A 55119-nucleotide genomic window follows, 5' to 3' on the forward strand; every position below is an offset into this window, starting at 1 on the left:
CGTCCGGCACCATGCGCTCCACAATCCCCACGGACACAGGCTAGCGACCCAAATGAGATGACTTCTAAAGCATGGAGGACGCGTGTCGTCAGCACGGGCGGCCTCCCGGCCGGCTGTTCGCGAGGAGTTCCGCGGTGATGGTGTAGCCGCCGTGGGTGCCGTGGACGACGACCCGGTGGGCCAGGGCGCTGACCATGCCCAGTCCGCGGCCGTGCACCGCGTCCGCGTCTGGCTGCTCGATCCTCGGGGCGGTGCCCGCTCCGCCCTCATCGGTGACCGACACGGCAACCACCCGGGGGGAGACCGCCAGGACCAGGTGGAAGCTGCCGGCCTTGTGGCCGCTGGCGGTGTGCAGGACGGCGTTCGCGCTCAGCTCGCTCACGATCAGTTCGGCGTCGTCGGCCAGGGGCGAGCCGCGCAGGATGTCTCGGGTCCAGCGGCGGGCCCTGCTGACCTCTTCCGGAAATCCTGGACAAGACAGGCCTCAGACCCGGGCCGTACTCATATACTCGTGCATACAAGTTCCTTCGTGCTGGTAGGCCGCCATGTGCAGCGGGTTCGGGCTAGACGAGTTTCACGCCGTCGTGGGCGCGGACGGCCGGCGGGGACGCCGCGTCGAGTGCGTCCAGGACGCGGATCGCGTACGCCTCGTCGGCAAGCTCGGTGACCTCTTCGCGGGTGGCCCAGCGCAGCGCGCGGGTCTCGTCACCGATGGTCGGGCTTCCGTCGGCGGCTTCACAGCGGAAGACCAGCGAGACGATCAGGCCCTTCATGTTCTTGTAGACGCCGGTCAGGGTCGCCGGAAGGGCGATCTTGATGCCGGTCTCTTCGAGGACTTCGCGCTGAAGGGCTTCCGGGATGGTCTCCTCGCGTTCGAGGACGCCGCCCGGGGGCTCCCAGTGGCCGTTGTCCCGGCGCTGGATCAGCAGGGCCCGGCCTTGGTCGTCCACGACGACCCCGGCGACGCTCACGGAATGCGGGCGATCTGTACTCACGTTCCTCGGCCCTCTCGGCTGGCTAGGCTCTCCACCGTAGCAACAACACTCGCCCACTCGTCTAGATACCTAAAGGAGTACACGTGAGTCCTCTCCCTTCGGGCCTCCTCGGCGACCTCGACCCCACGAGCGACCGCGCGGTCTTCCGGCAGATCGCCGACCAGCTGCGCGAGGCCATCGACCGCGGGCGATTCCGCGAGGGCGAGAAGCTGCCCTCCGAGGCCGAACTCGTCGACCACTTCGGGGTGTCCCGGATGACGGTCCGCAATGCCTTCTCCATCCTCCAGGGTGAGGGCCTGGTCCACGCCGAGCACGGCAAGGGCGTGTTCGTCCGGCCCCGGCCACCCGTGCGGCGCCTGGCCTCCGACCGCTTCGCCCGCCGCCACCGGGAACAGGGCAAGTCCGCGTTCATCGTCGAGGCCGACGCCGCCGGCAGTCACCCCCAGGTCGACAGCCTGGAGGTCAAGGAGGAGAAGCCGAGCCAGGACATCTCCGCCCGCCTCGGCTCGGTGCGGCGCGTGCTGGCTCGTCGGCGCCGGTATCTGCTCGACGGCCGCCCGGTCGAGTTCGCCACCTCCTACCTCCCCCTCGACATCGCCCGCGGCACCCCCATCGCCGAACCCAACCCCGGCCCCGGCGGCATCTACGCCCGCCTGGAAGAACTCGGCCACCGCCTCGACCACTTCGAAGAGGAGATCCGCGCCCGGATGCCCTCGCCCGCCGAGGTCAAGACGCTCCGGCTGGCCCCCGGCGTCCCGGTCATCCACCTCATCCGGACCGCCTACGACACCGAGGGGCGGCCCGTCGAGGTGTGCGACACCGTGATGGCCGCGGACGCCTACGTGCTGTCCTACCACCTCCCGGCGAACTGACCGTATGACCGGCAGAAGGGCAGCACTGGATACTGGGTCACCCCGTGGCATCGGCAGCGGAGACCTCGAACATGGCCCCGATGTTGTTCCACCTGAAGCTGTCACGCCAGCCCTGCCTGCCGGCCGCCCAGCCCAGGAACGCCCGGAGGACTTTCTCCTGCGAGACCGTCAGCGTCTGGTAGTGCTCCGCGGCGACGCCGTCCCGGTATTCCAACTGGTAGGTGTTGTTGTCGAGCAGCAGGACTTGGATGTCACCAGTCGCCTGCGCGAGTCTCGTCCTGCCGTTCCAGGATCATGTGCTCGTTGCCGCGTCGCAGGTTGGCGAGCATTTTGTCTATGTCCGGCTTCGAAGGACGCTCCACCACGCGGCCCCGGGCGTTTGTCGCGATCAGCATGGGCAGAGCATGCCGGACGGGTCTGACAATTGCCGGTTCCCGGCAGACGGCAGAAGGCAGAAGGACTGCGGCCATCCCCGAACACCCAAGGGTGTCCAGCGGCGGCCTTGCGACTCGGCGACTCGTACACACCGGCACACCCGCTCATAGAGCTCATGGAGACGAGCGGATGAGTTGTGCGGCAAGGAATAGGGATACAGCAACTCCGCCCAGGGACCCCCATGTCCGCCTTCAGGCAAGACCTGTCGCGTTCACGCCCACATTGCGGCGGATGCTTGAGCCGTATGAGGCCCGGAGACGGCCCCGGCCCAGTGACAAGCCCCCTCCCAGCGGGGAAACCGCAGGCAGGGGGCTTGATCAGGACCGCTTACTTCTTCTTGCCCTGGTTCTTGACCGCCTCGATGGCCGCGGCTGCCGCGTCGGGGTCGAGGTAGGTGCCGCCGGGCTTGAGCGGCTTGAAGTCGGCGTCCAGGTCGTAGGCGAGGGGGATGCCGGTGGGGATGTTGAGGCCGGCGATGTCGGTGTCGGAGATGCCGTCGAGGTGCTTGACCAGGGCGCGCAGGCTGTTGCCGTGGGCGGCGACCAGGACGGTGCGGCCGGCGAGGAGGTCGGGGACGATGGCGTCGTACCAGTACGGGAGCATGCGGTGGACGACGTCCTTGAGGCACTCGGTGCGGGGGCGCAGCTCCGGCGGGATGACGGCGTACCGGGGGTCGTCCGACTGGGAGAACTCCGCGCCGTCCTCGAGCGGGGGCGGCGGGACGTCGTAGGAGCGGCGCCACAGCATGAACTGCTCCTCGCCGAACTCGGCGAGGGTCTGCGCCTTGTCCTTGCCCTGCAGGGCGCCGTAGTGGCGCTCGTTCAGCCGCCAGCTGCGGTGGACGGGGATCCACAGGCGGTCGCACTGCTCCAGGGCGATCTGGGCGGTGCGGATGGCGCGCTTGAGGAGGGACGTGTGGACCACGTCGGGCAGCAGGCCGGCGTCCTTGAGCAGCTCACCGCCGCGGACGGCCTCCTTCTCGCCCTTGTCGTTCAGGTTGACGTCCACCCAGCCGGTGAACAGGTTCTTCGCGTTCCATTCGCTCTCGCCGTGGCGGAGGAGGATCAGCTTGTACGGTGCGTCGGCCATGGTTCCGAGCGTAATCGACGCCTCGGAGCCGTCGCGCGGGCGCCCGAAGGGCGGACGGTCGGCGGCTCGGGAGGGGCAGCCGACGGTCCCGACAGGGGCGGTCGGCGGTCCCGGTCAGTGGCGGTCCGTGGTCCCGACAGGGGCGGTCGGCGGTCCCGGTCAGTGGCGGTCCGTGGTCCCGACAGAGGCGGTCGGCGGTCCTGACAGGGACGGTCGGTGGTCCCCGTTAATTGAGTGGCGTGTGCAGAGGGCGGCTTTGTAAGGTGCGTCTGCCGGTTGAGACGATTACATGAGCCGCCTGCCGATCCGGGGGACCCGCATGCCACCAGCCGCCCTGAGCACCGTCGTACGCGCCGCACGCGAATCCGTCTCCGGACTCCCCCGCGCCTTCTGGTGGCTGTGGACGAGCACGCTGGTCAACCGGCTCGGGGCGTTCGTCGCCACGTACCTGGCGCTGTACCTGACGCTGGACCGCGGCTACTCCGCCTCCTACGCCGGCCTGGTCGCCGCGCTGCACGGGCTGGGCGGGGTCGTCTCCTCCCTCGGCGGCGGGGTGATGGCGGACCGGCTCGGGCGGCGGCCGACGCTGCTCGTCGCGCAGGTCTCGACCGCGGTGACCGTCGCGCTGCTCGGCTTCGTGCGGGACCCGGTCGCCATCGCGGCCGTCGCCTTCGCCGTCGGCATGGCGAGCAACGCCTCGCGGCCGGCGGTGCAGGCGATGATGGCGGACATCGTGCGGCCCGCGGACCGGATGCGCGCCTTCTCCCTCAACTACTGGGCGATCAACCTGGGGTTCGCCGTCTCCTCCATGGCCGCCGGTTTCATCGCCGAGGTCAGCTATCTCGCCGGCTTCCTCATCGAGGCCGGCATGACCCTGGTCTGCGCGGTCGTGGTCTTCCTCAAGCTGCCCGAGTCGCGGCCGGCACGCACGGGGAAGGACGCCGCCCGGGAGGAACCGGTCGGGCTCGGGACCGTGCTGCGCGACGGGCGGTTCATGGGTGTCGTCGGGCTGTGCTTCCTCGTCGCGCTGGTCTTCCAGCAGGCCTCGGTGGGCCTGCCGGTGGCGATGGGCCGCGACGGGTTCACGCCCGCCGACTACGGCATGGCCATCGCCGTCAACGGCGTCCTGATCGTCGCCCTGCAGATCCCGGTCACCCGGCTCATCGAGCGCCGGGACCCGCGGCGCCTGCTCGTCGTGTCCTCCCTGCTCGCCGGGTACGGCTTCGCCCTGACCGCCTTCGCCGACTCCGTCGGTCTCCTCGCCCTCACGGTGTGCGTGTGGACCCTCGGCGAGATGCTCAACGCGCCCACCCAGACCGGGCTCGTCGTCCGCCTCTCCCCCGTCCACGGACGCGGCCGCTACCAGGGCGTCTACACCCTGTCCTGGTCGGTCGCCGCCCTCGTCGCCCCGCTGCTGTCCGGCTTCGTCATCGACCGCCTCGGGGCCGCCTGGCTGTGGGGGCTGTGCGCGGCCGTCGGAACCGTGGCGGCCCTGGGATACGGCGGGCTGATGCGACGGCTGCCGGCACCGCAGCAGCCCGAGCACCCGTCCGAGCAGCCGCCGGAGCAGCCTGAGCAGAGTGAACGGCCTGAGCAGCAGGTCGAGGGGCAGACGCCGGTCACGGAGACGCCGGCCGCGCAGGCGCCCGCCGTCGAGCCGGAGGCGCAGACGCCCGCCGGTGCCGAGTCCGTTCCGCCCGCCGGTGCCGAGCCGGAGGCCCGCCCGGCCTGACCGGCCTGACCGGGCCCGCGCCCGCACGTGCCCGCACGCGCACGCTCACGCGCGCACAAGCACGTGCGTGCGTTCACGGATGCATCCGTGCCCCCTTCAGCGTCTTGTCCACCGCGTTGCGCGGCCCGTACACCGCCAGTCCCACCAGGTCCAGCTCGCGCGTCGGGACGGCGCGGACGGCGGCGCGGTTGTCGTGGTCGTTGCCGGTGGTGAAGAGGTCGGAGGTGAACACGGCGCGCGGCAGGGCGCGGGTCAGGGCGCGGGTGTGGGCCGCGGTCAGGGTCTCCTTGGTGCCCTCGAAGACGAGCACCGGCAGGTAGGGCACGCCGTCGGCGTCCTCGTACGGCGCGCCGACGACCTCGGGCAGCTGGGTGCCGAGGCCGCTGACGAGGAACGCGGTGACGTTCAGGCGCTGCCAGGTCTCCAGGTCGTCGCGGAGCAGAACGGCGATCTTCGTGTCGAAACGCGGGGGTTGCGTGCTCATGGAGCGAGGGTGCGTGCTCATGGAGCGAGGGTGCCGGGCGGCCCGTGCCACGGTCTTGTACGTTCTTTGCATGGCCGCTCGGCAGGAGGTCTCCGCCTGGCGCCCGCGGGTTCCGGGTGTCGTGGAGGTCTTCCACGCCCGCTTCACCGAGTACGCGTACCCGATGCACGTCCACGAGGCGTGGACGCTGCTCATCGTCGACGACGGCGCCGTACGGTACGACCTCGACCGGCGCGAACGGGGCACCCCGCACGACACGGTGTCGCTGCTGCCGCCGCACGTGCCGCACAACGGCGCCCCGGCCACGCCGCACGGCTTCCGCAAGCGCGTGCTGTACCTCGACCGCACCCACCTCGGCGACGACCTGATCGGCGCCGCCGTGGACCGTTCCGACCTGCGGGATCCGGTGCTGCGGCGGCGGGTCGGGCAGGTGCACGCGGCGCTCGCGCGCCCCGGGGACGAACTGGAGGCGGCGAGCCGGCTGGCGCTGGTCGGGGAGCGGCTGCGGGAGTACCTGGGACGGGCCGGACGGGCCGGGCAACCGCGGCTCGCCGACCGGCCGCTCGCCCGGCGGCTGCGCGAACTCCTCGACGCGCACGTCGCGCAGGGCGTCGCGCTCGACGAGGCCGCCGCGCTGCTGCACGCCCATCCCGCCCACCTGGTGCGGGCGTTCAGCGGCGCGTACGGCATCGCCCCGCACCAGTACCTGATGGCGCGGCGCGTGGACCGGGCGCGGCGGCTGCTGCTGGCGGGGCGGCGGCCGGCGGAGGTGGCCGTGGCGACCGGGTTCTGCGACCAGGCGCATCTCACCCGGCACTTCCGGAGACTGGTGGGGGTGCCGCCGGGTCGGTACGCGCGCACGGCGGCCGAAAAGCGCGGGTTCACGGGCGGTGCGCGTCCGTAGGCTGCGCCGCATGGACTGGAACACGTGGCACGACGCCTACGACACCGTCGGCAGTCCACTGGCGCGGCGGCTGGCGCTCGTCCAGGAGCGCGTCCGCGCCGCCCTCGACGACGCCCCGCCGGGGCAGTTGACGGCGGTGAGCCTGTGCGCGGGGCAGGGACGGGACCTGATCGGCGTGCTGGCCGGGCATCCGCGTGCGGCCGAGGTCCGGGCTCGGCTGGTGGAGCTGGACGAGCGGAACGTGCGCATCGCGCGGCGGGCGGCCGCGGCGGCGGGGCTGGACGGGGTCGAAGTCGTCGCCGGGGACGCGGCGTTGACGGACCACTACGCCGGTCTGGTGCCCGCCGACCTGGTGCTGGTGTGCGGGGTGCTCGGCAACCTCACCGACGCCGACGTCGAACGCACCCTGGACTTCTGCACGCGGCTGTGCCGCACGGGCGGCACGGTGGTGTGGACCCGCAACCGGCTCCGCCTACCCGACCTCGTGCCGCAGGTGTGCCGGTGGCTGGAGGAACGCGGCTTCGAGCGGCTGTGGGTGTCGGACCCGGCGCTGCCGCTCGGGGTGGGCGCGCACCGGTTCCGGGGCCGGCCGCGGCCGCTGGAGCCCGGGGAGCGGATGTTCACGTTCGTCGGCTACGACGTGCTCGGGCGGGAGCAGGACATCGGTCCCGGCATGTTCGGGTGGGACGTCGGTCTCGGCGTCCTCGGAGGGGAGGTCGGTCGGCCGGATCTCGATCGGTCGGATTTCAGTCGGCCGCATCTCGGTTGGTCGGATTTCAGCCGGCCGGATCTCAGCCGGCCGGATCTCAGCCGGCCGGATCTCAGTCGGTCGGACGCTCGACGAGGTGGGTGAACGCCTCCAGGTTGCGCGTCGACTCGCCCCGCGCCACGCGCCACGCGTACTCCTTGCGGATCGCGGAGGCGAACCCCAGCTCCAGAAGGGTGTTGAAGCTGCCGTCGGCGGCCTCCAGGACCTGGCCGAGCAGCCGGTCGACCTCCTGCGCGGTCACCGCGGCCAGCGGCAGACGGCCGGTGACGTACACGTCGCCGTGCTGGTCGACGGCGTAACTCACGCCGTACAGCTTGAGGTTGCGCTCCAGCAGCCAGCGGTGGACGGCGGCCTCGTTCTCGTCGGGGTGACGGATGACGAAGGCGTTGAGGGAGAGCGAGTGGCGGCCGACGAGCAGCGACACGGTCGTCGACAGTTTGCGGGTGCCGGGGAGTTTGACCACGTAGTGGCCGGGTTCCGGGCTCTCCCACTCCAGTTCGGCGTCCTTGAGCACGCCGTCGATGACCTGTGCCGCCCGTTGCTGCTCCGCACCCATTGACGCTGCCATGCTGCGAGCGTACGTCAGCGACACCGGCGTCCGCCGGATGCGGCGCGGGCGTCCGCCGGGTGCGGTGGGGCGTTGCCGGCCGTGCCCGTCATGCCGACCGGCCGTCAGCCGGACCACCGTCGACCGGACCGCCGTCAGCCGTGCCGGGCCGTGGTGCGCACGCGGCGCCGGTGGGTGTGCAGGGCCGCGGCGTACACGTCGGCGGTGGCCGTGGCGGCGCGGTCCCAGCCGAAGGACTGCGCGTGCCGGGCGGCGGCCGCGCCCATGCGGGCGGACAGCGACGGGTCGTCGGCGAAGGCGCGCAGCACGCGCGCGTAGTCGGCGGGGTCGTGGCCCTGGACGAGGAAGCCGGTCTCCCGGTCCCGCACCGCCACCGGCAGGCCGCCGACCGCTGCGGCCAGCACCGGCGTGCCGGCCGCCTGCGCCTCTATCGCGACCAGCCCGAAGGACTCGCTGTACGACGGCATGACCAGCACGGACGCGGCCCGGAACCAGTCCGCGAGCTGCTCCTGCCCGACCGGCGGACGGAACCGTACGACGTCCGCGATGCCCAGCCGCGCGGCCAGCTTCTGCAGGCCCTCCGGCTTGGCCAGGCCGCTGCCGCTGGGGCCGCCGACGACGGGGACGACGATGCGTGAGCGCAGCTCGGGGCGCTCGTCGAGCAGCACGGCCACGGCACGCAGCAGCACGTCGGGCGCCTTGAGGGGCTGGATGCGGCCGGCGAAGAGCGGGATCAGGGCGTCCTGCGGCAGGTCGAGGCGGGACCGGGCGGCGGCGCGGCCGTCGGCGGGACGGAAGCGGGCGAGGTTGACGCCGGGGTGGACGACGGCGACCTTGGCCGGGTCGGCGGCGTAGTGCCGTACCAGCTCGTCGGCCTCCTCCGCGGTGTTGGCGATGAGCCGGTCGGCGGCGGAGACGATCTGCGTCTCGCCGATGACGCGGGCGGCGGGCTCGGGGGTGTCGCCGTCGGCGAGGTTGGCGTTCTTGACCTTGGCCATGGTGTGCATGGCGTGCACCAGGGGCACGCCCCAGCGCTGGGCGCACAGCCAGCCGACGTGGCCGGAGAGCCAGTAGTGGGAGTGGACCAGGTCGTAGTAGCCGGGGCGGTGCCCGGCCCATGCCTGCATCACACCGTGCGTGAAGGCGCACAGCTGGGCCGGCAGGTCCTCCTTGGCCAGGCCCTCGTACGGGCCCGCGTCGACGTGCCGGACCAGCACGCCCGGCGCGAGTTCCACGGTGGGCGGGAGGGCGGCGGCCGTGGCCCGGGTGAAGATCTCCACCTCGATGCCGAGGGCGGCGAGCCGCTGGGCCAGCTCGACGATGTAGACGTTCATGCCGCCGGCGTCGCCGGTGCCGGGCTGGTGCAGGGGGGAGGTGTGCACCGAGAGCATGGCGATCCGGCGGGGCCGACGGTGGCCGAGGCGCAGCCGCGAGGACGCCGGGCGGGCGGAGGACGACGGGGAACGCCGGCCGAGCCTGCTGACGTAGTGGCTCACGGGGCGGTCCTCCTTGCTGCGGCGTGCTTCGGCTACGGCCTGCCGGGCGGAGGACACGGAGACCCTCCGTCGGGACGGAACATCGGAACGGGTACTTCTATTTCCGGCGCTCTTCCCCTTCGAGGGTACTTTGCCGAATTGTTACGGAGGGTGATGGGGGGTGTCGGGGGAGGAACCGGCCGGTGACGGGGGCGGGGGGATCGGTGGTGGGGCGGTCCGCGGTGGGGCGATCCGTGGTGGGGCGATCCGTGGTGGCGGGTGATTTCGTCCGGCGGTGCAGGCGCGGGGACCTGGCGGCAGGTGACCGGCCGGGTCGGTCCGGGTGACCGGCCGGGTCGGTCCGGGTGACCGGCCGGGTCGGTCCGGGCGACCGGCCGGATCGGTCCGGGCGACCGGCCGGATCGGCTCCGGTAGCCAACCGGGTCGGCCCAGGTAACCGGCCGGATCGGCCCAGGTAACCGGCCGGATCGGCCCAAGTAGCCGGCCAGGCCGGCGCAGGTGGCCGCCGGATTCCCCGGGTCCCCGCCCGCTTACCCTCATAGGCATGACAGCCCGCGCCACCGCCCGCCCCGTGGGCACGGTCACGCGCGGGACCACCAATCCCAACCGGCTGCGCCGCATGGACCGCTGGATCGCCGCGGTGCACGGCGCCGAGCTGCGCCGCGCCGCCGACCCGGTCGCCGTGGACCTCGGCTACGGCGCCGCTCCTTGGACGGCCGTCGAACTGCTCGGCCGGTTGCGCGCGGTCGCGCCCCGCACCCGCGTGGTCGGCGTCGAGATCGAACCGGCGCGGGTCGCGGCCGCGGTGCCGTACGAGCGGGAGGGGCTGACCTTCCGGCACGGCGGCTTCGAGGTGCCGGTCCCGGGCCGGCCGCAGCTCATCCGCGCCGCGAACGTGCTGCGGCAGTACGACGAGGGCGAGGTCGCCGCCGTGTGGCGGCGGCTGTGCGCGCGGCTGGCCCCCGCCGACCCGGCGACCGGGGCGCGCGGCGGGCTGCTGGTCGAGGGCACCTGCGACGAGATCGGGCGGCGGCACGTGTGGGTGGCGCTCGGCCCGGAGGGGCCGCGCACGGTCACCTTCGCCACCCGGCTCGCCTCCCTCGACCGCCCCTCCGACCTCGCCGAACGCCTCCCCAAGGCACTCATCCACCGCAACGTCCCCGGCGAACCGGTGCACGCCTTCCTCCGCGACTTCGACCGCGCCTGGGCCGCCGCGGCCCCCTACGCCGCCTACGGCGCCCGCCAGCGCTGGATGCGGGCGGTGGGCGACCTCGCCGTCGACTGGCCGGTGACGGACGGGCCGGCGCGGTGGCGGCAGGGGGAAGTGACGGTGCGCTGGGCGGCGCTGGCACCGCGGGGCTGACCTGCGGAGAACGTGGTGCGTGCGTCGTTCGTCACACAGGCGGGGGGAACGTCGTAACGGGGGCCGGAAGGGGGCAGAGGAGTCGTCGACGGCCTCTGTCGCCGCGCGCACGGACATGGCAAGATCCCCCCGGCACCGTAAGTTACTGACGGTAAATCAGGCAGGGGGACGTATGGGGCCGGGCAAGCGCAGCCTGATCGGGGCGGCCGTGACCGTCGTGTGCGCGGGCACCGTGCTGGGGGCGCCCGGCACGGCGTTCGCGCGTCCCGGGCCCGGCCCGTCCGCGAGCGCCACGCGCCCGGCCTCCGCGAGCCCCGCGCCCACGCCCTCACCGAGCGGCACGGCGCTGCCCTCACCGAGCGGCACAGCGGTCCCCGACAAGGACCTCGAGGCTGTCCGCGAGAAGCTCGACGGGCTCTACCACGACGCGGCCGTCGCCACCGACGCCTACAACGCCGCCGAGGAGAAGGCCGAGCGGCAGTCCGACCGGCTCGCCGCGCTCTCCCGCCGGATCGCCGACGGGCAGCGCCGGCTGGAGGAGCTGCAGGACCGCGCCGGCGCCGCGGCCCGCGCCCAGTACCGCGGTGGCGGACTGCCGCCCGAGGCGCGGCTGGTGCTCAGCGACGACCCGCAGGAGTTCCTCGACGGCGCCGGCCGGGTGCTGCAGGGCGAGCGCGCCGTCCGGGATCTGCTGACGGAGATGGCGCGCACCCAGCGGCAGTTGAAGGACGACGCGGCCGACGCCTCGGCCCGCTGGAAGAAGCTGGAGGCCGACCGCAGGGCCAAGGCCGCCGCCAAGAAGCGCGTCGAGCGGCGGATCGCGGCGGCGAAGAAACTGGAGTCGTCGCTGGAGAAGCGGCAGAGGCAGCGCCTGGCCCGGCTGGAGCAGCAGGCCGCGGCACGGGCCCAGGCGGCCTGGCTGGCCACCGGCGTCCTGGAGAACGTCAAGGCGAAGGCCTCCGCGCAGGGCCGCAAAGCCGTGGAGTTCGCCACCGCCCAGATCGGCAAGCCGTACGTGTGGGGCGCCGAGGGCCCCAAGTCCTACGACTGCTCCGGGCTGACCTCGCAGGCCTGGGCCGCCGCCGGCCGCCCCGTCCCGCGCACCTCGCAGGAGCAGTGGAAGCGGCTGCGGCACGTCGAGGTGACGGACATGCGCCCCGGCGACCTGATCGTCTACTACGACGACGCCAGCCACGTCGCCCTGTACGTGGGCGACGGCATGATCGTCCACGCCCCGCGCCCGGGCCGCACGGTCACCCTCGCGGGCGCCGGCACGATGCCGATCCTCGGGGTGGTCCGGCCGGACGCGTGAGCCCGGCCGTGTGAGCCCGGCCGCGGTCCGGCAGGCACCCGGCAGGCGTTCGGCAGACACCCGGCAGGAATCCGGCAGGAATCCGGCAGGCGTTCGGCAGGGATCCGGCAGGCACGTGACACGGCCCACATGGCCCGGCTCACACCCGTGCCCGGGTCCTTCCTCCCCGCGACGTGAGCTTCGTCATCCCCGCTCCCGCGGAGACCTGTCCAACTCCGATAGGGAAAGCGGCATATGACACCGGTCCGTGGCCCAGCGGCGTGGTTCACATCATTCCGCTGCGGCGCCGACACCCGCTATGGTCCCGGTCGGTGGGTCGAGACCCCTCGCCCCACCGTGCCCTCGGGGGGAGGGAAGGAAACCAGAACAATGCCCGTACCCGTGCCGCGGCAGAGAGCGATCCCCGCCGTGGAAAGCGGTCAGGCGCAGGCCGTACCCCCGAGCGGCGGCCCCTCCGGGGAACAGGCCCCGCGCACGAACGCAACGGCCGAGAAGGACTCTCCGCACACCCATGCCCACACCACCGACGACAACCTGACGCTGCTGCTGATCGAGGACGACCCCGGCGGCTCGGCCATCGTGCCCGAGCTCCTCGACTCGGCCGGCAAACCGATCCGCATCCGCACGGCCCGCAACCTCACCGAGGCCGAGCGGCTGCTGACCGACGACGTCCACTGCATCCTGCTCGACCTCGCGCTGTCGACGCCGGGCCGGGCGGGTGACGGCGACGACGAGCTGGCCGTGCTCAAACACGTCCTGCACCTCGCGCCCCGGCACGCCGTGCTCGCGCTCACCGGCTCCGGTGACGCCGAACGCGGCGCCGAAGCCGTGCGCGTCGGCGCCCAGGACTACCTCTTCCGCGACGAACTGGACGGCCGGCTGCTCAGCCGCGCCATCCGGTACGCCGTCGCGCGCAAGCGCTCCGAGACCGCCGAGCGGCGCCTCGCCGAGGGCAGGCTGCGCGCGCAGGAGAACCGGCGCCTGGAGCGCGGTCTGCTGCCCACCCCGCTGCTGGAGGGTTCCTCGCTGCGCTTCGCCGCCCGCTACCGCCCCGGCCGCTCCCGCGCCCTGCTCGGCGGCGACTTCTACGACGCCGTGCGCACCGCCGACGGCACCGTGCACGCCATGATCGGCGACGTGTGCGGGCACGGCCCCGACGAGGCCGCGCTCGGCGTGGAGCTGCGCATCGCCTGGCGGGCGCTGACCCTGGCCGGGCTGAGCGGCGACGAGCTGCTGAGCACGCTGCAGGAGGTGCTGGAGCACGAGCGGGCCGAGGACGAGATCTTCGCGACGCTGTGCACGGTCGACATCGCGCCCGACGGCCGCAGCGCCGGCCTCTGCCTGGCCGGCCACCCGGCGCCCCTGATCATCCGCCCGGACCGCTCCGGCGCCCCCGGCTCCGCCGCGAAGCCCGAGGGAGGTTTCGTCGCCGAGCTGCTCCCCCAGGACGACAACGGTCCCGCCCTCGGCCTGCTCCCCGGCGGCCGCTGGCCGCGCCGGCGGGTGGAGCTGGGCGCCGAATGGGGCCTCATGCTCTACACCGACGGACTCATCGAGGGCCACGCCGGCGCGGGCGGCGAGCGCCTCGGCCAGGAGGGCATGCTCGACCTCGTCCGCCGCCTGCTCGGTCAGGGCCTGCACGGCGAGGAGCTGCTGCGTACCGCCGTCAGCGAGGTCCGCGACCTCAACGGCGGCGAGCTGACGGACGACGTGGCCGTGGTCCTGCTGGACCGGACGGACACGACCGGCTGACGCGGGCGGCCGGGCGGCGCGGAGCGAGCGACCGACGCGGAGCGAGCGGCCGACGCGGGGCGGAACCCGGAACCCGGTGGCCGGTCCGTGGCCGGCCAGTGGCCGCTCCCCGCTCCGGCCCGGAATCCGCTGGCTCAGAACCCGCCGGTTCAGAACCCTCCGCCTCAGAACCCGCCGTTGTACGGCCCGTACGGCCCGTCGCTGCTGGAGCCGCGGCGGCTGCGGCCGCCACCCGGCAGGTCGCGCAGGGCGGGGCGTACGTCGACCATGTAGACGATGGTCGCGATCAGGCCGATGACCGGCAGGAACGAAAGTATGGGGAAGAGCAGGTTCACCACGAAGGCGAGGCCGAGGATGATCAGCCAGAAGGGTTTGGTCTGCTTGCTGGTCGCGCGGTAGGCGTCCTCACGACGGATGGCGGCGTCGATCAGCGCGAAGCCACTGAAAAGGATCAGGGCCATGCTCAACAGCCACATGAGCCCCGCGAACCCCTGCATCAGCACAACGTCCACCACCCGACTCGGTTCAGCATTTACCCGGTCACCGTACCGGTCCCCGGAAACCCTCCACCAGACGAACGGGCCGGGCACTCCAGGAGTGCCCGGCCCGTCCTGTTCAGCGCGTTTTCACCCGTTCGGGTCCGGTCACTTCGCCGGCGGCGTCGTCTTCTTGGCCGTACCCGTGCCCGCACCCGTGCCCGCACCCGTGCTCGTGCTCGTGCCCGTGCTCGTGCCCGTGGCCTTCTTGGCCGGAGCCGGAGCCTTCTTGGCCGGGGCCTTCTTCGCCGCGGCGGGCTCGGACCCGGCCCGGGCGGAACCGGCCCCGGCGCCGCCCTCCTTCGCCCCCGCCGGCTCGCGGTCCGGCTCCACGGCCACCGCGAGCTCCTCCACGCTCTCGGCGACGTCCTCGATGCCCTCGGCGGCGCTGCCGCGCCAGGTGCGCACCGCCTGCTCGCCGTGCTCGGCGACCTTCTCGTAGGTCTCGCGGGCCTTCACGGCGTACTCGGCGGCGACGCCGACACCGCGCAGAGCGAGGTCCTGGGCGGTCTCGCCCAGCTTCTTCAGGTCCTGGTCGAGGTTGCTGCCGAACTTCTTCAGGTCCAGATCGAGGTTGTTGAGGAACTCGCTGACCCGGTTCTGCAGGTTCTCCTGCGTCTCCTTGACGCGGGCGGTGGCCTCCTTGGCGCGTGCGGCGGCCCGCTCCTGCACGACCTTCGGGTCGGTGTTGCGCACCGCCTCGATCCGAGCCGGGGCCTCGGCACGCAGCTGACCCACCAGGGCCGGCACCTTCTTGGCCTGCTGCAGGGCCAGGTCGGTGGCGCCCGCGGCGAAGTAGAGGGGGGTGGGGTTGGTCAAGGTCTTGCGCAGGTCGTCGGTGATGGCCATGGTGATGGTCCTCCGGTCGCTTTCGGTTGAGGGTTTTCGTGGTCCGCGGGCCGGCGGCCCGGTACGTCGGCGGCGCCTGCCGCCGGCGACCTCAGCCGGCCGACTCGCGCGGACCGGCGTCCGTGCCGCCCGACGTGCGGGCGCGGCGTCTGGCGGGACGGCCGCCGCGGGCCGTGCGGGCACCGAGTTCGGTGACGTCGCCGGCGCCGTCGTGCCCGTCGCCCGCGGACTGCCCGTCGCCCGCGGACACGGCGGACGCGTCCGCGGAAGCGCCGCCCGCCGCCTCCTCGCTCGCGCGCGCCTCGTCCGTCCTGGCCGTCGTGAACCCGTTCTCCTTGCGGAAGGACTCGTAGATCTGCAGCAGCACCTGTTTCTGCCGCTCGGTCAGCGACGGATCGGCGAGGATGACGGACGTCGTCTCCACCTCGCCGCGGTCCCGCTCGGCGTCGAGGATGCCGGCCCGCACGTACAGCGTCTCCGCGGAGATCCGCAGGGCCTTGGCGACCTGCTGCAGCACCTCCGCGCTCGGCTTGCGCAGCCCGCGCTCGATCTGGCTCAGATACGGATTGGACACCCCGGCGGCATCGGCGAGCTGCCGCAGCGACAGCTGCGCGTTGCGCCGCTGCTCGCGCAGGTACTCCCCGAGACCACCGACGTTGAGCGATGCCATGCCTCCACCATGCCCCACCCTGCTAACTCTTGCAAGCGACCCGCTTGCAAGAGTGCGCCATCCGGGTGGACCACCGCCGCCTCGCCCACGGCCGCTGTCCTGTCTCTGTGGTGTCCGGGCGGTCTCGGAGATCTCCGGGCATCTGAGCTGACCTCCCCGTCAGCTCCGGGCGTTCGGCGCGGTGTCTCGGGCTTCTCCGGGTACGTCGCTCTGGCGCTGCTTACGGTCGTCGTGGCTGGTCAGCGTCGTACCGGAGGCCCGGATGGATGCGCGGGGGGGGGCGACGGAGGACATCGAGCTGGAGTACGTCAGCACGTCGGGGTCGCGTGAGCGGGGCCGCTGGGTCGTTTGCGGTCGGTACGGCCCGGGCGCCGGTTTCCGGCTTTACGAGGTCAGGACAACCAGGCAGCGACCGCATCCCGTCGTCTACATCACCGCTCCTGCCCGTGGCTCACCCCGCAAGCCGGCGATGGAGTTCGCCCGGTTCCTCGGCCTGCCGGTCATCACGCCGCGGCACCACACGACCGACGCCACCACCGCGGTCTGCCAAGTGCTGATCGAGGCCCGGACGGACCTGGTGCTGGACGGACCTGGTGCTGGACGGACCTGGTGCTGGTGGACGAAATCCACCCGACGAATCCCGACGTCCGGACTTACCTGAGACAGGACAGCCGCCCGGCCGGTTCACCCGCCGCGCCGGACGGTCCGGTCCGCCTCGGGCGGCGAACGCGGCCGCTGTGACGCGGGCAGCGGAAAAGGCGGTGAACAGGGATCACGTGAACGGCAGACTGGCCGCATGACCGCCTCGGACGCCGAAGCCGACCTCCGCTTCTCCCTGCAGTCCGCCCGTGACGCCCTGCTGTGGAAGCTCGAAGGGCTCCCGGAGTACGACGCCCGCGGCCCGCTGACACCGATCGGCACGAACCTCCTGGGCCTGGTGAAGCACGCGGCCGGCGTGGAACTGGGCTACCTCGGCGACACCTTCGGACGGCCGTCCGGCGGGCCGCTGCCCTGGCTCGGGAACGGTGCCGAGCCCAACGCGGACATGTGGGCCACCGCCGACGAGTCGCGCGAGTACGTCGTGGAGCTCTACCGCCGGGCATGGGCGCACGCGGACGCGACGATCGACGCGCCGGCGCCGGACACGGTCGGCAGGGTGCCGTGGTGGCCCGACGGCAGGGACGAGGTGACGCTGCATCACGCCGTGGTGCGCGTGATCGCCGACACGCACCGCCACGCCGGGCACGCCGGGCACGCCGGGCACGCCGACATCCTCCGGGAACTCCTGGACGGCGCCGTCGGGATGAACAAGGGCAACGACAGCATGCCGCCGGTCGATTCGGCGTGGTGGGAGCAGCACCGGAGCCGGCTCGAGCGTACGGCCCGGGAAGCCGGGGGTGGTCCCGAAGGCGCCGAGGGTGGTCCCGGAGACGCCGGGGGCGGTCTTCCGGCGCTGTGACCGGCGTTCGCCGCCGGGCCGGACATCACATGGCAGTGGCGCGCAGAGCGGAACCTCGGGTTCAAAGGATCCCGGTCACCACCTGCACACCCACATCACGCACACCACGCACATCACGCACGCCACAGGGCAGGGACACGGACATGCACACCGCACACGACTGGATCACCACTCCCCTCACCGCGGACCTCGTGCGCGGCGCCCTCGACCTGGAGCGCACCGAGCACGGTCTGCTGCCGCACCGGCTGCCCGCGTGGGCCCGCGCGCAGTTCCCCGACGAGCAGCTCGTCCTGGCCGAGTCGCAGCCCTCCGGTGTCCGGCTGGCCTTCCGCACCCGGGCCACCGCCGTCGAACTGGACACGCTGCCCACCAGGCGGGTCTACCCCGGCACCCCGCCGCGCCCCGCCGGGGTGTACGACCTGCTCGTCGACGGGCGCCCGGCCGGGCAGGCGTCCGTCACGGACGCGGCGGGCCACACCCTGATCGTCGACCTGGCCACCGGAGGCACCGAGCTGCGGTCCGGCCCGCCCGGCACCCTCCGCTTCACCGGCCTGCCCGACCGCGTCAAGGACGTCGAGATCTGGCTTCCGCACAATGAGATGACCGAGCTCGTCGCCCTGCGCACCGACGCACCCGTGGAACCCGTACCGGATCGCGGCCGCAGGGTCTGGCTGCACCACGGCAGCTCGATCAGCCACGGCTCCGACGCCGCGCGCCCCACCGCCACCTGGCCCGCGGTCGCCGCCCTGCGCGCCGGCGTCGACCTGGTCAACCTCGGCCTGGCCGGCAACGCCCTGCTCGACCCCTTCACCGCCCGCACGATCCGGGACACCCCCGCCGACCTGATCAGCATCAAGATCGGCATCAACCTGGTCAACACCGACCTGATGCGGCTGCGGGCCTTCACGCCGGCCGTCCACGGCTTCCTCGACACCGTCCGCGAGGGGCACCCCACCACCCCCCTCCTGGTGGTCTCGCCCCTCTACTGCCCGATGCACGAGGACACCCCCGGTCCCACCGCCTTCGACCCGGACGCCCTCGCCGCCGGCAGGCTGCGGTTCCTCGCCACCGGCGATCCCGCCGAACGGGCCGCCGGCAAACTCACCCTCGCCGCCGTCCGCGACGAGCTCTCCCGCATCGTCCGGCAGCGCGCGGCCGACGACCCCCACCTCCACTACCTCGACGGCCGCGCCCTCTACGGCGAGCCCGACCACGCCGAACTCCCCCTCCCCGACGAACTCCACCCCGACACCGCCACCCACCGCCGCATCGGCGAACGCTTCGCGGAGCAGGTGTTCGCGGCGGACGGAGTGTTCGGCGAGGGCGGGGTGTTCGGCGAGGGCGGGGACTGACGGACGGTCACGCACCGGTCCGGTGACGGGCGGCGGCCGTGCTCCGGGTCGGTGACGGGCGGCGGCCGTGCTCCGGGTCGGTGACGGGCGGCGGCCGTGCTCCGGGTCGGTGACGGGCGGCGGCCCCAGTCGCGGTCCCGGCCCCGGTCGCGGTCGCGGTCCCGGCCCCGGTCGCGGTCCCGGCCCCGGTCGCGGTCGCGGTCCCGCCGCGGTCCGGCACCGCGTCGAACCCCTTCTCCAGTCCCCAGAAACAGCCGGACTGCGACGTCCGGCACCGCCCGGTACATCCGATCCGCCGCCGCTTGCGCTCCCGCAGCCCACCGTTCGCCGTGCGCCGTTCGCAGCCCGCCGTTCGCCCTGCGGAGAGCCTACGCAGGGCGGGCGGCCGCGGCGCCGGTCTCCCGCGGCGCCCGTTCGGCGTCGCCGTGGGCGCGGCACCAGTGCGCGAGGGCTTCGGCGATCCGCTCGGAGTCCGGCACGTCCGTCAGGCCGAGCGGCCCCGCGGCGGCCCGGAGGATCGCCTGGAGCTTCCGCCCGGCGTGCGCGCACCGCCGCCCGCCCTCGTCCGGCCCGTCCTCCCGCCCCCGCCCGCCGCCAGGGGCGAAACCGCCGCCGGAAGCGAGCCCGCCACCGGAAGCGAGCCCGCCACCGGAAGCGAGCCCGCCGCCGGAAGCGAGCCCCTCACCGGGAGCGAGCCCGTCGCCGGGGACGAGGGACAGGGCCACCCGGATGACGTCGGTGAAGACGGACTGGGCCCGCTTGAAGTCGAGCAGCCGCTCCAGGTCGCGCCGCCAGCCGTGGGAGCCGCCGGGACGGGCGCTCTCCACGGCGGCGCACCACTGTTCCTTCAGCCACGCATCCTGCCGGGGCGGATACCGCATCAGGTACAGGTGGGTGGCCAGGTCGTACAGCGGGTCGCCGAACATCGCCAGCTCCCAGTCGATCGTCCACAGCCGCCGCTCGGCGTCGACGACGAAGTTCTCCCGGTGCAGGTCGGCGTGGAGCAGGCAGAACGGCCGCGGCCGCAGACCGCGGACGTGCTCGCGCAGGTGGTCGAAGGCCTCGACCCGGACGCCGAGGTCCTGGAACAGCTTCCCGAACCGCTCCTGGTTGTGCTGGTAGACCCTCGTCTCGGCGAAATCGACCAGCCGCATGAGGAAGGTCTCGGTGTCGCCGTCCGCCGCCCGGTCCTCGGGCGTGCAGGTGCGCTCGACGGGCAGGTCCTTTGGAGCCACCCCGGCCAACTGCCGGAACAGTTCGACGATCTGGCGCAGCAGCACCGGGGGGACGGGCTGCCCGGCGGGGCACAGCTCCCCGAGCGTGCGCCCCTCGACGAAGCGCTGCAGGCGCGTGCCCAGGACCTCGATGACCTCCGGCACGGAGGCGATCCGGCCCTTCAGCGCCCGCAGCAGCTCCTCCTCCGAGGCGAAGCAGCGCCGGTCGAACCACAGCAGTCCCGGCCGCGGCTCCCGGCACTTCCACCGCACCCCCGGCGGAACGTCCCCCGCGCCGGACGGGGGCAGGGGCACCACGTAGGTCTCGTGGTGGTAGCCGTGGAGAGGCCCTTCGATCGCACGCGCGTCAGGGCTCAGCGCGGCCGCGCGTGCACGCGCGGGAGAATCCGTTCCGGGTGACATCGGCGTTTCTTTCGACCCAGGCCCCTTCCACAGGGGCAGGAGTGGCAGCACGCTACTCCTTCGCACGCGTGGTGCGCGGTCCGACCCTCCTTTCTCACCGCATCGGCTCCCACGCGACGGTGACGTCAAACGGACCGGGCCGTCGGTTCACGCCTGTGCGCGGACCAGGGTCAGGACGGGCTCCAGCGACCGCACCACCACCTCGGCGCCGGCGTCCCGCAGCAGCCGCGCCTTGCGGTCGTTGCGGGCGTAGCCGAGGAAGGGCACGCCGGCCGCCCGCGCGGCCCACAGGTCGGAGGGGGTGTCGCCGATCATGAGGGCGGCCGGGGGCGCGGCGCCCAGGGCGCGCAGGGCGCGGTGGAGGCAGTCCGGGTGCGGCTTGAGCAGGCCGAGTTCATGGGTGCGGCCGTACAGGTGCGGGGCGAAGCAGCCGAGCAGGTCGCGGCCCGCCAGGTACTGGCGCACCACCTCGGGCGAGTTGTTGGTGGTGATGGCCAGCCGGCGCCCCACCGCCTTCAGGGTGCGTACCAGCGGGTCGGCCCAGGCGGTGGGCAGCGCCGTGGCGGCGGCGCGCAGCTCCTCCTGGGTGAGACGTTTCTCCAGGGCCTCGACCAGGTCGCTTCCCGGATGCCGCCGGTCGACGGCGCGCAGCACGGCGTGCGGGTCGGGCGATTCCCGCTCGGTGTCGCTCAGCAGGCCGTGCAGGCCCTGCTCGGCCAGCCACTCCACCAGGCCGGTGGCCACCGACTCCGCCGAGTGGCGGGCGAAGAGCCGGCAGATCGGGCCGTCGAAGTCCCACAGCACGACCCGTGCCCGCGTCAGCAGGTCCCGCAGCGCCTCCGTGCCGTTGCCCTGGGCCTCCGTGCCGCTGTCCTGGGCCTCCGTGCCGTTGTCCTGGTGAGGAGGTGTCACCCGTTCGGTCCGCGTCGTATCAGGAGTCACTAGGAGAGTGTCAGGTCCGTGGTGATGGTTTCCCAGAGGGCGTCGAACCACTTCTGGGATTCCGCCACGAAGGCCGCGTCGCGGCCGCCCGCCCGTTTCTCGAAGGAGAAGAGCAGGGCTTCCGTGCCGAGGGTGTCGTACATCTCCAGCGTTCCTCCGTCCGCCGGCTCCTCGCGCCGCGTGATCATGTAGTACGCGATCAGCGCCTCCGCCTCGTTGAGCAGGTAGAGCTTCATCGGCGGCGTGAAGGGCAGGGCGCGGAAGGTGACCCGGACGTCGATGCCGTGGGAGAAGCGCAGGGCGCGCAGGTTGTGCTCGAGGACCTGGACCTGGGCGTTGCGCTGGGCGAGCCAGCGCTGGTGGACCGGGTCGTCGCCGCCGTCGCGGCCCTCGACCGGGACGGGGAAGGCGAGGTTGATGTCGCGGGAGGGCAGCAGGATGCGGACCCGGACGGACTCGGGGCGGATGCGGCCCTCGTGGATGCGGCGGACCGGTTCGCCGAGGGCGAGCATGAGGGTCTCGGCGGTCAGACAGGCGGCGTCGACACGGACCTCGCGGGCCGAGAAGGCCTCGGTCAGGCGGGGGGCGAGGCCCACCATCGTGGGTTGCGGGGCGTCGGGCGCGGGGGCCGGCTCGGCGACCCGGGGCGGGCTGCCCTTGCTGACGTGGGTGAGGAGGCCGTCGTCCTGGAGCGCCCGCAGGGCCTGGCGCACGGTGCCGCGCTCCACGCCGAACTCCTCGGCGAGCCTGGCCTGGGTGGGCAGGCGCTGACCAGCCTCGAGGTCGCCGGCGCGGATGCGTTCCCGCAGGATGTCGGCGATCTCCTGGGCGGAGCGCCGCGTGCTTCCGTTCACTGCCACGTTCTCCTGGCTCACGACAAGAACGCTACAACTTCAATCCTTTTTCCGGGAGTTGTCGGCACCTTGTTTTTAAGTAGCCGCCAAGCGGGAACAACCGAAGGAGTGTTGGTTGCCAACTAGCTGGAGTTGGTGAACGTTCCGTCCCGCACCCCCCACGACGCCCGTCCCGCTCAGAAATCCAGATCGGGGGAACCGCCATGCCCGTCCTCGCCCTCCTCTCCGCCGTGTTCGTCCTCGGCTTCGAGCAGCTCGTGCAGTGGAAGTACGGCACCGCCGGCCTCATCGGCCTGCTGCTGCTCGGCATCGGGATCAAGGGCGACAGCCCGGCCGTCAGCTCCGCGGGAGCGGTCGTGCTGGCCGCCCTGCTGGTCGCCGGCCCCGGCCTGTGAGCCGTTCCCCGCACCACCCGGCCACCCGCACCACCCGCACCGCCCGGCCACCGGCCGCGGGGGCCTGTTCCGCCCTTTGCCGGAGGCATGGTCCGGGTCCACGGGCAAACAGTACAACTTCCTGCTATCTCGGGTCAGTTTCTCGATGGGTGGTTATAAGCCGTCTCCAAGTGGAGATAACTAGAAACAAGTTGGCCACCAACTTGAGCAACATGGTCACAGTTCCGGGGGGTTGGCCCCCAGGGTGACAGACGGGGCTCCAGAGCCCCCACGGGTTCGACGTCCCTGAAAGGGGGACCGCCATGCCGCTCGCCGCTCTCGCCCTCGCCGCCCTCGCCGTCGGCTTCGAACAGCTCGTGCAGTGGAAGTACGGCGCGATGGGCATCATCGCCTTCGTCGCCCTGACCGTGGGCTTCAAGGCCAAGAGTGCCGCGGTCGGCGGCATCGGCGCGGTCGTCCTCGTGATGCTGCTCGCCCACTCCGGCTGACCCGCCGGCCCGGCCGGACGGTCTCCCTTCCGGAGGGGAGCCGGGAGTCCGCCCGACCGGTGCCGCCACCACCGCACAGGCACGGCCGCGGATCACACCGCCGCACAGGCACGGCCACGGATCCCACAACCGCATAAGACACAGCTACGGATCACACAACCGCATACAGCACAGCTACGGATCAGTCCCCGTCACCGGCAGGAAGGAGCACCCGGGAACCGGTCTCAGAAGACGTCCGGGCACCACGGTCGCCTGGACGTGCGCAGCAGGGCGTCGGCCAGTCGGGCGGCGCCCGCTCGTTCTTCCCGCACCCGGCCCAGCGCCGCCAGCCGCACCGCCGACTCGTCGCCCAGCCACAGGGTCGCCAGGTCGGCGACGTCGAGGGTCAGGTCGGGGCTCGCGGTCGTCGGGACGCAGGTCCCGGGCCCCTCCGGGAAGGTCTCCAGGCGGTAGCGGCCGCCGGTGTAGCCGCCCGGGTCGACGACCTCCAGCACCAGCGTGCCGGGCGCCTGGTAGGTGCGCGCCCGCAGCGCCCGTACGACGTCCAGGACGCGCACCCACAGCCAGTCCGCGTGCGTCGTGACGTGCGCCGCCCGCGGGTCGGGCAGGAGGTGCGGCAGCAGGTCGTCCGGCGCCCGCCGGCCGCTCCTGACCCGCACCACCCAGTCGATCGAGCACAGGTAGTGCCACAGGGCGCGCTCGGCGGCCGGGGTGAGCGTGATCAGGCTCTTGACGGTCGCTGTGTTCAGCGGCTGCTTGGCGTCGCCCCACGTGTCGTCGCACACGTACGTGGCCAGCCCCTCCGCCTCGCCCTCCGGCGAGCGGTAGAGGGCGTGGAACGGCTCGGTCCACGGCACCCGCTCCGGGCGGACGGCCCCGGTGTGGATCTGCCACCAGCGCTCGTCGCGGCTGGTGAAGCCGGGCCGCTCGCGGCGCAGCCGGTCGTACAGCGCCGGGCCGGTCCTGCGGACGTCCTCCCCGTCCACCAGGTCGATGCGGCCGCCGTCCTCGGGGTGCGGGCGGCGCGGGTCGAGGCCGGTGCGGGGGACGTCGACCGTCCACTCCGTGAGGTGGGTGGCCGGGCCGAAGCCGTAACGGCCGTAGATCGGGTACTCGGCGGCGATCAGGGTCGCCACCACGTCGCCGCGCTCCTTCGCCGCGGCGAGGTCGTGCGCCATCATCCGGGTCAGCAGGCCGCGGCGGCGATGGGTGGCCGTGACGGTGACGTTCGTGATCGCGTCCGCCGGGACGGGGGCGCCGCCGACCGCCGTGAGCTCCTGCGGGAAGGAACGGAACGTCGCCACGCACCGGCCGGCGTCGAAGGCGCCGAGGGTGCGGGAGAGGTCGAGGTGGGAGCCGCGGTCGGCCACCTCCTCGGCGGAGGGGGTGGGCGTGCGCAGGAAGCCGGTGTTCAGGGCGCGGGACCAGTCGGGGACGTCGGCGGCGGTGAGGGGGCGTATGACGGTGTCGGCGCGGGTGGTCATGGGGTCACCGTAGGGAGGGACGGGTGGGCGTGTCCTTCCGTTTTCCGGCGGCTCCGCCCGGCCCGGCGCGACGCTCCCGGCGCGCCCGGCGCCTCCGGCCCGGCACCGGCCGGACACCGGCCCGGCGCTGACCGGACCCCGACCGGGCACCGACCGGACCCCGACTGGGCACCGACCGGTCGCCGCTCAGAACACCGCCCAGAGCGCCGCCCAGAGCGCCGCTCAGAACACCGCCCGCACCTCCCCGACCTCCCGGCCGCCGCCCAGCAGCGGCGCGTGGCCGATCCGCTCCACCACCGGCGCCCGGACCCCCAGCAGCCGCAGCGCCCGGGCCAGCACCGGGCCCAGGGCCCGCGAGGCGCCGTCCTCCACCTTGAAGGCGAGGGCGCGGCCGTCGGGGAGGGCGACGGCCTGGACGGCCTCGGCGCCCATCTTCGACAGGGCGCCCGGCACTTCGCGCATGAGCCAGGTGTCGTGGCGGCGGGTGCCGGCGACGTACTCGGGGTGGGCGCGCATGGCGTCGGCGACGCGGCGCTCGGGGGTGCCGGGAGCGGCGAGGACGAAGGAGCGGTAGGCGCGGGCGAGGCCGGTGAGGGTGAGGGCCAGCAGGGGCGCGCCGCAGCCGTCGGTGCCGACGGCGGCGACCGGTTCCCCGGCGGCCTCCTCCACCACGCCGTGGATCGTCTGCTGCAGGGGGTGCCCGGGGTCCAGGTAGGTGTCGGTGGGCCAGTCGTTGCGCAGGCAGGCGGCGAGCATGGCGGTGTGCTTGCCGGAGCAGTTCATGACGACGCGGTCGCGTGCGCCGCCGGCGGCGAGGTACGTCTCGCGCTCTTCGGGGTCCAGCGGCAGGTCGGGCGGGCACTGGAGCTGGTCGGGGCGTAGGCCGTACTCGCCGAGCATCTTGTGGACGAGGTCGCGGTGAAAGGTTTCGCCGGAGTGGCTGGCGGCCGCGAGGGCGAGCCGTTCACCGGACAGGTCCAGGCCCACGCGCAGCACGCCCGCCGCCTGCATCGGCTTGTTGGCGGAGCGCGGGAAGACCGGGGCGGTCACGTCGCCCAGCGCCAGCTCCACCGAGCCGTCCGCGGCCAGCAGGACCAGGCTGCCCCGGTGGCGTCCCTCGACGAAGCCGGAGCGGACGACCTCGGCGAGGACGGGCGGTGTCGCGGCGGAGGGGGGCGGGGTGACGGACATCGGCGGTGACCTTCCGGACGGGTCGGCGTTCCGCACGGACGTACCGGCGTACGGACGTAACGACGTACGGGCGTAACGGCGTACGAACGTACCGGCGCACGGACGTACCGGCGGGCGTGCCGACATACGGGCCCGCTCCGGCCCGCGGCCCCGGGGTCACCGGGGCCGCCGCGTCACCGGAGCAGGTCGTCGACTTGGGCTTCCCCCTCACGGTACCTGCGGGCGATCTCCGCGCTGCAACCGTCCGCCGTGCGCTGCAGCTCCCGCCGGCGCCGGGAGAGGCGCCGCTCGTGGCCCGCCAGCCGGCCCATCGCCGCGTGCAGCTCCGCGTCGGTGCGGGCGGCCAGGTCCGACAGCTCCACCTCGGCGAGCACCTCCGCGGCCAGCCGCCGGCACTCCTCGCCCCGCGGGGTGTCCACCGTCACGTGCCGGGCCGAGGCGCGGTGCCGGGCCGGGGGGTCGGTGAGGATCTCGGTGAGCCGCGCGACCACGGACGCCCCGGCCGGCGCCTCGGGGGACGCGGTGCCCCGCGGGGCGCGGCGGGCCAGTTCCGCGCGCAGGATGTCGATACGGCCGTGCAGCAGCCGCCGTACGTAGCTCAGGTCGGCCTCGTCCCGCTGTGCCCGTCGGCGCAGGGCGCGCAGCTCGGCCAGGCGCAGCGCGGTCAGGTCGGGACCGGCCGGCTCCGCCGGGCGGGCGGCGGCGGGCGGCGGAGCGGACGGCTGGACGGGCAGCGAGGCGGACGGCCGGGCGGGCAGCGGCGGGCTGTCGGTGCGCTGCTCGGGCGGGCGGGCGGTGTACGGGCCCTGCGCGCGGACCCAGGGAACGGCTCCGGGGGGTCGCTCGACGGCCTCGGCGACCGGCGCGCTCGGCGCGCTCGGCGTCCTCGACGTGCTCGGTGTGCTCGGTGTCCTGGATGTGCTCATCTGCCTCAACCGTTCTCGGCCGTCCCCTCGGTCGGCGTACGGCAGCATCGTGCCACTCCTTGTGGCCGCTATGTGACCGAGTGCCCCCGATCGGCCCCAGATGGGGGGGTAAGGGTCGGAAACCTGCGCGAGGGCACCCCCGTGCGAACGGCTTCCCGGGCGGCCTCTGCGAAAGCCCCCGCGAGCGGCCTCCAAAGCCCCCGTGAACGGCCCCCTGCGAGCGGCCCCGGGGCGCCCGGCATCATGGTCGGCATGCGTGCTGTGGTGCAGAGGGTGGACGGCGCGAGCGTCGTCGTGGACGGCGAGACGGTGGGCGCGATCGAGGGCGAGGGGCTGTGCGTCCTCGTCGGGGTCACCCACGACGACACGAAGGAGAAGGCGGCGCAGCTCGCCCGCAAGCTGTGGACGATCCGGATGCTGCACGACGAGAAGTCGTGCAGCGACATCGACGCGCCGCTGCTCGTCGTCAGCCAGTTCACGCTGTACGGCGACGCCCGCAAGGGCCGCCGGCCGACCTGGAACGCCGCGGCCCCCGGCGACGTGGCCGAGCCCCTCGTGGACGAGGTGGTCGCGCAGCTGCGCGCGCTGGGCGCGACGGTGGCGACGGGCCGGTTCGGCGCGCGGATGCGGGTGTCGCTGACGAACGACGGCCCGTTCACCGTCCTGCTGGAGATCTAGCGGCCGGGTCCGGTCCCTGGGTCCGGGAGCCGGGTCCTGGGCCCGGGTCCAGGAGCGGGGTCCGGGAGCCGGGCCCGGGCGGTTCCATGAGCGGATCCAGGCAGGTCCGGCCGGGTCCGGGCAGGCCTCAGGGCGCCACGACGACTTCCTGCGCCGCCGCCGTCTCCCCCGCGATCAGCCGGGCGTCCACCGGCACGTTCCGCTTGACCAGGGCGAGGGCGATCGGGCCGAGTTCGTGGTGGCGTGCCGAGGTGGTGACGAAGCCGATCCTGCGGCCGTCGGGGCCCTCGTCGGCGAGGCGGACCTCGGTGCCGTGCGCGGGGAGGTGGACCTCGCTGCCGTCGAGGTGGAGGAAGACCAGGCGGCGCGGGGGCTTGCCGAGGTTCTGGACGCGGGCGACGGTCTCCTGGCCGCGGTAGCAGCCCTTGTTGAGGTGGACGGCGGTGCCTATCCAGCCCAGCTCGTGCGGGATGGTGCGGTGGTCGGTCTCGAAGCCGAGCCGGGGCCGGTGCTGCTCCACGCGCAGCGCCTCGTGGGCGAGGATGCCGATCGGCGGGCCGGCCCGGTCGGCGAAGGAGTCCAGGTCGGCGCGCGGGAGGAAGAGGTCGCGGCCGTGCGGGGTCTCGCGCACGACGACGCCGTCGGGCGCCTCGGCGATGGAGCCGGCCGGCAGGTGCACCACCGCGAACTCGTCGGTGCGGTCGGCGATGTCCACCTTGTAGAAGAACTTCATCGACTCCAGGTACGCCAGGAGCGCGCCCTGGGTGCCGGGCTCCACGTGCGCCCAGACCGTCTCGCCGTCGTCGACCAGGTACAGCGCGTGCTCGATGTGGCCGTGGGCGGAGAGGATGAGCGCCTCGGTGGCCTGTCCGGGGGGCAGCTCGCTGACGTGCTGGGTGAGCAGCAGGTGCAGCCAGCCGAGCCGGTCCTCGCCGGAGACGGTGACGACGCCGCGGTGGGAGAGGTCGACGAAGCCGGTGCCGTCGGCGAGGGCGCGCTGCTCGCGGAACAGGTCGCCGTAGTGCGCGGCGACACCTTCGTCCACGCCCTCGGCGGGCACCGCGCCGGGCAGGGACAGCAGGGGGCTCTTCATGGCTCCAGCCTACGACTTGGTGGTTGAACCCTTGAGCGAACAGTCCTTGCACCGGCCGAAGATCGCGAAGTGCTTCAGGTCGGTGTCAAAACCGAATTCCTCGCGCAGTTTCGCGGTGAAGTCGTCGGCCACCGACACATCCGCCTCGATCACGTTCGTGCAGTCGCGGCAGACCAGGTGGAGGTGGTGGTGCCGGTCGGCGAGGTGGTAGGTGGGGGCGCCGTGCCCGAGGTGGGCGTGCGAGACCAGCCCGAGCTCCTCCAGCAGCTCCAGGGTCCGGTACACGGTGGAAATGTTGACCCCCGACGCCGTCTTCCTCACCTCGGCGAGGATGGCGTCGGGGGTCGCGTGCTCCAGGGTGTCCACGGCTTCGAGCACGAGTTGCCGCTGCGGGGTCAGCCGGTAGCCGCGCTGCCGCAGGTCGCTCTTCCAGTCGGTGCTCACCACGCGCCCAGTCTAGAACCGGGCCCCTGGATCGCGGTCCGCGCGCAGCGCGCCGGTCAGCAGGGCATCGGCGAGCGCGTCGCGGTACTCGGACGTGGCCCGGACGATCTCCGTGTGCGCGCGGATCTTGTCGTCGAGTGCGGCGAGGACGGCACCGATCCTCTCCTGCTCGGCTCCGGGAGGGACGAGGACGGGCAGCTCGCCCAAGACCCGGGTGCTGAGCGAGGGAATGACCGAGTTGACGGCGCGGGAGCGGATCCATTCCTGTGTGGCCGTGGAGCTCAAGTAGGCGGTGAGGTACGCCGCCCGGACCGGGCCTGCCGGCGAAAGCCTGAGCCGCACCAGGTTGGGATGGGGCAGCCAGCCCGCGTGCTCGGCGGTCACCAGCGCGCAGCGGCCCACCGTGCCGGTGCGGGTGAGCAGGACGTCGCCCTCAACCAGGTAGTACTTCTCCAGCGTTCGCGCCCGCTCCCAAGGAATCACCGGCGTGGCCTCGGCGTCCCCGCGGACGATCCGCCGGCCGTGCAGGTCGCGTGGCAGGACGACCGGTACGCCGCCGCCGTCCGGGGCACGGCCCCGGTCCTGGGCCCGCCCGCCTCCCGGGCCGGCCTGGATCGACGCGCACACGTCCAGGAGAGGGAGCCGCTGCCAGCCGTCCGGCAGCGCCGCGTCGCCGCTCGTCACAATCCGTACCTCCTGAGCAGCCGGGCCGCCTCGGCATCGGAGGCCTCGGCACGCGCCTGCAGGGCCCGGATCCGGTGTCCCAACTCAGCCAGTCTCCTGCGCACCGCGGCGGGATCGGTCGGCGCCGCGGTGTCCGCACCGAGGGCGCGCACGTGCAAGGCCGGATCCAGACGATGCGCCTGCCCGGCGATGTCACGCAACGACACGGCCCGGCTCAGTCCGGGTGTCCCGGCAGGAGTGCTCCCGGCCGCTCGCGCCTCGCACCAACGCACGTACTCGTCCACCAGTCGTGCGGAGTCTTCGTCGGACAGGGCCCACTGGGTCCGGGTCGCCCGGTGCCCGAGGTGCTCCCCGGCCACGAACAGCACCTCGGCATCCGCGGCAGGCGGCGAGCCGGAGTCGTGCAGGAACCAGATGTGCGTCTTGACCCCGGTGAGCGCGAAGAGCCCCGCGGGCAGCGCCATCACGCACTCCACGAGGCCGGCCTCCACCAGGCCGGCGCGGATCGCGGCGGCCGCGCCTTCGTTGAACGCGGCCCCGGCGGGCATGAGCACCGCGGCTCGGCCACCGGGGGCGAGCCGCGCGGCGACATACTGGATCCAGTCCCACTCAGTGCGGCGGGCGGGGCCGTACGTCCAGTACGGCGGCTGTCGGTCATCGGGGACCCGGATGCCGAACGGCGGGTTGGTCAGGATGACGTCGAAGCGCGGGACCGGTGCGGCGGAGCCGGCCGCGGGTGTGCCGGGCCCCGCGACCACCTGGGCGGGGTCGCCGCCGTACAGCCTTACATTCATCCGGGCGAGGCGCAGTTCTCGTTCGGTCGGTGTCTCCCCGCTCACTGTCGCCGTTCCACCGTGCTCGGCGACGGCGTCCAGGTAGGCGGTGAGGAGTTCTCCGACGCGGCAGAACGGGTCGTGTGCGTGCGAGGCGCCGGCCGCGGCCCGGGCCAGGGCACGCGCCATGACGCGGGTGACGGAGGGCGGTGTGAGGTAGGCGCCGCCCTCCCGCGCGTCGATGTCGCGGAGACGGGTGAGCAAGTAGCTGTAGGCCTCCCGGCTCTCCTTCGCCGAGCCGGGAGGATTGCGGTCGAGGAACTCCACGAGGGTGGCGGTCCGCTGCGGGGTGATTTCCTGTTCCGGCAGTCCCGCCTCCCGTGCGAAGCCGGGCCGGTCCGCCGTGTGCCGCCAGCCGGCGGGGTCCTCCGCCTGGCGGGAGACCAGGGTCAGCAGCAGGATCAGGTAGTCGGTCAGCGGCAGCCGGCCGCGGAACCGGTCGGCCTCGGGCCCGGCGAGTTGCCGTACCGCCGCGACCAGCCCTCCCGGCCGACTGCCGGTCAGGCCGGCGCGGAAGCGGTCGCCATAGGTCGTGCCCGCCGACTCGCCGGGGCGCAGCGCGTTCGCCGGAATCTTGCGCCCGGACAGCCACGCCAGCACCTCGTCGGCGCGGAACTTTTCCGGTTCGCCGGCCGCCGGGTCCCCGGCGGCCGGAGCGGGGAAGTCCCCGTGGCGCCGTTCCCAGTTGGTGATGGCGGGGCGCTGCACCCCGGCCAAACGCGCGATGTCGGACCGGGAGACCAGCACCGTGCCGAAGTCGCTCACAGCATCTCCTGAATCGGTCCGGATCAGAACCTGGGGGGCCAATTCCCTCGCAGGGCATCCTCCTTGCCCGCGTACACCGTCGGGAAGCGGTCCATGGCCCTCGCCTCCGCGGCCAGCTCGGGATCGAGGTACCCGAGGACGCGGTAGATCTTGTCATGGTCGGCGGCCAGGTCCCGATGGTGGACGGGCTCGTGGTGCATGACGCGGTTGCGCAGCAGCACCAGGGAGGACAGGCCGTCGTACAGCGCGTCGCGGCGGCCGGAGTAGTGCGGGAACGCCCTGTGCAGTACGGGCACCCAGAAGTACCGGTCGTATCCCGAGGCACTGCTGAGCAAGGACACCCAGAATCCGAACGTCAGCTCCGCGACCACGTCATCCGCGGTCACCCGGCGGCTGCCGCGGCGCGCGCACTTGGCCCGCGCTTCGGCGACCAGCCGCTGTCCGCGGGCGTTGAGCGGCGCCCCGGTCCACCAGTCGGGCCGCCCGTACGCGGTCTCCAAACGGTGGTGGAGTCGGTTGCGCAGAGCGATCTCCAGGCAGTGCAGAGGACCGTACAGGGCGGCCGACGCCTCGATGTTCCACCAGTACAGGCGCACCGCCGCCCGGGCGTCGCCGCGGGCGGCCCGGATGTACCGCTTCAGGCGCGGCAGAGACAAGGAGTGCAGCATCCAGTCGGGCAGCCTGTCGGCCATGGTCCCCCCTTCCGCCGGGCACGTGAGCTCACCCGGCGCACACTTATGCGGAAACGCCCCCTGTGCTACGGTGGGCGGTGAACGTCCTGGGCTCGCCTCTGCTTCGCATGCCACCCAGGGCACGGCCTCCGGAACCCCGGCCGCACTCCAGTTGCGGCCGGGGTTCCGCGCGTTCGGGCCCCGTCCCAGGGCCCGTCCGGCCCCGGGCGACGGTCCCGAAGACGACTGGAACGGTAGCCGAACACCTCGCACACCGCAAGCGCATTGCAGTACAACTAAATCTGTTAACCCCGGAAGTGTGAAACAGGGCCTCGCGTCGATTCCGCGAGGCCCTGAGAGGAAGGTCGGCGGAAGACCGCCCGCTACTTGAAGAACGCGATGCCGTCGTCCGGCAGGTCGTCCGGGAGGGCCTTGGCCCAGCGCTCGACCTCCTCGGGGGTGACGACCTTCTTGAGCTGGGCGGACATGTACGGCCGCAGCGGCACCTCGGGGGTCTGCTTCTCGCCGACCCACATCAGGTCGCCCTTGACGTAGCCGTACAGCCGCTTGCCGCCGCTGTAGGGGGCGGAGGCGGCGGTGCGGGCCACGGCGTCGGTGGCCAGGTCGATCTGCGGCTTCTTCTCCGCCATCTCGCCGTACCACACCTCGACCACGCCGTCCTGGCGGACCATGACGACCTCCAGCTTGCGCTCGGCGTCGATGCGCCAGAAGCCGTGCTCGGACTCCAGCGGGCGGACCTTGTTGCCCTCCTTGTCCAGCACCCAGGTGTGGGAGCGGTACTCCAGGAAGTCCCGCCCGTCGTGGGTGAAGGTGACCTCCTGCCCGAAGTTGCACTTCTCGGAACCGGGGAAGTCGTGCACGCCGGCGCCGGCCCAGTTGCCGAGCAGGAAGGCGAGGGGAACCAGGTCCTTGTGGAGGTCGGACGGGATCTCGATCATGAGCGGCTCAGCAGTCTCGTACGGCGGGAACGGGCGGGAACGGTCGTCAGCGCTGGCCCTGGTACAGCTTCTTCACGGTCAGGTAGGCGAAGGCGAGGACACCGACGCAGACCAGGACCAGCAGGGTTTCGTAGAAGATCTCCACGGGTGCTCCTCCGTTGGGCGTTGAGCGGGTGCGGCGCGGCACGGACGTACACGGGGCCGTGCTCCAGCTTACGTGGCCAAAACACGGCCCCCGGTGTGAGGTCCGCCCGCGCGACGGGCGCCGCCCGCCCGGTCAGGCCAGCAGCTGGCTCTGCAGGGTCACCGTCTGCCGGAAGGGGACGGCGGCGGCGCCGCCCGGGCGGGACTGCACGACCAGGGCGAGCACGTCCCCGGCCCCGAGGTAGGCCGTGCGGACCTGCTCGGCGCCGTAGGGCCGGGGCTCGGTGTAGTAGGAGTGCTGGACGTCCTCCACCAGCGCGGCGAGCGGGAAGGTCTCGTCGGGCACGGACGCCGACGCGCCGCGCACCGCGTACCGCGGCCCGGCGTAGGGGGCGACATCGGTGCCGAACAGTTTGTCCACGACCGCCGCGGTGCCGAACTGCAGCAGGTAGATCCGCGTGGACGTGCCGTCCGCGGTGCGCCAGCCGCGGGCCGCGATGTGCCGCAGCCCGTGGTCGACGAGCTTCTGCCCGAGCTCCTCGCGCTCGTCCCGGTCCGGGTACTCCGCCAGGAACCGCCGCGTCTCCAGCCAGCCGTCGCGGCCGTCGAGCGCCCGGTCCACGGTGGCGCCCCGCGGCGCGGGCAGCACGAGCCGGCGCAGGTCGGCGTAGTGCGCGCCGGCCTTGTTCGCCTGGTCGAAGGGGCTCGGGCTGCCGGACGGCAACGGCGGCCGGGTCAGTTGCGGGTACGCCCAGCGGCCGTCGGCGGCGGTGGCCAGGCCCGGCACGTCCGTGCGCTCCAGCCGCGTGATGCCGTAGGCCGTGCCCGCGCCGACCGACGCGAACACCGCGACGGCGGCGGCCCAGCGCAGCACGGCCCGGCGCACCCGGCGGCCCGGGGCGGGCGGCGGGGCCGGTTCCGTGGACGCGGGCGGGGCCGGTTCCGTGGACGCGGGCGGGGCCGTCATGGGCTCCTGGATCTGCTCGCCCACGCTCTCCGGGGTCTGCCCGCCCGTGTTCCCCTGGGTCTGCTCGTCCACGTTCCCCTGAGTCTGCTCGCCCACGCTCTCCTGGGTCTGCCCGCCCACGCTCTCCTGGGTCTGCCCGCCCGCGTTCTCCCGGATCTGCTCGCTCACACCGCCACCCCCTGCGCGGCGAGGCGGTCGAGCTGGTCGCGCAGCAGCACCGCCGCTCCCTTGGTGTCCAGCGGCTTGGCGCCCTGCACGGTGGCGTTGAACAGCACGTCCCCGACGTAGGCGGAGCAGACCATCATGTCCAGCTTCTCGTCGTCGTCCTTGGGCGGCAGGAAGCAGCGGGCGTTGTCGTGGCCCTTGATCCGCGGCCCGGCGCGGAAGACACCGAGCGCGTCGAGGAACTCGCCCTGGAAGCGGGCCGTGTCCCGTCCGGCGGCCCGGTTCTCCATCCGCGCGAGCTGGATGCTCACCGTGTAGGCGTGGTCGGTGGCGAACTGGGACAGCCAGGTGGTGCTGACGTAGCTGCGCATCGCCATGCCGGTGACGCGCTGCCGGTCGATCGACTTCTCCAGCCGCCGGCGCTGCGAGCGGGGCAGCCCGGCCAGCGACTCCTTGCGCAGCGCCGTGACCCGGGCGCCGCTCAGGACGGCGTCGGAGCCGAACTCGCCGAGGTCGGGGCCGCGGCCGAAGTTGTCGGTGCCGTAGGGAACCAGCAGGTCGGCCAGGTCCTGCCCCGGCTGGTGCGGGGTCTTGGGCCGCGTCTCGTCCTGCTGTGTCCCGTGGCGCTTGGGGAAGGTCCACACCGTGGTGTCCGCCGTCCGGTCGGCGCCGTGCACGGTGACGGCGGTGAAGCCGACGCCGCCGAGGACGACGGCCGCGAGGAGCAGGCGGGCGGTGACGGCGGCGGTCCGCCGGCGGCGTACGGGCTCCGCGCCCGTCGGTCGGTCACTCACAGCCGCTCCATCTGCCGGGTGGCCAGGCCCACGATCTCGGCCTTGGACACGGGCTTGGTGTCCGTGATCCACATCTCCATGACGATGTCCCCGCGCCAGGCGTGGGCCTCCGCGGTGTACTGCGGCAGGTAGCCCGCCCTGGTCTCGGGGTGCGGGTGGACGTAGGCCCGGCCGGTCCCCGTGCCGGGCACGGGCCGGCTACGGGCGCCGCCGCGCTCCGCCCACGTCTGCGCGTTCTCGGCCGCGTCCCGCGCCTCGAGGTTCTCCTCCTGCCGGTACTGAATCAGGCGGATCTCCACCGTGCGCGTACGGCCGGCCTGCCAGGCGGTGACGGCGGCGCGGCGGAACTCCGCGCCGAGCAGGTCACCGAACGCCCCGGCGGGCCGGTCGTACGTCTCCGCGTAGTCGGCCACGTCCATCCAGCCGTCGCCCTGCACGAAGTCCGCGTCGCGCGCTCCGCGCGGCTTCTTCAGCAGCAGTTTGCGCAGGTCGCCGTCGGTGCGTACCTGCCGGTCCTGAACGGCCGTCAGCGGCTCCGGCTCGCCCGTCGCCTGCTTCAGCGCCGGCTGGGACAGCGACGGCAGCCGGGTGGGCGGGCGGCGGGCCTGCACGACGTAGCCGGTGCAGGTGCCGGCGACGACGCCGAGCACGGCGGCGCCGGTCAGCAGGGCAGCCGTCCGCCGGCGGCGCCGGGGCGGTCTTTCCGCAACTTCCACAACGTCCCCCCACGGAACGTACGGATGGGGAGCGCGCACCTCCTGCGCGCTCCCCAGGTGACCCACGGCCGGGGCCGCGGGTTGTGGAGGGGCTGATTACGATTCGGACATGGCGAAGAAGCTCGTGATCAAGGTGACGGCGGGGGCCGACGCTCCCGAGCGCTGCTCGCAGGCGTTCACGGTGGCGGCGGTGGCCGCGGCCAGTGGCGTCGACGTCTCCCTGTGGCTGACCGGGGAGTCCGCCTGGTTCGCGCTCCCCGGCCGCGCCGAGGAGTTCGAGCTGCCGCACGCGGCGCCGCTGCCCGACCTGATCGCGTCGATCATGGCGAGCGGCCGCATCACCCTGTGCACCCAGTGCGCGGCCCGCCGCGACATCACGGAGAAGGACGTCATCGAGGGCGTGCGGATCGCGGGCGCGCAGGTCTTCGTGCAGGAGGCGCTGGGGGAGGACACGCAGGCGCTGGTCTACTGAGCTGGTCTACTGAGCTGGTCTACTGAGGCGGGCCGGGCCACCGCGCGCCGGGCCCGCCTCGCGGTCCGTCCCGGCTCACCGCGGCCCGGCCCCCTCGGCTCGACTCACTGCGGCTCCACTCACCGCGTCCCGGCTCACCACGGCCGCTTCTTGCCGTCCAGCTCGTCCCACCACTCGTCGGACTGCGGGTCGCCCTGGGGGTCCCCCCTGCTCGAGCGCGGCCGAGAGCTCGGGGGAGGGTCGTCCCACCAGCGGTCCTCCGGGCCGCGCCGGTTGGCGACCATGGCGGCGAGCGGCGGGATGACCATGGCGACCACGCACATGCCCACGGCGGCCGGGACGGACCAGATGCGCACCACGCCCCAGGCCAGGACGAACAGGCCGATGCAGGTGGCCATCATGGCGAAGTACACGCGCCGCCGCCGTGCGTACATGTCTCCAGGGTAGGTCCGGGAACGCCGAAGGGCCGCACCCCAGGCGTCCAACCCGAGGGGTGCGGCCCTTCGGCCGACGCGACGGCTGCCGTCAGACGGCGATCGCGACCTCCGCCAGGCCGCCCTTCTGGGCGACGACCGTACGGTCGGCGGTCAGGCCGCCGGGGACGAGGGCGCGCACGGTCCAGGTGCCCTCGGCCGCGTAGAAGCGGAACTGGCCGGTGGCGGAGGTGGGGACCTCCGCGGTGAACTCACCGGTCGAGTCCAGCAGCCGCACGTAGCCGGTCACCGGCTCGCCGTCGCGGGTCACCTGGCCCTGGATCGTGGTCTCGCCGGGCTTGATGGTCGAGGGGTCCGGGCCGCCGGCCTTCGCTCCACACATGTTCTGCTCCTGAATAGGGGTTCTGAGAGGTCGGTCGGGTGGCTTACTTGCCGGCGCCCAGCTCGATCGGCACGCCGACGAGGGAGCCGTACTCGGTCCAGGAACCGTCGTAGTTCTTGACGTTCGGCACGTCGAGCAGCTCGTGCAGCACGAACCAGGTCAGCGCCGAGCGCTCGCCGATGCGGCAGTAGGCGATGGTGTCCTTGGACAGGTCGACGTTCTCCTGGGCGTAGAGCTGCTTCAGCTCCTCGTCCGACTTGAAGGTGCCGTCGTCGTTGGCGTTCTTCGACCACGGGATGTTGCGGGCGGTCGGGACGTGGCCCGGGCGCTGGGACTGCTCCTGCGGCAGGTGGGCCGGGGCGAGCAGCTTGCCGGAGAACTCGTCGGGCGAGCGGACGTCGACCAGGTTCTGGTTGCCGATGGCGGCGAGCACGTCGTCGCGGAAGGCGCGGATGGAGGTGTCCTGCGGCTTGGCCTGGTACTCGGTCCGCGGCCGGCTCGGCACCTCCTCGACCAGCTCACGGGCGTCCAGCTCCCACTTCTTGCGGCCGCCGTCGAGGAGCTTGACGTTCTCGTGGCCGTAGAGCTTGAAGTACCAGTAGGCGTAGGCGGCGAACCAGTTGTTGTTGCCGCCGTAGAGCACCACCGTGTCGTCGTTGGCGATGCCGCGCTCGGAGAGCAGCTTCTCGAAGCCCTCCTGGTCGACGAAGTCGCGGCGGACCGGGTCCTGCAGGTCCTGCTTCCAGTCGAGCTTGATGGCGTTGCGGATGTGGTTCTTGTCGTACGCCGTGGTGTCCTCGTCGACCTCGACGATGACGACCTTGGGGTCGTCGAGGTGCTGCTCGACCCAGTCGGCGTCTACCAGGACGTCGCTGCGGCTCATGCTCTTTCTCCTCCGGGGCAGTTGCGGCGGGCGTGCGTGTGGGAGGTGCGCGGTCGCGCCGGTACGGGGGCGTGGCGCACCGGCCCCGTCAGAGGGGCCTGGTGGGGGATGCGGAAGGCGGCCTGCGCCTCGCGCTCAGAAGGGGCGACAGAGCATGGCGGCCACGCGGCACAGGTCTACTGCCCGCCGCTTCGTGAGATCCGCCTGTCGCTTCATGGGGTCGATCGTAGGGACGCACCCACGGGCATGTCACCGGCATGTCGAATATTGAGACGCCATCGTCCGGGATGCGGGAAACACTCTCGTACGACCGGGGGTGCGGCGCCCGGCCCGGCCGGAGTTCCCGGCGGCTCATCTGCCGACCGGACGGCGCCGTCTCACCAGGCGGACACCGGCCGTCGGCCGCCCGTCGTCCCACCCCGTCGTCCCACCGGACGTGCCCATTGACCGCGCCCACCGACCGGGCCCGCGTCCACGCGCACGCGCACGCACATGCACGCGGCTGCGCTCGTCGCGCCGCCCGCCGGACGTGCCCGCCGGCCGCGCTCGTCGTCCTACCCGCCGACCGCGCGTCCTACCCCGCCAGCCGCACGTCGGAACCCGTCACCGCGATGTCCACGCCGTCCTTCGCGGCCTGGACCTTCTGCAGCCGGATGCCGCCGGGCAGGCCGTCGATCTTCTGCTGGAAGTCGGTGACGGCGCGGACGCGGTTCGCGGCGAGCCGCAGCAGGCCGACGTCGGGCAGCCTGTCCGCCTTGATCCGCACGGTGTCGCCGTCGACGACGGTGACCGAGCCGAGGACGGCCACCGGGGGGACGGTGACCTGCGGCGCGGTCACCTTGACCGTCACCTTGACCTTGCCGCCGCCCCCGTAGGACAGCCCGGTGACCTGCGCGGTGACATTGGGCATGATCTCGGTCTCCTGCGGCTTGACCGCCCTCAGCAGCTCCGCGTACGAGACGGTCGCGCTGCCGGTCGCCGTCGCGGCGGTGGCGGAGCCGTAGTCGCCGGAGAAGCTGACGCCCTTCATGGAGGCGTGCAGGTCGTCGATGCGGATCCGCCGGCCGCCGGTGCCGGCGGTGGCCTGGTAGCTGCCGATGCCGACCTCCACGTCGTCCAGCTTCCGGCCGACGACCTGGGTGAGGAACGGGAAGCCCTCGATGGACACGTCGGGCGTGGTGGCGAGGTTCTCCCTGGCCTTCAGCCGGTCCGCCACCTCGCCCTCCGCGAAGTGCACGGCGAGCCGGTCGGCGGCGACGAACAGGCCGCCCAGGATCACGACGACGATCAGCAGTATGCGCAGCGCACGCATGCGGGTCCCCCAGGACGTCAGCGGCCGTCACGGCGACGGTCCGAGTCACCGTAACCCGGCGGCGGTCCCCGGCCGGGCGATTGTCGATCACCTGTGACAGGCGGGCCCGGCCGGGACTCGATTCAGGCCAGCGCCCGCCCCAGCACCCACACCGCCGGCGCCGCCGCGGTCAGCGGCAGGGCCACACCGGCGGTGAAGTGGACGAAACGGGACGGGTAGTCGTAGGCGGCGACCCGGTGGCCGACGAGGGCGCACACCGCGGCGCCCGCGCCCAGCAGCGCGCCCTTCGCGCCGAGCCCGGTCAGCCCGCCGACGGCGATGCCCGCGCCGGCCCCGGCGAGCAGGGCCACGACGACGGAGGCGGGCCCCGGCAGCGGCAGCGCGCGGGCGACCACGGTCACCGCGACCGCCGCGGCGCCCACGCAGACCGCGTCCGCGTCCGCCGCCAGGTGCCCGGTGGCGAGGATCGCCAGCGCCGCCGAGGCGACGGTGGCCATCAGGCCGTACATGCGCTCGTCGGGGTCGGCGTGCGAGCGCAGTTGCAGCACCAGTGCGAGCAGCACCCACAGGCCGAGCGGGCCGAGGATCGCGGCGGTCGCGTGCTCCCGGCCGGCGGCGAGCACGGCCGCGTCGGCGACGAGCGCGCCCGCGAAGGCCAGCGCGATGCCCTGCCGGGCCGGCCACATGCCGTTCAGCCGGAACCAGCCCGCGGCGGTGACGGCCTGCAGCACGACGAGCGGGACGAGCAGGGCGTAGGAGCCGAGCGGCGCCGTCGCCGCCAGCAGCAGTCCGAGCAGCGCGGTGAGCAGGGCGGGCTGCATGCCGGGGTCGATGATCGGCGAGCGGCCCTCGGCGCGGGCCCGCTGCGCGTCCGTCACGCGCGCGTTGCCGCCGAGGGTGGGCGGCCCGTAGGCGGGCTCACCGGGGACGGACGGCGGCTGCGGCGCAGGCCGGGCGGCGGAGGCGGGTCCGGAAGCGGAGACCGGTCCGGGAGCGGAAACGGGTCCGGGAGCCGAGGCGTGCGCCGGCTGGTGGGGCGCCGGCCGGCCCCAGCCCGGTGCCGGCGTCTGCGGCGGCAGCGGGCCCGCGCCGACCGGGGCGCCGTGGTGCGCGGCCGGCGGCAGGTGGGCGGTCCGCCCGCCGGCCTGTCCGCCGAGCTGCCCGCCGGCCTGCGGAGCGGCCTGCGGGGCGACCGGCGGCAGGTACGCGGTCGGCTCGGCGTCCGCCGCGGCCACCGGCGGCTGGACCTGCGTCTCCCAGGTCTGCCCCTGCCACTGCTGCGTGTGCTGCTCCTCGTACTGCTGCTGCGCGTACTGCTGCTGCGCGTACTGCTGCTGCGCGTACTGCTGCTCCGCGTGCTGTCCGTACTGTTCGTGCTGTCCGTACTGCCCGTACTGCCCGTACTGTCCTCCGTGCGCCTGCGGCTGCCCCGGCCACGCCTGCGGCTGAGGCTGCGGATTCGCCTGCGGCTGAGGCTGCGGGGTCGGCTGCTGCGGGTGGGACTGCGGGTGGGAGCCGTATCCCTCGTACGGACCGCCGTACGGGTGCTCGGGCTGGTTGGTCACGGGGTCACCCTCCTGCGAACGGGGGGAGCACCTCGACCGTGCCACCCTCGGTCAGCCGTACCGTCTCATGTCCGCGCGTGCCGACGGGGTCGCCGTCGACCAGGAACGAGCAGCGCCGCAGCACACGCGTGAGCTCGCCGGGGTGCCGTGTGCGCACCGCGTCGAGCGCCTCGGCGAGCGTGCCCGCCTCGTACGGCTCCTCGGCTGTACCGGCCGCGGCCTTCGCGGCGGCCCAGTAGCGGACCGTGACCCTTGCCATCCCGTTCCTCGAAACACTCGGCGCACTCGGCAACGCACACCAACGAACACCGCAAGGCTAGCCCGCCGCGCCGGCCACCCAGCGCCCGATCCGGTGCAGCAGGTCCTCGCCGACCGCGTGCTCGGCGTGGCCCATGCCGGGCTCCAGCCAGAGTTCGCCGTGGTCACCGGCGGCCTCGGCGAGCATCCGGGGGTGGTCGAGGGGGAAGTAGGCGTCGCGGTCGCCGTGCACGATCAGCAGCGGGGTCGGCGCGATCCGGGGCACGGCCTCCACCGGGGAGAGCGGAACGGGGTCCCACTCCCGGTGGTGGATGCGGGTGCGGAAGCCGTAGCGGCCCACCAGGCGGCCCGCGGGGCGGGTGACCAGCCAGTGCAGCCGCCGCATGGGCGCGGTGCCGCGGTAGTACCAGCGGGCCGGGGCGCTGACGGAGACCACGGCGTCCGTGCGGGCCCGCGGCTCCCGGCCGTGCAGCGCCGCGTGCCGCAGCACCACCGAGCCGCCCATCGAGAAGCCGACGGTCGCCACGCGCGTGTGCCCGAGCTCCCGCGCCCAGGCGACCGCGGCCGTCACGTCGTGGATCTCGCGGTCGCCGACCGTGGAGCGCCCGCCGGAGGCGCCGTGGCCGCGGAAGGAGAACGTCACCACCGCCCCGTAACGGGCGAGCACGCCGGCGACGCGCCGCACGTGCGGCCGGTCCAGGTCGCCGGTGAAGCCGTGGGCGACGACGATGGCGAGAGGGGCCTGCGGGTGACCGCCGGGTGGCGTCCCGGTGCCGTACGAGGCCGTCGCCGGCTCGTAGCGGGCGTCGATGCGCACCCCGTCGGCCGTGCGCAGGAACCTCCGCGACGGGCCGCGTACGGTGGTGGCAGCGGTCGTGGAATCCGCCGTCTCACTGGGTGGAACGTTCCACGAACGCGTCACACGACCTGCCGGAGGAGTGCCCATGTCGGCTATTCTGCTCGGCAGAGGACTCGGGCAGCGAAGCCCCCGAGTCCTTTTGTGCTTTCGGAAGCGTTGTATACGGGCGGCAAAACCGCGGGCAAAAGCGGTCAAAAACCGCAGGTGTACGGCCCCGTCGATGGCATAGGGCAGAGCGGGTCCCAGGGGCGCGGGATTCGCACGAACGCAAGCAGTGCCGCAGACGTCCTCGCAGGGACCGAGGAGGAACCAGACGTTATGGCCGAGCGATCCGCGCACGAACGAACGACGACCCGGGCATGGGGGTCCCCCCTGCTCACGGGGGTTCCCCCGCTCGAGCCAAGCCGAGGACTCCGGGGAGGGGCGCGATGAGTTCCCTGCTGCTCCTGACCAACGCCCTCCAGCCGTCGACGGAGGTGCTCCCCGCCCTCGGCCTGCTGCTGCACACCGTGCGCGTGGCGCCCGCGGAGGGCCCGGCCCTCGTCGACACTCCCGGCGCCGACGTGATCCTGGTGGACGGCCGGCGCGACCTGCCGCAGGTGCGCAGCCTGTGCCAGCTGCTGCGCTCCACCGGGCCCGGCTGCCCGCTCCTCCTCGTCGTCACCGAGGGCGGCCTGGCCGCCGTCACCGCCGACTGGGGCATCGACGACGTGCTGCTGGACACCGCGGGCCCGGCCGAGGTGGAGGCCCGGCTGCGGCTGGCGATGGGCCGCCAGCAGATCGCCGGCGACGACTCCCCCATGGAGATCCGCAACGGCGACCTGTCGGTGGACGAGGCGACCTACAGCGCCAAGCTCAAGGGCCGGGTCCTGGACCTGACCTTCAAGGAGTTCGAGCTGCTGAAGTACCTCGCGCAGCACCCCGGCCGCGTCTTCACGCGCGCGCAGCTGCTGCAGGAGGTGTGGGGCTACGACTACTTCGGCGGCACCCGCACCGTCGACGTCCACGTGCGGCGCCTGCGCGCCAAGCTCGGTCCCGAGCACGAGTCGCTGATCGGCACCGTGCGCAACGTCGGCTACCGGTTCGTGACCCCGGAGAAGCCGGACCGCCGCGAGCCGGACCGCCGCGAGGAGGCCAGGGCCGGTGCGGGCCGGGCGAAGGCCGCCGACGCCGGCGAGACGAGCGTGGCGGGCGAGACGGGCGTGGACGCCGTCGAGGTGACCGCGGAGGCGTAGCGCCCGGGCGGGGGCGTAGCGCCCGGGCGGGGGCGCGTCCGGTCCGGGTGTCCGGGCTGCGATACGCCCTGCCCAGCGCTTGATATATCCGCGTAGACTCCGCGCGTGGCGAAGGTGACTCGCGATGACGTGGCGCGGCTGGCGGGGACGTCCACAGCCGTCGTCAGTTATGTCATCAACAACGGACCCCGGCCGGTCGCCCCGGCCACGCGCGAGCGTGTCCTCGCAGCGATCAAGGAGCTGGGCTACCGGCCCGACCGGGTCGCGCAGGCGATGGCCTCGCGGCGCACGGACCTCATAGGGCTGATCGTGCCCGACGCGCGCCAGCCCTTCTTCGGGGAGATGGCGCACGCGGTGGAGCAGGCCGCCTCCGAGCGCGGGAAGATGGTCCTCGTCGGCAACTCCGACTACATCGCCGAACGCGAGGTCCACTACCTGCGGGCGTTCCTCGGGATGCGGGTGTCGGGCCTGATCCTGGTCAGCCACGCCCTCAACGACCTGGCCGCCGCCGAGATCGAGGCCTGGGACGCCCGCGTGGTGCTGCTGCACGAACGCCCCGAGGCCTTCGACGACGTCGCCGTCGTCACCGACGACCTGGGCGGCGCCCAGCTCGCCGTCCGCCACCTGCTGGAGCACGGCCACGACTACGTCGCCTGCGTGGGCGGCACCGCCGAGACCCCGCCCGTGGGCGACCCGGTCTCCGACCACGTCGAGGGCTGGCGCCGGGCCATGGCCGAGGCCGGCATTCCCACCAAGGGCCGCCTGTTCGAGGCGCCGTACAACCGCTACGACGCCTACCGGGTCGGCCTGGAGATCCTCTCCGGCCCCGACCGGCCGCCCGCCGTCTTCTGCTCCACCGACGACCAGGCCATCGGCCTGCTGCGGGCCGCCCGCGAGCTGCGCATCGACGTGCCCGGCGAGCTGGCCGTGGCCGGCTTCGACGACATCAAGGAGGCCGCCCTCGCCGACCCGCCGCTGACGACGGTCGCCTCCGACCGCCCGGCCATGGCCCGCGCCGCCGTCGACCTCGTCCTGGACGACGGGCTGCGGGCCGCGGGGTCGCGGCGGGAGCGGCTGAAGGTGTTCCCGTCGCGGCTGGTGGTGCGGCGCTCGTGCGGGTGCGGAGGCTGAGGGGCGGCGCGAAGCGGCCCGCAGACCCGCAGACCCGCGGACCCGCAGCCGCGGAGAGCGGCACCCCCGTGTGTGGGGAGCGGCACCGCCGCGCATGGGGAGCGGCGCCCCCGCGTGTGGGGAGCGGCACCGCCGCGCATGGGGAGCGGCACCGCCGCGCATGGGGAGCAGCACCCCCGCGCATGGGGAGCAGCACCCCCGCGCATGGGGAGCAGCACCCCCGCGCATGGGGAGCAGCGCCCCCGCGCGGTAAGCGGCACTCCTGCGCGGGGAGCGGCGCCTTTATATCGGGCATACGAGGTTCTGCCGGGCTTCTCAGCGGGCACTCAGGTGGCTCTCATGATCGCGCGAGAGTCTCATGGGCATGACCGAGAGCTTCCGCAGCAGTGGTGAGCACGACCCGCAGGGCGACGGCCGGCAGCAGGCCCTCCACCCCCGGCAGCACGCTTCCTCGCCCGTGAGCCCGGAGTGGCCGCCCCCGCCGGCGTACGCCCCGGTCGCGGACGGCCACGGCACCGCCGGCCACGCCGGCGCCACGTACGGCCACACCGGTCCCGGTGGTCCCGGTGGTCCCGAGGGTCCCGGTGGTCCCGGTGGTCCCGGGGGTCCCGGGGGTCCCGGGGCCGCCGCGTACGGCGGCACCGGTCCCGTCGGCCCCGGTGGCGGCACCGCGGTGCTCTCCGCCGTACCGGCCGCCCCGCAGCCGGGGCGGCGCACCCGCGGACCGGCCTCGCTGCTGGCCGCGGTGGCGATCGTCGCCGCGGCGGTGGGCGGCGGCACCGCGTACGGCATCCAGGAGCTGACCGGCACCGGCACCGTCGCCTCCAGCAGCACCAGCACCCACGTCATACCCGCCGGCCAGCGGGGCAGCATCGCCGCGATCGCCAAGGCGGTCAGCCCGAGCGTCGTCCAGGTCAACGCCACCTCCGGCGCCGGCGAGTCCACCGGCTCCGGCGTGATCGTCACCGGTGACGGCGAGGTCGTCACCAACAACCACGTGATCTCCGGCGCCTCCTCGATCAAGGTGACGACCAGCAGCGGCACGTCCTACACCGCCAAGGTCGTCGGCACCGACAGCAAGAAGGATCTGGCACTGGTCAAACTGGAGGGCGCCGCCGGGCTGAAGGCCGCCACCCTCGGCAACTCCGACGGCCTGCGGGTCGGCGACCAGGTCGTCGCGATCGGCTCCCCCGAGGGCCTGACCGGCACCGTCACCAGCGGCATCGTCTCCGCCCTGGACCGGGACGTCACCGTGCCCGTGGAGAGCGACCCGGGCCGGCAGCAGGACCAGCAGGACGGCGGCTGGCCGTTCGAGTTCGGCGGCCGGCAGTTCAACGGCGACACGGGCTCGCGGACGACCACGTACAAGGCCATCCAGACCGACGCCTCCCTCAACCCGGGCAACTCCGGCGGCGCGCTGATCGACATGAACGGCAACGTCGTCGGCATCAACTCCGCGATGTACTCGCCGTCCTCCACCTCCTCGTCCTCGTCGTCCGACGCCGGCAGCGTCGGCCTCGGCTTCGCCATCCCCGTCAACACCGTCAAGGCGGACCTCGCCAAGCTGCGCGCCGGCGCCACCGACTGAGCCGGCGCCCGGCCCGCCGTACCGACCGCGCCCGGCCTGCCGCACCGACCGCGCCGTACCCTCCGGGCCGACCGCGCCGTACCCTCCGGGCCGGGAGCCAGGAGCCGGGCGCCCGGCTCCCGAAGCCCGGCTCCCGCGGCCCGGCTTCCGGCGCCCGGGGCCGTCCACCGGCGCGGTCTTAGGCTGAGAACGTCAGCCCACCGCCCCACCGCATCCGAGGAACCCCACACCGATGAGCCCCTCCGACGGCGACCGTGACCTCCAGCGCATCCTGATCGTCGACGACGAGCCGGCCGTGCGCGAAGCACTCCAGCGCAGCCTCGCCTTCGAGGGGTACGACACCGAGGTCGCCGCCGACGGCGCCCAGGCGCTGGAGAGGGCGGCCGCGTACCGGCCCGACCTGGTCGTCCTCGACATCCAGATGCCCCGCATGGACGGTCTCACCGCCGCCCGCCGGATGCGCGGCGCCGGCGACACCACCCCGATCCTGATGCTCACCGCCCGCGACACGGTCGGCGACCGTGTGACCGGGCTGGACGCGGGCGCCGACGACTACCTGGTCAAGCCCTTCGAGCTGGACGAGCTGTTCGCCCGCATCCGCGCGCTGCTGCGGCGCAGCTCCTACGCCGTCTCGGTGGCCGGCGCCGCCGACGACGGCAACGTCCTCGCCTTCGCCGACCTGCGCATGGACCTCGCCACCCGCGAGGTGACCCGGGGCGGGCGGCCGGTGGAGCTGACCCGCACCGAGTTCACGCTCCTGGAGATGTTCCTGGCGCACCCGCGCCAGGTCCTCACCCGGGAGCAGATCCTCAAGGCGGTCTGGGGCTTCGACTTCGAACCGTCCTCCAACTCCCTCGACGTGTACGTCATGTACCTGCGCCGCAAGACCGAGGCCGGCGGTGAGCCGCGCCTGGTGCACACCGTGCGCGGCGTCGGGTACGTGCTGCGGCAGGGCGGCGCGGAGTGACGCGGCTCGTCCGCCGGTACCGGTCCCTGCCGATCCGTTCCCGCCTGGCGCTGCTGGTGGCGGCGGCGGTGGCGTTCGCGGTGGCGGCGGTGTCGGTGACGTGCTGGTTCATCGTGCGGGGGAAGCTGTACGGCGACATCAACGACGCCCTGAAGTCCGGCATGTCCCACCCGCTGCCGGTGGACCAGGTGCGGGCCACGCTCGGCACCTGCCCCCAGTCGCCGTCGCAGGCGTTCCCCTTCCCCTCGCGGTTCAAGGGCTACACGCAGATCGTCCAGTCGGACGGCACGGCCTGCCTCTACGGCACGTCCCCGGCCATGGTGAAGGTCACCGACGGCGACAAGGCGGTGGCGAAGAACCCCCAGCCCGGCCGCGGCACGCTCCGCAACGGCACGGACAGCGACGGCAACCCCGTGCGCGTGCTGACGACGGCGCTGGAGGTCGAAGGCGTCGACGGCCACTACGTCGCCCGGAACGCGGCCCTGATCATCGCCCTGCCCCTCAACAGCACCGAGGCCACCCTCAACGAGCTGGCCCTGCTGCTCCTGGCGGTCTCCGGCATCGGCGTCCTCGGCGCCGGCGCCGCCGGCCTGGCCGTGGCCCGTGCGGGGCTGCGCCCGGTCGACCGGCTGACGGAGGCCGTCGAGCACGTGGCGCGCACCGAGGACCTGAGCGTGCGCATTCCCGTCGACGAGGACAGCGACGACGAGATCGCCCGCCTGTCCCGCTCCTTCAACTCGATGACGACCGCCCTGGCCAGCTCCCGCGAGCTGCAGCAGCAGCTCATCGCCGACGCCGGCCACGAACTGCGCACCCCGCTCACCTCGCTGCGCACCAACATCGAACTGCTCACCCGCAGCGAGGAGACGGGCCGCCCGATCCCGGCGGCGGACCGCAAGGCGCTGCTGGCCTCCGTGCGGGCGCAGATGACCGAACTGGCCGCCCTCATCAGCGACCTGCAGGAGCTGTCCCGCCCGGACACCGGCCAGCACGCGGCCAGGACGCGGATCGTGGCGTGGCAGGACGTCGTGGAGTCGGCGCTGCGCCGCGCCCGGCTGCGCGGCCCGGAGCTGACGATCACGGCGGACGTGCAGCCGTGGTACGTGCGGGCGGAGCCGTCCTCGCTGGAGCGCGCGGTGGTCAACATCCTGGACAACGCGGTGAAGTTCAGTCCCGAGGGCGGCACGGTCGAGGTGCGGCTCGCCGACGGCGTGCTCACCGTCCGCGACCACGGTCCCGGCATCCCCGCCGACGAACTCCCCCACGTCTTCGACCGCTTCTGGCGCTCGCCGTCCGCGCGTGCCCTGCCCGGCTCCGGCCTGGGCCTGTCCATCGTGGCCCGCACGGTGCAGCAGGCGGGCGGTGAGGTGTCCCTGGCTCCCGCGCAGGGCGGCGGCACGGTGGCGACGATCCGGCTGCCGGGGGCACCGACGCCGCCGCCCGGGACGCCGTAGGCCGGCGGTCGCGGGCGGGTTCTTGGAGGCGTGCCCACGGCCCTGCGTGGGCCTCCGGCGTCGGGAACCACCGGTCACCGGGGCTTCTTCGCGGATGCGGGAACGGGCGCGTCGGTGCGGATCGTTTTCCACAGGGCGGTCGCCTGTGGCTCGGCGGGCACGACCCGGTTGGGGTCGTGCTTGTCGTACACGACCGGAAGCATGATCATTTCGACGGCCGACGGGTCCACCTCGCTCATGCTGCGACCGAATTCCATCAGCCCGGTCAGGGAAGCGAGACCCGAGTCGGTGGTGAGCGCCGCCGTCAGCGAGTCGGCGATTCTGTACGCCTTGGCGGGGTTTTCCAGCAGCTTCTGCTTCTTGACCTCGTTCAGCAGGGCGAGCACGAACTGCTGCTGGAGTCTGATCCGGCCCAGGTCGCTGCCGTCGCCGATGCCATGCCGGGTGCGTACGAACCGCAAGGATTGGATGCCGTTCAGCCGGTGTGTGCCGGCGGTCAGGTCCAGACCGCTGAAGGAGTCGTGGATGTCCCGGTCGACCGTGACGGTCACTCCGCCCATCGCGTCGACCAGTTCCTTGAATCCGGAGAAGTCGATCTCCACATAGTGGTCGATCCGTACGCGGGACATGTGCTCGACGGTCTTGACCACACAGGCCGGACCGCCCTGGGAATAGACGGAGTTGAACATGACGCGTTGAGCCGGGGCCACTTCGGTGCCGTCCGGCCCGGTGCACCGGGGACGGGTGACCAAGGTGTCGCGCGGAATGCTGACGGCGACGGCCTTCTTGCGATCCTGGGCCACGTGGATCACCAATGCGGTGTCGGAGCGCGCTCCGGAGACGGTGCCCGTCTTCAGCGCGGCGTTGGCGCCGGCTCGCGAGTCGGATCCCAGTACCAGGATGTTCTGCCCTGCGGCGGGCTGTCTGGACGGCCGGTCGTCACCGAGCGCCTTGTCGATCGCGATGCCTTTGATGTTCTTCTCAAGGCTGCTGTACAGCCAGTAACCGGCGCCGCACCCCGCGACCGCCAGGACGAGCAGGCCGTAGACGGCCGCACGGCGCAGGCGTCGGAGCCGGCGTCCTCGGCGCCCGCGGCCGGTTTCTCCGCGGTGAGACGGGGAGACTTCGGTGTCATGTTCCATATCTGCTCGGTTCCTCGGTGCCGGGGTTCGTGCGGCATACGAGCGTCCAGGGCGGCGCTCAAGGGCTGTGGACAGGTCTGTGCGTGCAGGCAGGCGGGTGGCAGGCTCTCGCTGTCCGCCGCCGGGGTCGGCAAAATTCCCCGGCGGCGCCTCTCCGATCCGGCTTCTCCGGCTGGCGCAGGCTCGGTTGCCCCACGGCGCACGGCGCGACGACGGGGCGGAGTACCTCGCTATGACGCCGACGTGGGAACTTCGTAGCGCCGGAGCTGCAACGTCGCGTCCACCGAAGGATCGGCCGTCACGGGACGTGCCGTTCCGTACGGCGGGACTGCGGCCCGGTCGCTCTTGGCGAGCAGCGCGTCCTCCGCCTTGGTGATCTCCGCGCCGTTCTGCCGGGTTCCCCACTCGGTCTTGTTCAGCGTGGCCAGGGAGTACAGCCGGAGCGGCAACAGGAGACCGAGGTTGAGCAAGGCGTACAGCGGGGCACAGGCGAAGGTGAAGACCCGGTCGGCGAACGGTATGTCAATAGCCTTCCGCAGGTAGTGCAGAGACCTGATCCAGGACATGAGACAGATGTAGCCGGTGTATCCAGCCAGGATCTTCCAGCTGGCGGGGTGCACGACGATCATGACCAGCGCGGCGAGCAGGGCGCTGGTGAACGCCACCCATGTGACGAGCTCCAGAAGGTTCAGCCACCAGAAGGTGCGGTGGGCGAACCTCAGGCGGACAGCCAGGAGGATGCCCTCGCGGAAGAACGACTTGCCCCAGCGGATCTGCTGGCGCACGTAGTGGCCGAGCTTCTCGGGGACGTCGGTCCAGCCCACCGCGGCGGGCTGGATGAGGGAACGGCCCTCGATCAGGCAGTAGTAGGTCAGGCGGCGGTCGTCGCCGAAGGTGGCGGGTTTGCCGAGGAAGCGCTGGTTGAGGAAGTCGTCGACATACTTGCGGGCAACCCAGCCGCGGTATGCCGCCAGGGACCCGCACGCGCACAGGACCGAGCCGAGCCTGCTGTACGCGACGCGTTCGCCGAGGAAGGCGTTGACGTAGCGCATGTCGATCAGACGGGTGAGCAGATTCACCGCCCGATTGTGGGCGAGCACGAGTCCCGTCACGCACGTGACCCGGCGGTGGCTGAAGGGACCCAGCAGCTCCTCCACCGCCCACTCGTCCAGGACCGTGTCGGAGTCGATGCACACATAGACGTCGGCGTCGGGAGCGTCCGCGAATCCCGCGGCCAGGCCGTGCCGCTTGCCCCGGTTCTCCGGGAAACGGATCAGGTTGATCGCGATCCCGGCTTCGTGGAACCGCGGCTTCAGAGCCGCGACGACCTGTTCGGCGTCGCGCGTCGTGGAACAGTCGTCCACCACGGTGAGGGAGCCCAGCGGCCGCTTCTGCGCCAGGAGCGACTCCAGGCACCGGCGGAGCATGGCCGGTGATTCGTTGTAGACCGTGATGACGCCGTGCAGCGTCAGCGCGTTCCCTCTGCGGGCGTCGCCGCGGCGCTTCCGCGCACGGCCGCGCCCGGGGCGGGGGATGGACAGCAGGAGTTTGAGCGCGAGGACGCAGCCGACGGCCATCCCGTACGTGGACAGGTGCAGGTTCACGCCCTGTCACCTGCCGAGGCGGCCTCAACGACGCGGCGGATCCCCGCGAGAGGACCCGCCGCGAGGACGGCGCCGGTGACAGCGCGTTCCGCGCCGGCCGTTCGCCGGCCGGCCGGCGAACGGCCGGCCCCTCGGAAGACATGGGCGAACATGCCGGTTCGCGCAATCTGTCCGATTCCAGACATGGTTCCCCCCAGGTCGCGGAAAAGGATGTTCTAACGTGAAGAACTTGTGAGGGACGTGTATATCATGCGGAGTTGTTGAAAGTAGAAAATCATTACGGGTTGATCACAGGGAGACATAGCCCCAGGTAACGGCCTTGTGGGCCTCCGTACGCTTCGGCGAAACCGGTCCACAGGAGACCTGGCCGCAGCCGGCCTCGCGCCGCCCTCGCCGCGCCCCGCGGGGCGACACCCGCCTGCTGACGCAGGATCACATCCGTCCCGACAGTCATGAACGGAGTCCCGTATGCAGGGCACTGCCCGGAGCATCGCCGTCTTCGGTGCCGGTTACATCGGACTGGTCACCGCCGCCTGCTTCGCCCACTTGGGCCACCGGGTCGTCGTCCGCGACATTCAGCCCGAACGCATTCGCCTGCTGAACGCCGGAGACGTGCCCATCTACGAACCGGGCCTGGGTGATCTGCTGGCCGACAACAAGGAGCGTCTGAGCTACACCCTGGACGCCGCGGAGGCGGTCCACGACGCGGAAGTCGCCTACATCTGCGTCGACACTCCGCCCACCGCCTCCGGGGACGCCGACCTCTCCCGCGTCTGGGCCGTCGTCGAGGCTCTCAAGGACGCCGACCACCTCAACGCCGTCGTCGTCAAATCGACCGTGCCGGTCGGCACCGGCGCGCGCATCCGGGCCGCCCTCGACAAGGCCGGCCTCGGGCACGTCGGTTACGCGTCCAACCCGGAGTTCACCGCCGAAGGCCGCGCCGTCACCGACTTCCTCCACCCCGACCGCATCGTCATCGGAACCTCCGACCACGCCACCGCCGCGCTGCTGGCCGAGCTGCACGCCGGCATCGACGGCCCCGTCCAGCACATGGACGTCGCCTCCGCCGAAATGGTCAAGCTCGCCTCCAACGCCCTGCTCGCCACGAAGATCACCTTCATCAACGAGATAGCCACCCTCTGTGAGGCGACCGGCGCCGACGTCACCCGCGTGGCCGACGCCGTCGGCATGGACCACCGTCTCGGCCGCCACTTCCTCAACGCCGGGCTCGGTTACGGCGGGTCCTGTTTCCCCAAGGATTCCCGTGCCCTGCGCGCCATGGCCAGCAACACCGGTTACTCCTTCCAGCTCCTCAACGCCGTCATCGAGGTCAACGACCTCCAGCCCCGCCGCGCCGTCCAGCGCCTGAAGACCGAACTCGGCACCCTCGCCCAGCGGCGCGTGGCCCTGCTCGGCATGACCTTCAAACCCGGCACCGACGACATGCGCGAAGCCCCCAGCACCGTCCTGGCCTGCCGCCTCCTCGCCGAAGGCGCCCTCCTCACCTGCTGGGATCCCATGGCACGCCCGGCCGACGCCGCGCCCTGGAACGCGGTGGAGCGCCGCCCCACCGTCGTCGAAGCCCTCGCCGGCGCAGACGCCGCCATCGTCGTCACCGAATGGCCCCAGCTCCACGACGTGGACTGGGAACAGGCGCGCTCCGCCATGCGCAACCCACTGCTCTTCGACGGGCGCAACATGTTCGATCCTCACGCCCTCGCACGTGCCGGCTACACCTGTATGAGCGTGGGACGCGCCACGGTCCGGCCCCGGTGCTGAACCCGCTGCCGGCCCTTTCCTCCTTCAGCCGGCAGTACCAGGACCGCCGGCCTTCCGGCAGTCTTCGCACCCACGGCAAGCCGTGCGGACCCTCCCCGGGGACAGCATCCACCGCCCGGGCACATGCCCACCGCCGGACGCCGGATCGCCGGCTTGTTCCAGATCGCCGTCGCCCAGCATCCGGCTGACCCGGACCGAAAGCGGGAAAGGACCGAAGGCCGTCCGCCGGCCTTCCGTCGCTTACGCTCATACGCATGACCAGCGACGACACCGCACCGCCCGCCCGCGCCCTGCAGACCTGCGCCGCGCTCACCCCGGACCAGGCCGAGGCCGTGTCCGGGCTGCTCGCCGAGGCCGCCCGTGTGGACGGGCAGCAGGCGGTGTCGGAGCAGGGCAGGCTGGCGCTGCGCGGCGGCGAACGCCCGGGCGTCTCCCACCTGTTGCTCACCGTCGGCGGCGAACTCGTCGGTTACGCCCAGCTCGAGGACACCGACCCGGTGGAGGCGCCGGCCGCCGAGCTGGTCGTCCACCCCGCGCACCGCGGCCACGGCCACGGCCGGGCGCTCGGCACCGCCCTGCTGAACGCCTCGGGCCGGCGGCTGCGGGTGTGGGCGCACGGCGGGCACCCGGCCGCCCGGCACCTCGCCCAGGTGCTCGGCCTCATCCTCTTCCGCGAACTGCGGCAGATGCGGCGGTCGTTGGACGACTTCGACGCGCCCGAACCGCAGCTTCCGCCCGGCGTGACCGTCCGCACCTTCGTGCCCGGGCAGGACGACGCGGCCTGGCTCGCCGTCAACGCCGAGGCCTTCGCGCACCACCCCGAGCAGGGCTCCCTCACCCAGCGCGACCTCGACGACCGCAAGGCCGAGCCGTGGTTCGACCCCCGGGGCTTCTTCCTCGCCGAACGCGACGGTGAACTGGCCGGCTTCCACTGGACCAAGGTCCACGCCGAGGAGCAGCTCGGCGAGGTGTACGTCGTCGGGGTGCGCCCCGGCGCCCAGGGCGGCGGCCTCGGCCGGGCCCTCACCACCATCGGCCTGCGCCACCTCAAAGCGCAGGGGCTGCCCACGGCGATGCTGTACGTCGACGCCGACAACAAGGCGGCGGTGTCGGTGTACGAGCGGCTGGGGTTCCGGACGTACGAGACGGACCTGATGTACCGGACGGAGACCTGACCGCCGGCTCCTGGTCTGGGTGCCCCGGGGCCCCCGGGCTCCCCGGGGCATCCGGGCTCCCCGCGGGGTCTCGGCCTCCGGGCGTCCCAGACCCCCGGGCGCCTCAGCCCCCTGGGCGCCTCAGGTCCCCCGCGGCGGAGACGCCCCTCCCCAGGCGGGACGGGCGCCGAGCAGGACGGCCGCCGCCTTACGGTGGCGGGTCCGCCGGTGATCACGGCCTGCGGGCGCGTTCCGTGCGTTCCGCGCGCTCCCGTGCTCACGCCGGCGGCTCCGCACGGCCGGAAACGGCTCCTGCGCGCCGTCGCCACCGGTGTCCGTGCCGTGCGCCGCCCGCGCGGGCGGGTGTGGTGCGCCACGGCGCACGCCGCCGGTACGGCTCCCCGCGGGCGCGCCGGCCCCGCGCCGCCGCGACGGCCCGCGACGGCCCGCGTCAGCCCTCGTCGCTCCCGGTCCCGCCCGCGCCTTTCCACCGGACGAGCCGGCCCTCGCCGCTCCCGCCCAGTCCGGGGACCGGTCCCCCACGGTCCTAGAACCGGTCCCGCACGGTCCGGGGAGAGGACGAAGACCTCACACGACGTCAACGGAGAGAACACGACCCGTCACTCTGTGCGACACCCCGAAGTCCCCGCGAGCCGTCCCCGGATATCCCGCACGTCATGTCCCCGTAACCGCTGATTCAGACTGCCTTGCGAGGCTCGGCCAATGACGCCGCCGTGCCAGAGCCTTCACCCCCTCCCGAGGGGGCCGCGGGGAACGGGGACGCCCGCAGGATCGCCGCGCTCCCGCATCCCCGCTCCAACGCGCCTGACACGCTCCCCGCGCGGAAGAATGGGTTCATGAGCCAGCAGAACGCCCCGGCAGAGTCCCACCCGTCTCCCCGTACCGCCCGCAGGGGAGACCCTTCGGGTCGCGGCGCTGCTTCGCACGCCACCCCCCTCCAGGACGGCCGCTCCCTCCAGGACGGCCGCCCCCGTCCGGACGCCCAGCCGTCCGTGGGCTCCCTCGCCGCCCACCGGTCCCACACGGTCGCGGAGTCGGATCCGGGCACGGGTCTGGCCCCGGACCTCGACGCCGGCCTCGACACCTACGAGGAGGCCCGGCCCGAGGAGGTGGAGCTCCCGCAGGGCCGTTTCCTCGACCGGGAGCGCAGCTGGCTGCAGTTCAACGAGCGCGTCCTGGAGCTGGCCGAGGACCCCGCCACCCCGCTGCTGGAACGCGCCAACTTCCTCGCGATCTTCGCCAGCAACCTGGACGAGTTCTTCATGGTCCGCGTCGCCGGCCTGAAGCGCCGTATCGCCACCGGCGTGGCCACCCGCTCCGCGTCCGGCCTGCAGCCGCGCGAGGTGCTGGAGATGATCTGGGCCCGCTCGCGCGAGCTGATGGCCCGGCACGCGGCCGCCTTCCAGGAGGAC

At 73.1% G+C, this 55119-nt stretch carries 57 protein-coding genes and 1 pseudogene (1 of these 58 only partly in view); 22 read left to right on the forward strand and 36 right to left on the reverse strand.

Annotated features, from left to right (window positions below):
- Window positions 1-88: 88 nt before the first annotated feature.
- Entirely contained in the window at window positions 89-481 is a 393-nt protein-coding gene (locus tag IE225_RS26765) for an ATP-binding protein (RefSeq protein ID WP_229880114.1), read from the reverse strand.
- Window positions 482-563: 82 nt separating this feature from the next.
- Window positions 564-971, reverse strand: a complete 408-nt coding sequence (locus tag IE225_RS26770) for an NUDIX hydrolase (RefSeq protein WP_190060195.1) — start codon at window positions 969-971, stop codon at window positions 564-566.
- Window positions 972-1078: 107 nt separating this feature from the next.
- Here IE225_RS26770 and IE225_RS26775 point away from each other — a divergent pair, with 107 nt between their 5' ends.
- Entirely contained in the window at window positions 1079-1867 is a 789-nt protein-coding gene (locus IE225_RS26775) for a GntR family transcriptional regulator (RefSeq protein WP_190060196.1), read from the forward strand.
- 37 nt (window positions 1868-1904) lie between these two features.
- Here IE225_RS26775 and IE225_RS33520 read toward each other — a convergent pair whose 3' ends face one another.
- The 3 genes from IE225_RS33520 to IE225_RS26785 form a co-directional block, all read right to left on the reverse strand.
- The gene (locus IE225_RS33520; RefSeq protein WP_229880088.1) at window positions 1905-2081 is read right to left on the reverse strand and encodes a hypothetical protein; all 177 of its coding nucleotides are present in this window, start codon (window positions 2079-2081) and stop codon (window positions 1905-1907) included.
- Between the two features lie 37 nt (window positions 2082-2118).
- On the reverse strand, window positions 2119-2262 hold the full coding sequence (locus IE225_RS33525) for a hypothetical protein (protein WP_229880090.1): 144 nt from the start codon (window positions 2260-2262) through the stop codon (window positions 2119-2121).
- Window positions 2263-2629: 367 nt separating this feature from the next.
- Entirely contained in the window at window positions 2630-3391 is a 762-nt protein-coding gene (locus IE225_RS26785) for a phosphoglyceromutase (protein WP_190060197.1), read from the reverse strand.
- 319 nt (window positions 3392-3710) lie between these two features.
- Between IE225_RS26785 and IE225_RS26790 the strand changes: the two genes are divergently transcribed.
- Window positions 3711-5123 (forward strand): MDR family MFS transporter, encoded by a 1413-nt coding sequence (locus tag IE225_RS26790; RefSeq protein WP_190060198.1) that lies wholly within the window; start codon window positions 3711-3713, stop codon window positions 5121-5123.
- A gap of 73 nt (window positions 5124-5196) precedes the next feature.
- On the opposite strand, the gene IE225_RS26795 is transcribed toward IE225_RS26790, so the two are convergent.
- The gene (locus tag IE225_RS26795; RefSeq protein WP_229880091.1) at window positions 5197-5607 is read right to left on the reverse strand and encodes a DUF2000 domain-containing protein; all 411 of its coding nucleotides are present in this window, start codon (window positions 5605-5607) and stop codon (window positions 5197-5199) included.
- A gap of 70 nt (window positions 5608-5677) precedes the next feature.
- Here IE225_RS26795 and IE225_RS26800 point away from each other — a divergent pair, with 70 nt between their 5' ends.
- Together IE225_RS26800 and IE225_RS26805 are read left to right on the forward strand one after the other, a co-directional pair.
- Window positions 5678-6511: an AraC family transcriptional regulator gene (locus IE225_RS26800; RefSeq protein ID WP_190060200.1), complete on the forward strand. Its 834-nt coding sequence runs from the start codon at window positions 5678-5680 to the stop codon at window positions 6509-6511.
- 10 nt (window positions 6512-6521) lie between these two features.
- Window positions 6522-7364 (forward strand): class I SAM-dependent methyltransferase, encoded by an 843-nt coding sequence (locus IE225_RS26805; RefSeq protein WP_308432559.1) that lies wholly within the window; start codon window positions 6522-6524, stop codon window positions 7362-7364.
- On the opposite strand, the gene IE225_RS26810 is transcribed toward IE225_RS26805, so the two are convergent.
- Both IE225_RS26810 and mshA read right to left on the reverse strand, forming a co-directional pair.
- Window positions 7333-7848 (reverse strand): type III secretion system chaperone family protein, encoded by a 516-nt coding sequence (locus IE225_RS26810; protein ID WP_373303279.1) that lies wholly within the window; start codon window positions 7846-7848, stop codon window positions 7333-7335. The genes IE225_RS26805 and IE225_RS26810 overlap by 32 nt on opposite strands.
- Before the next feature lie 134 nt (window positions 7849-7982).
- A complete protein-coding gene (mshA, locus tag IE225_RS26815; RefSeq protein ID WP_190060201.1) occupies window positions 7983-9344 on the reverse strand; it encodes a D-inositol-3-phosphate glycosyltransferase in 1362 nt (453 codons plus the stop codon).
- Window positions 9345-9888: 544 nt separating this feature from the next.
- Here mshA and IE225_RS26820 point away from each other — a divergent pair.
- The 3 genes from IE225_RS26820 to IE225_RS26830 all read left to right on the forward strand — a co-directional run bounded on the left by IE225_RS26820 (window position 9889) and on the right by IE225_RS26830 (window position 13771).
- A complete protein-coding gene (locus IE225_RS26820; protein WP_190060202.1) occupies window positions 9889-10707 on the forward strand; it encodes a class I SAM-dependent methyltransferase in 819 nt (272 codons plus the stop codon).
- A 172-nt stretch (window positions 10708-10879) separates the two neighbouring features.
- Entirely contained in the window at window positions 10880-12019 is a 1140-nt protein-coding gene (locus IE225_RS26825; RefSeq protein WP_190060203.1) for a C40 family peptidase, read from the forward strand.
- A 369-nt stretch (window positions 12020-12388) separates the two neighbouring features.
- Window positions 12389-13771 (forward strand): PP2C family protein-serine/threonine phosphatase, encoded by a 1383-nt coding sequence (locus tag IE225_RS26830; RefSeq protein ID WP_190060204.1) that lies wholly within the window; start codon window positions 12389-12391, stop codon window positions 13769-13771.
- A gap of 164 nt (window positions 13772-13935) precedes the next feature.
- Here the strand turns inward: IE225_RS26830 and IE225_RS26835 are convergent, their stop codons facing one another.
- From IE225_RS26835 to IE225_RS26845, 3 genes are all read right to left on the reverse strand, one after another.
- Complete coding sequence (locus tag IE225_RS26835) at window positions 13936-14268, reverse strand: DUF2516 family protein (protein WP_190060205.1); 333 nt, start codon at window positions 14266-14268, stop codon at window positions 13936-13938.
- Between the two features lie 147 nt (window positions 14269-14415).
- Window positions 14416-15156 (reverse strand): hypothetical protein, encoded by a 741-nt coding sequence (locus IE225_RS26840; RefSeq protein WP_229880093.1) that lies wholly within the window; start codon window positions 15154-15156, stop codon window positions 14416-14418.
- 91 nt (window positions 15157-15247) lie between these two features.
- Complete coding sequence (locus IE225_RS26845; protein ID WP_190060206.1) at window positions 15248-15826, reverse strand: helix-turn-helix domain-containing protein; 579 nt, start codon at window positions 15824-15826, stop codon at window positions 15248-15250.
- A gap of 469 nt (window positions 15827-16295) precedes the next feature.
- On the opposite strand from IE225_RS26845, the gene IE225_RS33530 reads away from it, so the two are divergent.
- The 3 genes from IE225_RS33530 to IE225_RS26860 all read left to right on the forward strand — a co-directional run bounded on the left by IE225_RS33530 (window position 16296) and on the right by IE225_RS26860 (window position 18637).
- A complete protein-coding gene (locus IE225_RS33530; protein ID WP_229880095.1) occupies window positions 16296-16487 on the forward strand; it encodes a hypothetical protein in 192 nt (63 codons plus the stop codon).
- A gap of 135 nt (window positions 16488-16622) precedes the next feature.
- Entirely contained in the window at window positions 16623-17285 is a 663-nt protein-coding gene (locus IE225_RS26855; protein ID WP_190060207.1) for a DinB family protein, read from the forward strand.
- 143 nt (window positions 17286-17428) lie between these two features.
- Entirely contained in the window at window positions 17429-18637 is a 1209-nt protein-coding gene (locus tag IE225_RS26860; protein WP_190060208.1) for a GDSL-type esterase/lipase family protein, read from the forward strand.
- A gap of 368 nt (window positions 18638-19005) precedes the next feature.
- On the opposite strand, the gene IE225_RS26865 is transcribed toward IE225_RS26860, so the two are convergent.
- The 3 genes from IE225_RS26865 to IE225_RS26875 all read right to left on the reverse strand — a co-directional run bounded on the left by IE225_RS26865 (window position 19006) and on the right by IE225_RS26875 (window position 22091).
- A complete protein-coding gene (locus IE225_RS26865) occupies window positions 19006-20169 on the reverse strand; it encodes a phosphotransferase (RefSeq protein WP_308432560.1) in 1164 nt (387 codons plus the stop codon).
- 252 nt (window positions 20170-20421) lie between these two features.
- Window positions 20422-21267 carry an HAD family hydrolase gene (locus IE225_RS26870; RefSeq protein WP_190060210.1) on the reverse strand — a complete coding sequence of 282 codons (846 nt, stop codon included), beginning with the start codon at window positions 21265-21267 and terminating at the stop codon, window positions 20422-20424.
- Complete coding sequence (locus tag IE225_RS26875; protein WP_229880097.1) at window positions 21216-22091, reverse strand: GntR family transcriptional regulator; 876 nt, start codon at window positions 22089-22091, stop codon at window positions 21216-21218. The genes IE225_RS26870 and IE225_RS26875 overlap by 52 nt, the downstream gene beginning before the upstream one ends.
- A gap of 182 nt (window positions 22092-22273) precedes the next feature.
- Between IE225_RS26875 and IE225_RS26880 the strand changes: the two genes are divergently transcribed.
- A complete protein-coding gene (locus tag IE225_RS26880) occupies window positions 22274-22465 on the forward strand; it encodes a hypothetical protein (RefSeq protein WP_190060211.1) in 192 nt (63 codons plus the stop codon).
- Window positions 22466-22767: 302 nt separating this feature from the next.
- On the forward strand, window positions 22768-22953 hold the full coding sequence (locus IE225_RS26885) for a hypothetical protein (protein ID WP_190060212.1): 186 nt from the start codon (window positions 22768-22770) through the stop codon (window positions 22951-22953).
- A 224-nt stretch (window positions 22954-23177) separates the two neighbouring features.
- Here the strand turns inward: IE225_RS26885 and IE225_RS26890 are convergent, their stop codons facing one another.
- The 3 genes from IE225_RS26890 to IE225_RS26900 all read right to left on the reverse strand — a co-directional run bounded on the left by IE225_RS26890 (window position 23178) and on the right by IE225_RS26900 (window position 26554).
- Entirely contained in the window at window positions 23178-24437 is a 1260-nt protein-coding gene (locus tag IE225_RS26890; protein WP_190060213.1) for a GNAT family N-acetyltransferase, read from the reverse strand.
- A gap of 222 nt (window positions 24438-24659) precedes the next feature.
- On the reverse strand, window positions 24660-25628 hold the full coding sequence (locus IE225_RS26895; RefSeq protein ID WP_190060214.1) for an asparaginase: 969 nt from the start codon (window positions 25626-25628) through the stop codon (window positions 24660-24662).
- 173 nt (window positions 25629-25801) lie between these two features.
- Window positions 25802-26554, reverse strand: a complete 753-nt coding sequence (locus tag IE225_RS26900; protein ID WP_229880099.1) for an RsiG family protein — start codon at window positions 26552-26554, stop codon at window positions 25802-25804.
- A gap of 252 nt (window positions 26555-26806) precedes the next feature.
- Here IE225_RS26900 and dtd point away from each other — a divergent pair, with 252 nt between their 5' ends.
- Window positions 26807-27232, forward strand: a complete 426-nt coding sequence (dtd, locus tag IE225_RS26905; RefSeq protein WP_190060215.1) for a D-aminoacyl-tRNA deacylase — start codon at window positions 26807-26809, stop codon at window positions 27230-27232.
- Window positions 27233-27359: 127 nt separating this feature from the next.
- Here the strand turns inward: dtd and ygfZ are convergent, their stop codons facing one another.
- From ygfZ to IE225_RS26950, 9 genes are all read right to left on the reverse strand, one after another.
- Complete coding sequence (gene ygfZ, locus IE225_RS26910; protein WP_190060216.1) at window positions 27360-28325, reverse strand: CAF17-like 4Fe-4S cluster assembly/insertion protein YgfZ; 966 nt, start codon at window positions 28323-28325, stop codon at window positions 27360-27362.
- A 9-nt stretch (window positions 28326-28334) separates the two neighbouring features.
- Window positions 28335-28772 carry a Fur family transcriptional regulator gene (locus IE225_RS26915; RefSeq protein WP_190060217.1) on the reverse strand — a complete coding sequence of 146 codons (438 nt, stop codon included), beginning with the start codon at window positions 28770-28772 and terminating at the stop codon, window positions 28335-28337.
- 9 nt (window positions 28773-28781) lie between these two features.
- Complete coding sequence (locus tag IE225_RS26920) at window positions 28782-29453, reverse strand: restriction endonuclease subunit S (RefSeq protein ID WP_190060218.1); 672 nt, start codon at window positions 29451-29453, stop codon at window positions 28782-28784.
- Window positions 29450-31051 carry an N-6 DNA methylase gene (locus IE225_RS26925; RefSeq protein WP_190060219.1) on the reverse strand — a complete coding sequence of 534 codons (1602 nt, stop codon included), beginning with the start codon at window positions 31049-31051 and terminating at the stop codon, window positions 29450-29452. The genes IE225_RS26920 and IE225_RS26925 overlap by 4 nt, the downstream gene beginning before the upstream one ends.
- Window positions 31052-31074: 23 nt before the next feature.
- Complete coding sequence (locus IE225_RS26930) at window positions 31075-31743, reverse strand: hypothetical protein (RefSeq protein WP_190060220.1); 669 nt, start codon at window positions 31741-31743, stop codon at window positions 31075-31077.
- Between the two features lie 362 nt (window positions 31744-32105).
- Window positions 32106-32681 (reverse strand): heme-binding beta-barrel domain-containing protein, encoded by a 576-nt coding sequence (locus IE225_RS26935; protein ID WP_190060221.1) that lies wholly within the window; start codon window positions 32679-32681, stop codon window positions 32106-32108.
- A gap of 277 nt (window positions 32682-32958) precedes the next feature.
- Window positions 32959-33960 carry a hypothetical protein gene (locus IE225_RS26940; RefSeq protein ID WP_229880100.1) on the reverse strand — a complete coding sequence of 334 codons (1002 nt, stop codon included), beginning with the start codon at window positions 33958-33960 and terminating at the stop codon, window positions 32959-32961.
- Window positions 33957-34751, reverse strand: a complete 795-nt coding sequence (locus tag IE225_RS26945; RefSeq protein ID WP_190060222.1) for a hypothetical protein — start codon at window positions 34749-34751, stop codon at window positions 33957-33959. The genes IE225_RS26940 and IE225_RS26945 overlap by 4 nt, the downstream gene beginning before the upstream one ends.
- On the reverse strand, window positions 34748-35467 hold the full coding sequence (locus tag IE225_RS26950) for a hypothetical protein (RefSeq protein WP_190060223.1): 720 nt from the start codon (window positions 35465-35467) through the stop codon (window positions 34748-34750). The genes IE225_RS26945 and IE225_RS26950 overlap by 4 nt, the downstream gene beginning before the upstream one ends.
- Before the next feature lie 109 nt (window positions 35468-35576).
- Between IE225_RS26950 and IE225_RS26955 the strand changes: the two genes are divergently transcribed.
- A complete protein-coding gene (locus IE225_RS26955; RefSeq protein ID WP_190060224.1) occupies window positions 35577-35939 on the forward strand; it encodes a DsrE family protein in 363 nt (120 codons plus the stop codon).
- Window positions 35940-36073: 134 nt separating this feature from the next.
- Here IE225_RS26955 and IE225_RS26960 read toward each other — a convergent pair whose 3' ends face one another.
- The 8 genes from IE225_RS26960 to IE225_RS26990 all read right to left on the reverse strand — a co-directional run bounded on the left by IE225_RS26960 (window position 36074) and on the right by IE225_RS26990 (window position 41719).
- A complete protein-coding gene (locus tag IE225_RS26960; protein WP_190060225.1) occupies window positions 36074-36373 on the reverse strand; it encodes a DUF3099 domain-containing protein in 300 nt (99 codons plus the stop codon).
- Between the two features lie 91 nt (window positions 36374-36464).
- Window positions 36465-36755: a DUF1416 domain-containing protein gene (locus tag IE225_RS26965; RefSeq protein ID WP_190060226.1), complete on the reverse strand. Its 291-nt coding sequence runs from the start codon at window positions 36753-36755 to the stop codon at window positions 36465-36467.
- Between the two features lie 43 nt (window positions 36756-36798).
- The gene (locus IE225_RS26970) at window positions 36799-37638 is read right to left on the reverse strand and encodes a sulfurtransferase (protein WP_190060227.1); all 840 of its coding nucleotides are present in this window, start codon (window positions 37636-37638) and stop codon (window positions 36799-36801) included.
- Window positions 37639-37773: 135 nt separating this feature from the next.
- Window positions 37774-37854, reverse strand: coding sequence for an Ms5788A family Cys-rich leader peptide (locus IE225_RS34170; protein WP_350751515.1), 81 nt, complete (start codon window positions 37852-37854; stop codon window positions 37774-37776).
- 358 nt (window positions 37855-38212) lie between these two features.
- The gene (locus IE225_RS26975) at window positions 38213-38950 is read right to left on the reverse strand and encodes an LmeA family phospholipid-binding protein (protein WP_190060228.1); all 738 of its coding nucleotides are present in this window, start codon (window positions 38948-38950) and stop codon (window positions 38213-38215) included.
- A 122-nt stretch (window positions 38951-39072) separates the two neighbouring features.
- Window positions 39073-40515 (reverse strand): hypothetical protein, encoded by a 1443-nt coding sequence (locus tag IE225_RS26980; RefSeq protein WP_190060229.1) that lies wholly within the window; start codon window positions 40513-40515, stop codon window positions 39073-39075.
- Between the two features lie 4 nt (window positions 40516-40519).
- Window positions 40520-40774 carry a MoaD/ThiS family protein gene (locus IE225_RS26985; protein ID WP_190060230.1) on the reverse strand — a complete coding sequence of 85 codons (255 nt, stop codon included), beginning with the start codon at window positions 40772-40774 and terminating at the stop codon, window positions 40520-40522.
- 57 nt (window positions 40775-40831) lie between these two features.
- On the reverse strand, window positions 40832-41719 hold the full coding sequence (locus tag IE225_RS26990) for an alpha/beta hydrolase (RefSeq protein ID WP_190060231.1): 888 nt from the start codon (window positions 41717-41719) through the stop codon (window positions 40832-40834).
- A 341-nt stretch (window positions 41720-42060) separates the two neighbouring features.
- Here IE225_RS26990 and IE225_RS26995 point away from each other — a divergent pair, with 341 nt between their 5' ends.
- The 5 genes from IE225_RS26995 (at window position 42061) to IE225_RS27015 (ending at window position 48007) form a co-directional block, all read left to right on the forward strand.
- Window positions 42061-42867: a response regulator transcription factor gene (locus IE225_RS26995; protein WP_190060232.1), complete on the forward strand. Its 807-nt coding sequence runs from the start codon at window positions 42061-42063 to the stop codon at window positions 42865-42867.
- A gap of 105 nt (window positions 42868-42972) precedes the next feature.
- Window positions 42973-43998: a LacI family DNA-binding transcriptional regulator gene (locus IE225_RS27000; RefSeq protein WP_190060233.1), complete on the forward strand. Its 1026-nt coding sequence runs from the start codon at window positions 42973-42975 to the stop codon at window positions 43996-43998.
- 364 nt (window positions 43999-44362) lie between these two features.
- Window positions 44363-45586 carry a S1C family serine protease gene (locus IE225_RS27005; RefSeq protein WP_190060234.1) on the forward strand — a complete coding sequence of 408 codons (1224 nt, stop codon included), beginning with the start codon at window positions 44363-44365 and terminating at the stop codon, window positions 45584-45586.
- A 232-nt stretch (window positions 45587-45818) separates the two neighbouring features.
- Window positions 45819-46553: a response regulator transcription factor gene (locus tag IE225_RS27010; protein WP_190060235.1), complete on the forward strand. Its 735-nt coding sequence runs from the start codon at window positions 45819-45821 to the stop codon at window positions 46551-46553.
- The gene (locus IE225_RS27015) at window positions 46550-48007 is read left to right on the forward strand and encodes a sensor histidine kinase (RefSeq protein ID WP_190060236.1); all 1458 of its coding nucleotides are present in this window, start codon (window positions 46550-46552) and stop codon (window positions 48005-48007) included. Before IE225_RS27010 ends, IE225_RS27015 begins: the two co-directional genes overlap by 4 nt.
- 66 nt (window positions 48008-48073) lie before the next feature.
- Here IE225_RS27015 and IE225_RS27020 read toward each other — a convergent pair.
- Together IE225_RS27020 and IE225_RS27025 are read right to left on the reverse strand one after the other, a co-directional pair.
- A pseudogene (locus tag IE225_RS27020) lies at window positions 48074-49149 on the reverse strand (LCP family protein); the annotation flags it as partial.
- A 230-nt stretch (window positions 49150-49379) separates the two neighbouring features.
- Window positions 49380-50753 carry a glycosyltransferase gene (locus IE225_RS27025; RefSeq protein WP_190060238.1) on the reverse strand — a complete coding sequence of 458 codons (1374 nt, stop codon included), beginning with the start codon at window positions 50751-50753 and terminating at the stop codon, window positions 49380-49382.
- A gap of 468 nt (window positions 50754-51221) precedes the next feature.
- Between IE225_RS27025 and IE225_RS27030 the strand changes: the two genes are divergently transcribed.
- The 3 genes from IE225_RS27030 to IE225_RS27040 form a co-directional block, all read left to right on the forward strand.
- A complete protein-coding gene (locus IE225_RS27030; RefSeq protein WP_190060239.1) occupies window positions 51222-52532 on the forward strand; it encodes a UDP-glucose dehydrogenase family protein in 1311 nt (436 codons plus the stop codon).
- Window positions 52533-52786: 254 nt separating this feature from the next.
- The gene (gene mshD / locus IE225_RS27035) at window positions 52787-53707 is read left to right on the forward strand and encodes a mycothiol synthase (RefSeq protein WP_190060240.1); all 921 of its coding nucleotides are present in this window, start codon (window positions 52787-52789) and stop codon (window positions 53705-53707) included.
- Between the two features lie 836 nt (window positions 53708-54543).
- Window positions 54544-55119, forward strand: partial view of an RNA degradosome polyphosphate kinase gene (locus IE225_RS27040; RefSeq protein ID WP_229880102.1) — the start only. It continues 1770 nt past the right edge of the window; the window shows 576 of its 2346 coding nt (coding positions 1-576); its start codon is at window positions 54544-54546; its stop codon lies beyond the right edge, outside the window.

It is taken from the genome of Streptomyces echinoruber (assembly GCF_014651135.1).
GTDB classification, from domain to species: domain Bacteria; phylum Actinomycetota; class Actinomycetes; order Streptomycetales; family Streptomycetaceae; genus Streptomyces; species Streptomyces echinoruber.

What these genes read in the sequence shown, in the direction of transcription:
- IE225_RS33525 (WP_229880090.1), bottom strand. Translation starts at nt 2,262, where the DNA reads ATGCTGATCGCGACAAACGCCCGGGGCCGCGTGGTGGAGCGTCCTTCG.
- IE225_RS26785 (WP_190060197.1), bottom strand. Translation starts at nt 3,391, where the DNA reads ATGGCCGACGCACCGTACAAGCTGATCCTCCTCCGCCACGGCGAGAGC.
- IE225_RS26790 (WP_190060198.1), top strand. Translation starts at nt 3,711, where the DNA reads ATGCCACCAGCCGCCCTGAGCACCGTCGTACGCGCCGCACGCGAATCC.
- IE225_RS26795 (WP_229880091.1), bottom strand. Translation starts at nt 5,607, where the DNA reads ATGAGCACGCAACCCCCGCGTTTCGACACGAAGATCGCCGTTCTGCTC.
- IE225_RS26800 (WP_190060200.1), top strand. Translation starts at nt 5,678, where the DNA reads ATGGCCGCTCGGCAGGAGGTCTCCGCCTGGCGCCCGCGGGTTCCGGGT.
- IE225_RS26805 (WP_308432559.1), top strand. Translation starts at nt 6,522, where the DNA reads ATGGACTGGAACACGTGGCACGACGCCTACGACACCGTCGGCAGTCCA.
- IE225_RS26810 (WP_373303279.1), bottom strand. Translation starts at nt 7,848, where the DNA reads ATGGCAGCGTCAATGGGTGCGGAGCAGCAACGGGCGGCACAGGTCATC.
- IE225_RS26820 (WP_190060202.1), top strand. Translation starts at nt 9,889, where the DNA reads ATGACAGCCCGCGCCACCGCCCGCCCCGTGGGCACGGTCACGCGCGGG.
- IE225_RS26825 (WP_190060203.1), top strand. Translation starts at nt 10,880, where the DNA reads ATGGGGCCGGGCAAGCGCAGCCTGATCGGGGCGGCCGTGACCGTCGTG.
- IE225_RS26830 (WP_190060204.1), top strand. Translation starts at nt 12,389, where the DNA reads ATGCCCGTACCCGTGCCGCGGCAGAGAGCGATCCCCGCCGTGGAAAGC.
- IE225_RS26835 (WP_190060205.1), bottom strand. Translation starts at nt 14,268, where the DNA reads ATGCAGGGGTTCGCGGGGCTCATGTGGCTGTTGAGCATGGCCCTGATC.
- IE225_RS26840 (WP_229880093.1), bottom strand. Translation starts at nt 15,156, where the DNA reads ATGGCCATCACCGACGACCTGCGCAAGACCTTGACCAACCCCACCCCC.
- IE225_RS26845 (WP_190060206.1), bottom strand. Translation starts at nt 15,826, where the DNA reads ATGGCATCGCTCAACGTCGGTGGTCTCGGGGAGTACCTGCGCGAGCAG.
- IE225_RS33530 (WP_229880095.1), top strand. Translation starts at nt 16,296, where the DNA reads ATGGAGTTCGCCCGGTTCCTCGGCCTGCCGGTCATCACGCCGCGGCAC.
- IE225_RS26855 (WP_190060207.1), top strand. Translation starts at nt 16,623, where the DNA reads ATGACCGCCTCGGACGCCGAAGCCGACCTCCGCTTCTCCCTGCAGTCC.
- IE225_RS26860 (WP_190060208.1), top strand. Translation starts at nt 17,429, where the DNA reads ATGCACACCGCACACGACTGGATCACCACTCCCCTCACCGCGGACCTC.
- IE225_RS26880 (WP_190060211.1), top strand. Translation starts at nt 22,274, where the DNA reads ATGCCCGTCCTCGCCCTCCTCTCCGCCGTGTTCGTCCTCGGCTTCGAG.
- IE225_RS26885 (WP_190060212.1), top strand. Translation starts at nt 22,768, where the DNA reads ATGCCGCTCGCCGCTCTCGCCCTCGCCGCCCTCGCCGTCGGCTTCGAA.
- IE225_RS26890 (WP_190060213.1), bottom strand. Translation starts at nt 24,437, where the DNA reads ATGACCACCCGCGCCGACACCGTCATACGCCCCCTCACCGCCGCCGAC.
- IE225_RS26895 (WP_190060214.1), bottom strand. Translation starts at nt 25,628, where the DNA reads ATGTCCGTCACCCCGCCCCCCTCCGCCGCGACACCGCCCGTCCTCGCC.
- IE225_RS26900 (WP_229880099.1), bottom strand. Translation starts at nt 26,554, where the DNA reads ATGAGCACATCCAGGACACCGAGCACACCGAGCACGTCGAGGACGCCG.
- dtd (WP_190060215.1), top strand. Translation starts at nt 26,807, where the DNA reads ATGCGTGCTGTGGTGCAGAGGGTGGACGGCGCGAGCGTCGTCGTGGAC.
- ygfZ (WP_190060216.1), bottom strand. Translation starts at nt 28,325, where the DNA reads ATGAAGAGCCCCCTGCTGTCCCTGCCCGGCGCGGTGCCCGCCGAGGGC.
- IE225_RS26930 (WP_190060220.1), bottom strand. Translation starts at nt 31,743, where the DNA reads ATGGCCGACAGGCTGCCCGACTGGATGCTGCACTCCTTGTCTCTGCCG.
- IE225_RS26935 (WP_190060221.1), bottom strand. Translation starts at nt 32,681, where the DNA reads ATGATCGAGATCCCGTCCGACCTCCACAAGGACCTGGTTCCCCTCGCC.
- IE225_RS26955 (WP_190060224.1), top strand. Translation starts at nt 35,577, where the DNA reads ATGGCGAAGAAGCTCGTGATCAAGGTGACGGCGGGGGCCGACGCTCCC.
- IE225_RS26960 (WP_190060225.1), bottom strand. Translation starts at nt 36,373, where the DNA reads ATGTACGCACGGCGGCGGCGCGTGTACTTCGCCATGATGGCCACCTGC.
- IE225_RS26965 (WP_190060226.1), bottom strand. Translation starts at nt 36,755, where the DNA reads ATGTGTGGAGCGAAGGCCGGCGGCCCGGACCCCTCGACCATCAAGCCC.
- IE225_RS26970 (WP_190060227.1), bottom strand. Translation starts at nt 37,638, where the DNA reads ATGAGCCGCAGCGACGTCCTGGTAGACGCCGACTGGGTCGAGCAGCAC.
- IE225_RS34170 (WP_350751515.1), bottom strand. Translation starts at nt 37,854, where the DNA reads ATGAAGCGACAGGCGGATCTCACGAAGCGGCGGGCAGTAGACCTGTGC.
- IE225_RS26975 (WP_190060228.1), bottom strand. Translation starts at nt 38,950, where the DNA reads ATGCGTGCGCTGCGCATACTGCTGATCGTCGTCGTGATCCTGGGCGGC.
- IE225_RS26985 (WP_190060230.1), bottom strand. Translation starts at nt 40,774, where the DNA reads ATGGCAAGGGTCACGGTCCGCTACTGGGCCGCCGCGAAGGCCGCGGCC.
- IE225_RS26990 (WP_190060231.1), bottom strand. Translation starts at nt 41,719, where the DNA reads ATGGGCACTCCTCCGGCAGGTCGTGTGACGCGTTCGTGGAACGTTCCA.
- IE225_RS26995 (WP_190060232.1), top strand. Translation starts at nt 42,061, where the DNA reads ATGAGTTCCCTGCTGCTCCTGACCAACGCCCTCCAGCCGTCGACGGAG.
- IE225_RS27005 (WP_190060234.1), top strand. Translation starts at nt 44,363, where the DNA reads ATGACCGAGAGCTTCCGCAGCAGTGGTGAGCACGACCCGCAGGGCGAC.
- IE225_RS27010 (WP_190060235.1), top strand. Translation starts at nt 45,819, where the DNA reads ATGAGCCCCTCCGACGGCGACCGTGACCTCCAGCGCATCCTGATCGTC.
- IE225_RS27030 (WP_190060239.1), top strand. Translation starts at nt 51,222, where the DNA reads ATGCAGGGCACTGCCCGGAGCATCGCCGTCTTCGGTGCCGGTTACATC.
- mshD (WP_190060240.1), top strand. Translation starts at nt 52,787, where the DNA reads ATGACCAGCGACGACACCGCACCGCCCGCCCGCGCCCTGCAGACCTGC.